General features: G+C 64.3%; 50 protein-coding genes and 1 riboswitch (1 of these 51 cut by a window edge). Of the genes, 32 read left to right on the forward strand and 18 right to left on the reverse strand.

From position 1 onward, the window contains the following. Positions 1 to 21 precede the first annotated feature (21 nt). From E3T39_RS14895 to E3T39_RS14910, 4 genes are all read left to right on the forward strand, one after another. Positions 22 to 696 carry an SDR family NAD(P)-dependent oxidoreductase gene (locus tag E3T39_RS14895; protein WP_134516636.1) on the forward strand — a complete coding sequence of 225 codons (675 nt, stop codon included), beginning with the start codon at positions 22 to 24 and terminating at the stop codon, positions 694 to 696. 227 nt (positions 697 to 923) lie between these two features. Next, positions 924 to 1139 (forward strand): dodecin, encoded by a 216-nt coding sequence (locus tag E3T39_RS14900; RefSeq protein ID WP_134516637.1) that lies wholly within the window; start codon positions 924 to 926, stop codon positions 1137 to 1139. Positions 1140 to 1241: 102 nt separating this feature from the next. After that, positions 1242 to 1811 (forward strand): HhH-GPD-type base excision DNA repair protein, encoded by a 570-nt coding sequence (locus tag E3T39_RS14905; protein ID WP_134516638.1) that lies wholly within the window; start codon positions 1242 to 1244, stop codon positions 1809 to 1811. 9 nt (positions 1812 to 1820) lie between these two features. Next, positions 1821 to 2540 carry a DUF2461 domain-containing protein gene (locus E3T39_RS14910; protein WP_134516639.1) on the forward strand — a complete coding sequence of 240 codons (720 nt, stop codon included), beginning with the start codon at positions 1821 to 1823 and terminating at the stop codon, positions 2538 to 2540. An 82-nt stretch (positions 2541 to 2622) separates the two neighbouring features. Here E3T39_RS14910 and E3T39_RS14915 read toward each other — a convergent pair whose 3' ends face one another. Further along, positions 2623 to 3894 carry an MFS transporter gene (locus E3T39_RS14915; RefSeq protein ID WP_134516640.1) on the reverse strand — a complete coding sequence of 424 codons (1272 nt, stop codon included), beginning with the start codon at positions 3892 to 3894 and terminating at the stop codon, positions 2623 to 2625. A gap of 146 nt (positions 3895 to 4040) precedes the next feature. Here E3T39_RS14915 and E3T39_RS14920 point away from each other — a divergent pair, with 146 nt between their 5' ends. Continuing rightward, the gene (locus E3T39_RS14920; protein ID WP_134516641.1) at positions 4041 to 5705 is read left to right on the forward strand and encodes an ABC-F family ATP-binding cassette domain-containing protein; all 1665 of its coding nucleotides are present in this window, start codon (positions 4041 to 4043) and stop codon (positions 5703 to 5705) included. A gap of 273 nt (positions 5706 to 5978) precedes the next feature. On the opposite strand, the gene E3T39_RS14925 is transcribed toward E3T39_RS14920, so the two are convergent. Next, positions 5979 to 6341 carry a LysR family transcriptional regulator gene (locus tag E3T39_RS14925; protein WP_134516642.1) on the reverse strand — a complete coding sequence of 121 codons (363 nt, stop codon included), beginning with the start codon at positions 6339 to 6341 and terminating at the stop codon, positions 5979 to 5981. 126 nt (positions 6342 to 6467) lie between these two features. Here E3T39_RS14925 and E3T39_RS14930 point away from each other — a divergent pair, with 126 nt between their 5' ends. After that, positions 6468 to 7070: an LON peptidase substrate-binding domain-containing protein gene (locus tag E3T39_RS14930; protein WP_134516643.1), complete on the forward strand. Its 603-nt coding sequence runs from the start codon at positions 6468 to 6470 to the stop codon at positions 7068 to 7070. A 258-nt stretch (positions 7071 to 7328) separates the two neighbouring features. Here the strand turns inward: E3T39_RS14930 and E3T39_RS14935 are convergent, their stop codons facing one another. Next, positions 7329 to 8585, reverse strand: a complete 1257-nt coding sequence (locus E3T39_RS14935; protein ID WP_134516644.1) for an extracellular catalytic domain type 1 short-chain-length polyhydroxyalkanoate depolymerase — start codon at positions 8583 to 8585, stop codon at positions 7329 to 7331. A 222-nt stretch (positions 8586 to 8807) separates the two neighbouring features. Between E3T39_RS14935 and E3T39_RS14940 the strand changes: the two genes are divergently transcribed. After that, on the forward strand, positions 8808 to 9434 hold the full coding sequence (locus tag E3T39_RS14940) for a DNA-3-methyladenine glycosylase I (RefSeq protein ID WP_134516645.1): 627 nt from the start codon (positions 8808 to 8810) through the stop codon (positions 9432 to 9434). 41 nt (positions 9435 to 9475) lie between these two features. Here E3T39_RS14940 and E3T39_RS14945 read toward each other — a convergent pair whose 3' ends face one another. Then, positions 9476 to 9937 carry a hypothetical protein gene (locus E3T39_RS14945; RefSeq protein WP_134516646.1) on the reverse strand — a complete coding sequence of 154 codons (462 nt, stop codon included), beginning with the start codon at positions 9935 to 9937 and terminating at the stop codon, positions 9476 to 9478. Positions 9938 to 10105: 168 nt separating this feature from the next. Continuing rightward, a riboswitch (glycine riboswitch) is annotated at positions 10106 to 10201 on the forward strand. Between the two features lie 184 nt (positions 10202 to 10385). Between E3T39_RS14945 and gcvT the strand changes: the two genes are divergently transcribed. From gcvT to gcvP, 3 genes are read left to right on the forward strand one after another with little or no spacing between them, the layout of a single operon-like run. Then, a complete protein-coding gene (gene gcvT / locus E3T39_RS14950; RefSeq protein WP_134516647.1) occupies positions 10386 to 11549 on the forward strand; it encodes a glycine cleavage system aminomethyltransferase GcvT in 1164 nt (387 codons plus the stop codon). Positions 11550 to 11602: 53 nt separating this feature from the next. Further along, positions 11603 to 11974: a glycine cleavage system protein GcvH gene (gcvH, locus tag E3T39_RS14955; RefSeq protein WP_134516648.1), complete on the forward strand. Its 372-nt coding sequence runs from the start codon at positions 11603 to 11605 to the stop codon at positions 11972 to 11974. Positions 11975 to 12001: 27 nt separating this feature from the next. After that, positions 12002 to 14899 (forward strand): aminomethyl-transferring glycine dehydrogenase, encoded by a 2898-nt coding sequence (gene gcvP / locus E3T39_RS14960; RefSeq protein ID WP_241979757.1) that lies wholly within the window; start codon positions 12002 to 12004, stop codon positions 14897 to 14899. Between the two features lie 89 nt (positions 14900 to 14988). Here the strand turns inward: gcvP and E3T39_RS14965 are convergent, their stop codons facing one another. Then, positions 14989 to 15780, reverse strand: coding sequence for a CPBP family intramembrane glutamic endopeptidase (locus E3T39_RS14965; protein WP_134516650.1), 792 nt, complete (start codon positions 15778 to 15780; stop codon positions 14989 to 14991). Between the two features lie 281 nt (positions 15781 to 16061). Here E3T39_RS14965 and E3T39_RS14970 point away from each other — a divergent pair, with 281 nt between their 5' ends. The 7 genes from E3T39_RS14970 to E3T39_RS15000 all read left to right on the forward strand — a co-directional run bounded on the left by E3T39_RS14970 (position 16062) and on the right by E3T39_RS15000 (position 26317). Then, on the forward strand, positions 16062 to 17717 hold the full coding sequence (locus E3T39_RS14970) for a peptide ABC transporter substrate-binding protein (RefSeq protein WP_241979737.1): 1656 nt from the start codon (positions 16062 to 16064) through the stop codon (positions 17715 to 17717). 145 nt (positions 17718 to 17862) lie between these two features. Continuing rightward, positions 17863 to 18792: an ABC transporter permease gene (locus E3T39_RS14975; protein ID WP_134516652.1), complete on the forward strand. Its 930-nt coding sequence runs from the start codon at positions 17863 to 17865 to the stop codon at positions 18790 to 18792. Then, positions 18782 to 19729 carry an ABC transporter permease gene (locus tag E3T39_RS14980; protein ID WP_134516653.1) on the forward strand — a complete coding sequence of 316 codons (948 nt, stop codon included), beginning with the start codon at positions 18782 to 18784 and terminating at the stop codon, positions 19727 to 19729. The genes E3T39_RS14975 and E3T39_RS14980 overlap by 11 nt, the downstream gene beginning before the upstream one ends. Next, the gene (locus tag E3T39_RS14985; RefSeq protein WP_134516654.1) at positions 19726 to 21474 is read left to right on the forward strand and encodes a dipeptide ABC transporter ATP-binding protein; all 1749 of its coding nucleotides are present in this window, start codon (positions 19726 to 19728) and stop codon (positions 21472 to 21474) included. The genes E3T39_RS14980 and E3T39_RS14985 overlap by 4 nt, the downstream gene beginning before the upstream one ends. A 336-nt stretch (positions 21475 to 21810) precedes the next feature. Beyond that, the gene (locus tag E3T39_RS14990) at positions 21811 to 23616 is read left to right on the forward strand and encodes an ABC transporter family substrate-binding protein (RefSeq protein WP_134516655.1); all 1806 of its coding nucleotides are present in this window, start codon (positions 21811 to 21813) and stop codon (positions 23614 to 23616) included. Positions 23617 to 23711: 95 nt separating this feature from the next. Beyond that, positions 23712 to 25244, forward strand: coding sequence for an ABC transporter permease (locus E3T39_RS14995; RefSeq protein WP_134516656.1), 1533 nt, complete (start codon positions 23712 to 23714; stop codon positions 25242 to 25244). Further along, positions 25244 to 26317, forward strand: coding sequence for an ABC transporter permease (locus tag E3T39_RS15000; RefSeq protein ID WP_134516657.1), 1074 nt, complete (start codon positions 25244 to 25246; stop codon positions 26315 to 26317). The genes E3T39_RS14995 and E3T39_RS15000 overlap by 1 nt, the downstream gene beginning before the upstream one ends. 17 nt (positions 26318 to 26334) lie before the next feature. Here E3T39_RS15000 and E3T39_RS15005 read toward each other — a convergent pair whose 3' ends face one another. Beyond that, on the reverse strand, positions 26335 to 26943 hold the full coding sequence (locus E3T39_RS15005) for a PH domain-containing protein (RefSeq protein ID WP_134516658.1): 609 nt from the start codon (positions 26941 to 26943) through the stop codon (positions 26335 to 26337). A 49-nt stretch (positions 26944 to 26992) separates the two neighbouring features. On the opposite strand from E3T39_RS15005, the gene E3T39_RS15010 reads away from it, so the two are divergent. The 3 genes from E3T39_RS15010 to E3T39_RS15020 all read left to right on the forward strand — a co-directional run bounded on the left by E3T39_RS15010 (position 26993) and on the right by E3T39_RS15020 (position 31326). Then, positions 26993 to 28699 (forward strand): dipeptide ABC transporter ATP-binding protein, encoded by a 1707-nt coding sequence (locus E3T39_RS15010; protein WP_134516659.1) that lies wholly within the window; start codon positions 26993 to 26995, stop codon positions 28697 to 28699. A gap of 145 nt (positions 28700 to 28844) precedes the next feature. Further along, positions 28845 to 30755 carry a translational GTPase TypA gene (gene typA / locus E3T39_RS15015; protein ID WP_134516660.1) on the forward strand — a complete coding sequence of 637 codons (1911 nt, stop codon included), beginning with the start codon at positions 28845 to 28847 and terminating at the stop codon, positions 30753 to 30755. A 106-nt stretch (positions 30756 to 30861) separates the two neighbouring features. After that, complete coding sequence (locus tag E3T39_RS15020) at positions 30862 to 31326, forward strand: hypothetical protein (RefSeq protein ID WP_134516661.1); 465 nt, start codon at positions 30862 to 30864, stop codon at positions 31324 to 31326. Here E3T39_RS15020 and efeB read toward each other — a convergent pair. The 3 genes from efeB to efeU are packed head-to-tail and all read right to left on the reverse strand — an operon-like array spanning position 31323 to position 34706. After that, the gene (gene efeB, locus E3T39_RS15025; RefSeq protein ID WP_198416144.1) at positions 31323 to 32630 is read right to left on the reverse strand and encodes an iron uptake transporter deferrochelatase/peroxidase subunit; all 1308 of its coding nucleotides are present in this window, start codon (positions 32628 to 32630) and stop codon (positions 31323 to 31325) included. The genes E3T39_RS15020 and efeB overlap by 4 nt on opposite strands. An 8-nt stretch (positions 32631 to 32638) precedes the next feature. Beyond that, a complete protein-coding gene (gene efeO, locus E3T39_RS15030; RefSeq protein ID WP_134516663.1) occupies positions 32639 to 33808 on the reverse strand; it encodes an iron uptake system protein EfeO in 1170 nt (389 codons plus the stop codon). A gap of 28 nt (positions 33809 to 33836) precedes the next feature. Beyond that, positions 33837 to 34706 (reverse strand): iron uptake transporter permease EfeU, encoded by an 870-nt coding sequence (gene efeU, locus E3T39_RS15035; RefSeq protein ID WP_134516664.1) that lies wholly within the window; start codon positions 34704 to 34706, stop codon positions 33837 to 33839. Positions 34707 to 34855: 149 nt separating this feature from the next. Here efeU and E3T39_RS15040 point away from each other — a divergent pair, with 149 nt between their 5' ends. The 5 genes from E3T39_RS15040 to E3T39_RS15060 all read left to right on the forward strand — a co-directional run bounded on the left by E3T39_RS15040 (position 34856) and on the right by E3T39_RS15060 (position 40581). Next, the gene (locus E3T39_RS15040) at positions 34856 to 35824 is read left to right on the forward strand and encodes a PIG-L deacetylase family protein (protein WP_134516665.1); all 969 of its coding nucleotides are present in this window, start codon (positions 34856 to 34858) and stop codon (positions 35822 to 35824) included. A gap of 81 nt (positions 35825 to 35905) precedes the next feature. Then, positions 35906 to 36229 carry a ferredoxin gene (fdxA, locus tag E3T39_RS15045; RefSeq protein ID WP_134516666.1) on the forward strand — a complete coding sequence of 108 codons (324 nt, stop codon included), beginning with the start codon at positions 35906 to 35908 and terminating at the stop codon, positions 36227 to 36229. 9 nt (positions 36230 to 36238) lie between these two features. Continuing rightward, positions 36239 to 37339, forward strand: a complete 1101-nt coding sequence (gene dapC / locus E3T39_RS15050) for a succinyldiaminopimelate transaminase (RefSeq protein ID WP_277612825.1) — start codon at positions 36239 to 36241, stop codon at positions 37337 to 37339. 232 nt (positions 37340 to 37571) lie between these two features. Then, entirely contained in the window at positions 37572 to 38858 is a 1287-nt protein-coding gene (locus E3T39_RS15055; RefSeq protein WP_134516774.1) for a citrate synthase, read from the forward strand. 235 nt (positions 38859 to 39093) lie between these two features. Next, positions 39094 to 40581, forward strand: coding sequence for a nitronate monooxygenase (locus E3T39_RS15060; RefSeq protein WP_241979739.1), 1488 nt, complete (start codon positions 39094 to 39096; stop codon positions 40579 to 40581). Between the two features lie 196 nt (positions 40582 to 40777). Here E3T39_RS15060 and E3T39_RS15065 read toward each other — a convergent pair whose 3' ends face one another. Together E3T39_RS15065 and dapD are read right to left on the reverse strand one after the other, a co-directional pair. Beyond that, the gene (locus E3T39_RS15065; protein ID WP_134516667.1) at positions 40778 to 43432 is read right to left on the reverse strand and encodes a penicillin acylase family protein; all 2655 of its coding nucleotides are present in this window, start codon (positions 43430 to 43432) and stop codon (positions 40778 to 40780) included. Between the two features lie 94 nt (positions 43433 to 43526). After that, positions 43527 to 44510, reverse strand: coding sequence for a 2,3,4,5-tetrahydropyridine-2,6-dicarboxylate N-succinyltransferase (gene dapD / locus E3T39_RS15070; protein WP_134516668.1), 984 nt, complete (start codon positions 44508 to 44510; stop codon positions 43527 to 43529). An 83-nt stretch (positions 44511 to 44593) separates the two neighbouring features. Between dapD and dapE the strand changes: the two genes are divergently transcribed. The 3 genes from dapE (at position 44594) to E3T39_RS15085 (ending at position 47201) form a co-directional block, all read left to right on the forward strand. Continuing rightward, on the forward strand, positions 44594 to 45670 hold the full coding sequence (gene dapE, locus E3T39_RS15075) for a succinyl-diaminopimelate desuccinylase (RefSeq protein WP_134516777.1): 1077 nt from the start codon (positions 44594 to 44596) through the stop codon (positions 45668 to 45670). A gap of 27 nt (positions 45671 to 45697) precedes the next feature. Next, complete coding sequence (locus E3T39_RS15080; protein ID WP_241979740.1) at positions 45698 to 46918, forward strand: hypothetical protein; 1221 nt, start codon at positions 45698 to 45700, stop codon at positions 46916 to 46918. A 106-nt stretch (positions 46919 to 47024) separates the two neighbouring features. Continuing rightward, positions 47025 to 47201, forward strand: coding sequence for a DUF3117 domain-containing protein (locus E3T39_RS15085; RefSeq protein ID WP_104193188.1), 177 nt, complete (start codon positions 47025 to 47027; stop codon positions 47199 to 47201). A gap of 73 nt (positions 47202 to 47274) precedes the next feature. On the opposite strand, the gene E3T39_RS15090 is transcribed toward E3T39_RS15085, so the two are convergent. Then, entirely contained in the window at positions 47275 to 47907 is a 633-nt protein-coding gene (locus E3T39_RS15090; RefSeq protein WP_104192976.1) for an O-methyltransferase, read from the reverse strand. A gap of 86 nt (positions 47908 to 47993) precedes the next feature. Here E3T39_RS15090 and E3T39_RS15095 point away from each other — a divergent pair, with 86 nt between their 5' ends. Both E3T39_RS15095 and ppk2 read left to right on the forward strand, forming a co-directional pair. Continuing rightward, the gene (locus tag E3T39_RS15095) at positions 47994 to 48383 is read left to right on the forward strand and encodes a sec-independent translocase (RefSeq protein WP_134516669.1); all 390 of its coding nucleotides are present in this window, start codon (positions 47994 to 47996) and stop codon (positions 48381 to 48383) included. A gap of 53 nt (positions 48384 to 48436) precedes the next feature. Then, positions 48437 to 49258: a polyphosphate kinase 2 gene (gene ppk2 / locus E3T39_RS15100; RefSeq protein ID WP_134516670.1), complete on the forward strand. Its 822-nt coding sequence runs from the start codon at positions 48437 to 48439 to the stop codon at positions 49256 to 49258. A gap of 3 nt (positions 49259 to 49261) precedes the next feature. Here ppk2 and E3T39_RS15105 read toward each other — a convergent pair whose 3' ends face one another. Genes E3T39_RS15105 through E3T39_RS15115 form a run of 3 tightly spaced genes read right to left on the reverse strand, consistent with a single transcriptional unit; the run spans position 49262 to position 52315 of the window. After that, complete coding sequence (locus E3T39_RS15105; RefSeq protein WP_134516671.1) at positions 49262 to 50413, reverse strand: Mrp/NBP35 family ATP-binding protein; 1152 nt, start codon at positions 50411 to 50413, stop codon at positions 49262 to 49264. Then, positions 50410 to 50997 (reverse strand): DUF1003 domain-containing protein, encoded by a 588-nt coding sequence (locus E3T39_RS15110; RefSeq protein ID WP_134516672.1) that lies wholly within the window; start codon positions 50995 to 50997, stop codon positions 50410 to 50412. Before E3T39_RS15110 ends, E3T39_RS15105 begins: the two co-directional genes overlap by 4 nt. Further along, the gene (locus E3T39_RS15115) at positions 50984 to 52315 is read right to left on the reverse strand and encodes a magnesium transporter MgtE N-terminal domain-containing protein (protein WP_134516673.1); all 1332 of its coding nucleotides are present in this window, start codon (positions 52313 to 52315) and stop codon (positions 50984 to 50986) included. The genes E3T39_RS15110 and E3T39_RS15115 overlap by 14 nt, the downstream gene beginning before the upstream one ends. 136 nt (positions 52316 to 52451) lie before the next feature. Between E3T39_RS15115 and E3T39_RS15120 the strand changes: the two genes are divergently transcribed. Beyond that, complete coding sequence (locus tag E3T39_RS15120; protein WP_134516674.1) at positions 52452 to 52991, forward strand: YflT domain-containing protein; 540 nt, start codon at positions 52452 to 52454, stop codon at positions 52989 to 52991. Positions 52992 to 53064: 73 nt separating this feature from the next. Here E3T39_RS15120 and E3T39_RS15125 read toward each other — a convergent pair whose 3' ends face one another. Next, complete coding sequence (locus E3T39_RS15125) at positions 53065 to 54609, reverse strand: aminopeptidase P family protein (RefSeq protein WP_134516675.1); 1545 nt, start codon at positions 54607 to 54609, stop codon at positions 53065 to 53067. 86 nt (positions 54610 to 54695) lie between these two features. Continuing rightward, positions 54696 to 55742, reverse strand: coding sequence for an endonuclease/exonuclease/phosphatase family protein (locus tag E3T39_RS15130; RefSeq protein ID WP_174845146.1), 1047 nt, complete (start codon positions 55740 to 55742; stop codon positions 54696 to 54698). A gap of 85 nt (positions 55743 to 55827) precedes the next feature. Between E3T39_RS15130 and E3T39_RS15135 the strand changes: the two genes are divergently transcribed. Further along, complete coding sequence (locus E3T39_RS15135) at positions 55828 to 56697, forward strand: PHP domain-containing protein (protein ID WP_134516676.1); 870 nt, start codon at positions 55828 to 55830, stop codon at positions 56695 to 56697. Positions 56698 to 56806: 109 nt separating this feature from the next. On the opposite strand, the gene E3T39_RS15140 is transcribed toward E3T39_RS15135, so the two are convergent. Then, positions 56807 to 57671 carry the 3' portion of a DEAD/DEAH box helicase gene (locus E3T39_RS15140; protein WP_134516677.1) on the reverse strand. 731 nt of this gene lie beyond the right edge of the window, so 865 of the gene's 1596 nt are visible here — the last part of the coding sequence; its start codon lies off the right edge, out of view — the gene reads right to left on this strand; its stop codon occupies positions 56807 to 56809.

Genomic DNA, 57671 nt, shown 5'->3' on the forward strand with positions numbered 1-57671 from the left:
CATCAATCGAAGGAGACCATCGTGCCTGTTATCGCCATCATCGGAGCCGGACCGGGACTCGGCGCAGCAGTTGCGCGAAGGTTCGGGCGCGAAGGCTTCTCAATTGCCCTGATCGCCAGAAACCAGTCGAAGTTGGACACTATGGCAGGCGAGCTCACCGCTGCCGGCTTCACCGCGAGTGCTTTCGCTGCGGATGTCCGCACACCGGCGTCGCTCGAAGCTGCCCTTGCGAATGCCGCAGCAGAGCTCGGGCCCATCACCGCGCTGCAATATAGCCCGCTCCCGTCGCGCGACTACCTGAAGCCGGTGCTTGAGATGACTCCGGAGCTGGCGTTAGAGGCACTGCAGTTCTCGGCCCTTGGGCTCATCCACGCGGTGCGTGCGGTGCTTCCGGCGATGCAGCAGGCAGGTAGCGGCAGCATCATCATGATCAACGGCGGAACCTCGGTGAAGGCCCGCGCCGGCTTCGCCGGCACCTCGATCGCTTTCCCCGCCGAGAGCGCCTACGGCGAGATGCTCCACGATGCCCTCGAGGGTGAGGGCATCCGTGTCAACCAACTGGTGATTCCTGGCGGAATCCCACAGCTGCAGCTTGCCAACGGCATTGATGGCGTCGCCGATCGTATCTGGGATCTCCACGCCGTTGCCGGTCCGTTCCGCACCATGCTCATCCCGCTTGAGGACGGCAGGGAGTAGGGCTGTAGCTGTCGTACCGCACTGCGGTTTGAACCCGCCACTGCACCCCGACACAAAGTCACGTCTCTGACGTTCATCGGAAACGAAAAGTGGTGGAGTTCCGCTTCAACGTCTCGTGCGCGCCGAGCCGAACGGCCGGACTGAATAGGCAGAGCACCTGTTGCCCGTCGTTCGTCCGCAGTAGCGTTGTCTTGTCCGTTCAACGCCGAACAGCCAGGGAGCTCACAATGACTGACCATACCTATCGTGTTATCGAAGTGGTGGGAACATCGACGATCGGGTCCGATGAGGCCATCGCCAACGCGGTTCGGCGCGCCGCCGAGACGGTGGATAACCTTGACTGGTTCGAGGTCGTTCAGACCAGGGGTCATATTGTCGATGGTGCTGTTGAGCACTTTCAGGTGCAACTCAAACTCGGATTCAAACTCAACACGCCGAGCTAATACCGCCCGCTGGCAGCGCGTGGTGCCCGGCTCAGCGGACAGTACCGGGCTCCTGGTCAGATTGCCTGCGCTCCAGCTGCGGTGCAGTGGCACAATGAGCGAATGACACCCTTGCACCTGACCGGCGATGCCGCCGCCGACACCCTTCTCAGCGAGAACCCGTTCGCGCTGCTCGTTGGCATGCTGCTCGACCAGCAGATCGCGATGGAAACCGCCTTTGTCGGCCCCGCCAAGATTCGTGATCGCATCGGTGCGGTCGAACCGGCCACGATCGCCGCCTACGACGCCGACGCCTTCGCTCTGGTGTTCCGCCAGTCGCCGGCCGTGCACCGCTTTCCGGGCTCCATGGCGAAACGCGTGCAGGCAGTGGCCGAGGTCGTTGCCACCAACTGGAACGGCGACACGGCGTCGATCTGGACAGCTGACAACCCCACCGGCCCCGAGATCCTACGCCGGCTCAAGGCGCTGCCAGGGTTCGGTGAGCAGAAGGCGAAGATCTTTCTTGCGCTGCTCGGCAAGCGACTCGGGGTCGACGCGGACGGCTGGCGAGAGGCATCCGCTCCCTATGGGGAAGACGGATCGTACCGATCGGTGGCCGACATAGTCGATCCCGAGTCGCTCACTCGCGTGCGCGAGACCAAGCGGGCGGCCAAGGCAGCAGCGAAGGCGTAGTCTCGCGGAGTGGGCCCTCATTTCAGCGAACAAACATTCGATTTCCTCGACGAACTCGAGCACCGCAACGAACGCGAATGGTTCCAAGAGAACAAACCTATTTACGAAATTGAATTGAAAGAGCGGATGCTCGCCGTCATCGCAACGCTCAACCTGGCATTGGCGGATTTCGCCGCTGACTACGTTCGTCCGCCGAACAAAGCCATGATGCGCATCTACCGTGACGTGCGATTCTCCAACGACAAATCGCCGTACAAGACTCATCTGGCCGCCCACTGGCCTCCCCGCGGCTTGGAAAAGGCCGGGGGAGCCGGATACTTTCTACAAGTCGGTGTACACGGCGTCATGCTCGCCGGCGGTGCCTACAGCCCACAGCCGCCCCAGTTGCGCGCCATCCGCGAATACGTGATCGACCACCACGCCGAGCTGCGATCCCTGCTCGCCGCACCCGTGCTCAAAAAGGTGGCGCAGCCCTTCGGCGGCAACAAGCTCATCCGCCCACCGCGCGGTTTCCCGATCGACCATCCGGCGGCCGACCTGTTGCTCAATCGCAGCTGGGCGCTGGTCTCGACCCTGCCTGGAGACGCTGCGCTCGATGAGCATTTCACCGACCTCGTCATTGAGCGGTTTCGTGCGTTCGCGCCGGTCATCGACTTTCTGAACATTCCCCTGGCTACAGCTACCCCGCTCGAACAGGAGGCCGCGACGGGTCGGCGTCGCTCGGCGTGACCGCGATCGGCAGCATCCGTTCGTAGCGGTTCAGCGCTCGCTGAGGGTCGGGGCGAACGTGGGGCACAGTGTGTTGCAAAGTTCAGGCGTGCGTGCCGCGCAGACGCAACATCGACCAGACCACCACGATCGCAACGAGCGCCATGGCGGCGACGCCGAGCCCGGAGTACCCGGCCAGCGCCAAAATTGGACCGGCGATCGCGCCGCCGAGCGCGCCGGCCGCGTTCATGGTGAGGTCAGAGAACCCCTGCAACGACGATCGATCCTCGATCTCGACGGCTTCCGACACGAGCGCCGAACCGGCCACAACGGATGCCGACCAGCCCAGTCCCAAAAAGATCAGGCTGAGCGTCATCGTGCCCTGCGACCCGTCACTGAGCCAGGCCACGGTGAGCGCGACCAGCAGCAGCATCTGCCCGCCCAGAATGACCGGAAGCCGGCCAAGCCGGTCGGAAAGTGCGCCAAACACCGGGGAAAGGGCGTACATCCCGGCCACGTGCAGGCTGATGGTCAGTCCAACGATGGTGAGGGTAGCGCCGTGGTCACGCAGGTGCACCGGAGCCATCGACATCAGGGCCACCATGGTGGCGTGGCTGAGCGCGATGACCATGACGGCATACCGGGCAGCCGCGTTGTCGCGCAGAATTGACAGACCGCCACTGGCCCGACGGATGCCCGCGCTCGCCGTGCGCGCGGCCAGCGCGGTCAGCAGAGGGTCGGGTCGGAGCCCGAGCGCATAGACGAAGGCGGCCGCCACCGTGGCGGTGAGGGAAAACGCGAAAGCGCCTGTCATCGGCGGCAGACCGAGGGCGGCGCCGAGCACTTCGCCCGGTCCGAACAGGTTCGGGCCGAGTACGGCGCCGATCGTGGTCGACCAGACCACGATTGACAGGTCGCGGGCCCGAAAGCGTGCGGTGGCGAGGTCAGTGGCCGCGAAGCGAGCCTGGAGATTGGTGGCCGAGCCGGCACCGAGCAGCATGAGCGAGAGAAGCAGCAGGGGAAAGCTGTTGACGGACACCGAGGTGATGGCGAGTATCGCGCCCGTGCCGGCGGCTAGCGAGCCGGTCGCGAGCGACACCCGACGCCCGCGGGCCTGCGCCAGCCGAGCGAGCGGTATGGCCACGATCGCGGCGCCCAGGGTGCTCATAGTCGCGGCCATGCCCGACCAGGCACTCGACCCCGACAACTGGGCAGCGAGCAGCGCGCCCAGGGACAGAGTCGCGCCCATGCCGATTCCTCCGAGGATCTGCCCGGTGATGAGCACCCGCACCACGCGCTTCTGCAGCGCTGTGTGCGCAACCGGAGCGATCGGAAACTTCGTCGGTTCGGCGGGTGTCGTGTCGTTTTTCATCATGTGTGCTTTTCCTGATTGCGGCCTTGCGCTGGCATGATCATTATGCTGATCCACCGTCTGCAGTTCACTTTACTGAGCCGTGCACGCCTCGCTCGACTGAATCCGTGCCGTCACTGAGACGACGCATTAAATGGGACCATTGAGCAATGACCGGAACACTCGTGGCCAAGGGCTTGGCCGGCGGCTACGCGCACCGCACTCTTTTTGATTCGCTCGATCTCACGGTCGCCCCCGGTGATGTCATCGGCGTGGTCGGTGCCAACGGCGCCGGAAAATCCACCCTCTTGAATCTGCTGTCCGGGCGCGGCGAGCCGCAAGCCGGCAGTATCACCCTCAGCCCAGCGGATGCCTTCGTCGGCGCGCTCCCGCAGGAGCACGAACGAATCTTCGGCGAAACCATCACCGCGTATATCGCCCGGCGCACAGGCTGCGCCGAAGCAACCCGCGAAATGGATGCCGCGGCATCCGCCCTCGGGGATACCCAGCCGCGTACCGATGGAATCGACCCGGCGGACACCTATTCGACCGCGCTCGAGCGCTGGCTGGCCAGCGGCGCCGCCGACCTCGACGAGCGGCTGCCCGTCGTTCTCGCCGACCTCGGCCTCGCGCTCGGCACCACACTCACCGCCGGCAGCCTGATGACGGCGCTCTCCGGCGGCCAGGCCGCGCGCGTCGGGCTCGCCGCCCTGCTGCTCTCCCGCTTCGACATCGTGCTTCTCGACGAGCCCACCAATGACCTCGACCTCGACGGGCTGGAACGCCTCGAAGCCTTCGTCAGGGGCCTCCGCGGCGGCGTCGTGCTGGTCAGCCACGACCGGGAATTTCTCGCCCGCTGCGTGACCCGGGTGCTTGAACTCGACCTCGCCCAGGGCGCAAATCGGGTGTTCGGCGGCGGCTACGACTCCTACCTCGAGGAACGCGAAACGGCTAGGCGACACAACCGGGAGAACTACGACGAGTTCGCCGCCAAGAAGGCCGACCTCGTCGGCCGGGCCAGAACTCAGCGGGAATGGTCGAGCCAGGGCGTGCGCAATGCCATGAAGAAGGCGCCGGACAACGACAAGATCCGGCGCAAAGCCTCGGCCGAGTCGAGCGAGAAGCAGGCCCAAAAAGTGCGCCAGATGGAAAGCCGCATCGCCCGCCTCGACGAGGTCGAGGAACCGCGCAAGGAGTGGCAACTCGAGTTCACCATCGGGTCAGCCCCGCGCTCGAGCGCCGTCGTGGCCACCCTGAGCAACGCCGAATTTCGGCAGGGCGACTTCGTGCTCGGCCCCGTGACGCTGCAGGTGAACGGCGGTGAACGCATCGGCATCACCGGCCCGAACGGCGCGGGCAAGTCCACGCTGCTGCGTGCCCTGCTCGGCCGTCAGAAAGCGGATGCCGGCACTGCCCACCTGGGCGCCAGCGTCTCGATCGGAGAAATCGACCAGGCCAGGGCCCTTCTCGCCGGTGCCCGGCCTCTTGCCGTGGCCTTTGAGCTGCTCGTTCCCGAACTCTCGCCCGCCGAAGTGCGCACGTTGCTGGCCAAGTTCGGGCTCAAAGCCGACCACGTGAACCGGCCCGTTGACGAGTTGTCGCCGGGGGAGCGCACGCGCGCCGGTTTGGCCCTGCTGCAGGCGCGCGGCGTGAATCTGCTCGTTCTCGACGAGCCGACCAACCACCTCGATCTCGCCGCTATCGAACAGCTCGAACGGGCGCTCGACTCCTACGAGGGCACGCTGCTGCTCGTCACCCACGACCGGCGGATGCTCGACAACGTGCACACCGACCGGCATTGGCATGTTGAGGCTGGGCAGGTCACCGAGCTCTGACCGGTCGGATTCCCGTCGCTGGCGGCCGCCGAGATCGAGCCAGGCGCCCGGTCGAGTGCGACGCGCGGGACCTGCGCCAGTACGCGGTAACTCGGGCGGCCGGCATCCGTTTCGGGCGCGTTGCGCTGCGCGGGAGATGCGCCAGTACGCGGGACTTCGGCTCTGGCCAGAACTCCCGCGCCACTCGACGCGCGGGACCTGCGCCAGTACGCGGGAGTTCGGCCTCCCGCGTAGTGGCGCAAGTCCCGCGCGGCATTGTGATGGTGCGCGCGGTCAGCGGGACTGGCGCTTCTTTCCGAGCTTGGGCTGGCCCTTCACCGCGGGAGCGCGGCCCTTGCCCTTGTTGGCCTTGGCCTTACCGCCGCCCGAACCGCCCGAATTGCCCGAATTGCCGCCAGACTGCGCACTGCGCCCAGCGGCCAGCTCTCGGCGTGCGTCGTCCAGGAAGGCAACCCCGATCTCCGTGAGCGTTGTGCTCTCGGCTGACCTGTCGAATAACGCGTAGCCGAGTTCGGCTTCGACCTGCTTCACCGAGGCACTGAGGGTGTTGCGAGTTACGCCGAGCGCCTGGGCGGCACGGGCGAAATCGGGAGCCTCGGCGGCGGCCACGAAATGCCCAAGCAGGGTGATGTCCACGAATGGCCTCTCGTCGTTTGCGCGCGGTGCGCGTTAGACCTTCTAGGCTACGCGTCGAATGCAGCCCATTCCAATCCACAGCGCACGGGGCTTGGCGTAACGCCGCCAACGTGGTTCGCTGGGTGCATGACGACCCTGCCGATGTTTCCCCTGGGATCCGTGCTGTTCCCCTACATGCCGCTCCAGCTGCGTGTGTTTGAGGAACGCTACCTTGTCATGCTGGCCCGGGTGCTCGATTCCGAGCCCGCCGAGTTCGGCATCGTGCTGATCGAACGCGGGCAGGAAGTCGGCGGCGGCGAACGTCGCTTCAGCATCGGTACCGTCGCCCGGGTCACGCAGCTCGAAGCGCCAGAGGGCTACCTGGGGCTGGTCGTTCAGGGCGAGCGCAGAATCGAGGTGACCGAGTGGATGCCGGAGGACCCGCATCCGCTCGCCACCGTTCGCGCGCTGCCCGACCTGAAATGGGACGATGTGCTGCTGCCGCGCCGCGAACAGGCCGAACACCTCGTGCGCCGCACGCTGTCGCTCGCGAGCGAGTTCTCCGACCAGGAGTGGTCGCCCGATGTCGCGCTCTCGCACGATCCGACCGCCGCAGTCTGGCAGCTCGCCGCGATCGCCCCGGTCGGACCGCTCGACCAGATCACGCTCCTGCGCTCCGACACGATGTCGGTACTGCTGGACAACATCATCGAGCTGACCGAGGCTGCGGCCGAGTCTTTGGCCTGGTGAGCGCCACCGAAGTGTGAGTTTCGCGCTGAAAAGTCGAGAAATTTGCCCCGAACTCACACCTCGACGGCGAACCTAAACCCCGATGTCGCGATGGCGCAAAGACAGCGCGGCGAAAGCGGCCAGCACCAGGGAGATTGCGTAAAACGTGACAATTGTCGCCACCTTCGGCGGTGCTCAGTGGGCTTGTACCGAATGTCCAGTAGTGGCGCCGTCCCCCGGGAAGGGGACAACGCCATCCTCTGGGCGGAACGAATCAGCTCAGCAACTGGTCACGTTCGTGAAGGTGCCCTGTGGGGCTTCTCTGAGGGTCGTGACCGTCGTGTCACCCTGACCGAGATAATTCTGCGTACCGAGCGCGTAATACGGGTTGTACGGATTGTTGCCGTAGCTGATGGCATGTCCGGCGGCTTCGTGCGCTGCGTTTGTCAATGTGCCGCAATAGAGGCCAGGAGTCGGGCTCGGGGTTGGAGTGGGGGTCGGGGTGGCACTCGGCGTTGGCGTCGGCGTGGGATCTGGTGCCGGTGTTCCCGTGACGCGCCGGTTGTTCTGAAAGAAGAAGGAGGCGAGGTAGGCGGGATAGTTGATGCTGTTCGTGCTGATATACGACCCGCCCGGTGCTGCACCGGCTGGCCAGTTGTGACCGAGACCGGTGTTCTGGATGATCGACACGCGCGGTCCGGTCGCATCGGAATAGGTTGTACCGCTTCCGGCGGTATTGCTACCGGCGAGGGTGCTGAGCGAGAACGTCGCTGTCGTTGGAGCGTTATAGATGCCCGCCATGATCTGGGCGTTCAGGGTGTTATATCCGGGAGCGACCGTGGTGTCGTTACTTCCGTATACGACCGAGGTTAGTTGGGTGTCGAACGCGGCAGTGTTGGACCCCGCGAAGCTGTTGCACTGGGCGATACCGGCGCTCTTCGTCGTGGCGACATACCCGATCTGGTTGGACGTCGTTCCGACGCTTGGTCCGGCATTCATGCCGATTCCGGCGAAAACATCCGGCGCGAGGCATCCCATCACCATGGTCTCCCCGCCACCAGAGGAGAGGCCGGAAAGATAGACCTGGTCAGCATCAAGCGTCAGCCCTGGACGAGCGAGAAGCGCGCTGACCAGACCGAGGAGGTTGTCATCGTGGCGTGCGGGCGTCGACCGGCTATGGTTGCCGTCGTAATAGTCCCAGCATCCGGCGATCACTCCGCCGCCCGGTGCCGCCGGGATCGCGATGACCATGCCGTACTTATCAGCCGTTGCCGTCCAATTTCCCCCGGCCTTCAGATTAGAACTCGTCTGAACGCAGCCGTGCAGGTTAATCATCAGGGCGCGCTCGCCGCCGATGGCGGGCGTTGTCGTCGGGGTGTAGAGCTGTACCTGCATTCCCGAGATCGTCTCGGTAGTCCAGGCACCGGCAGCCGATGCCGCGGAGATGGGGAGTGTTGTCGCGACGAGCACCCCCACCAGCCCGGCAATGAGGCCCAGGCGTCCTTTTCGTGCGCGAATTGCAGTGGGAATCTTCATCGTTTCTCCTTGGGTGAGGTCGGCATCGTGGGGAGGGAGCGTCATTGCTCGAGGCCTCAACCGTCAAACCTGATGCCTGATTCAGGTATCAGCAATCTAGTTGATGCTCACCACACCGTCAAGGAATCGCGGCGGAAAACTGAGCTTCACGATTCGTGCCCCGTCATGTGTGCGATCGATCGAACGTGATCCGGATGCTCGAGGCGGTGTTTACTGGTGTAAATGATAGAAACCTCACCAGCGGATGCCCCGCCACCCTTGTCCGGCTCGATCATCGGCGCCGACGGCCTGGCTCGCCCGGCCTGGGCCTCGGTCGACCCGATGTTGCGTGACTACTACGACACGGAGTGGGGCGTGCCCGTACGTGACGAGCACGGTCTGTTCGAGCGGATCAGCCTCGAGGCGTTCCAATCCGGGTTATCCTGGGCGATCATTCTGCGCAAGCGCCCCGGGTTTCGAGCGGCATTCGCCGACTTTGACCCCGAGCGGGTCGCCGCTTTCGACGAGGACGACGTTGTGCGGCTGCTGAACGATGAGAAAATCGTGCGAAACCGCCTCAAGATTCGTGCCACGATCACGAACGCGCGCGCGACGATCGCCCTTCGCGACAGCGGCGGCCTGGTCGATTTTGTCTGGTCGTTCCAACCGGATGCCACGCCAGCGCCGTTGACGCAGTCCGACGTGCCCACCCGCTCCGAGGCATCCGTCGCACTCTCGAAAGCACTGAAGAAGGTCGGCTTCGTCTTCGTTGGACCGACCACGATGTTCGCCCTCATGGAAGCGATCGGAATCATCGACACCCACCTCGTCGACAGTCATCGGCGCGGATCCTCGGGGGTGTGGAGCTAGGCTCCGCTGCTTCTTAACTGAACGCAGGCACGCCGGTGCGGTTAGTGTCGGTCGGTGTCCCGTCGAGCGTCATTGCGTGTGTCAAGCCGCGGGTCGGCCTCGTCGCGGGAGTCAGCGTCCCGGTCCGTGCTGGGCCGAGTGTTGCGGTTGGCTTCGCCGCCGGTGTTGACGTCGGGATCGACCTCATTCGCCTGCTGAAGCTTCTGCTCCGACTGTAGCCGGATGCCCTCGGCTTCCGTCTGAACCTGTGCGGCCTCCCGCTGCAAACGGTCCGAGTCGACTTGGGCCTGGAGCGAATCGCCCTGGGCCTTCGCGGCTGCTGCCTCGCGTTCGCGGGCCGCCAGGTCGGCATCCTGCGCCTGGGAGCGCAATTCTTCCGCCTGATGGCGGTCTGTCTGGGCTTTGGCTTCCCGCCGCTGACGCGACGTAAAGACGACGATCCCGATGATGACGAGCACGACGACCACGCCGACGATGATCCAGATGAGCAGGTTGGTGTCCATGATTCTGCCGCCTCTCTGCGGAGATAGGGACCGTCATTAAACTCCTGATTCACAGAACATTCAACGAACGCCTAGCTGGCCTGGCGGGTGCACGTGCGAAGAGGAAGAAACAGCCCGGGCGGAGCGCTAGGCTAATCCCAGACCGGCGACAACTAAACATCGGGTCATATGGACGATGCGGGAGAGTTCGGCGCGAAGGCGTGCGAACACCGAAGGAGCAATCCTCCCCGACAATCTCTCAGGTACTCGTACCGCATCGAACTGGCCACTCTGAAAAGTAGATTGAACGTGCGCTGCGCGTTTCACAATCTCGCCCACGGTGAAAGTCAGCGCATCTGCGCTGGTGAAGCTCTCAGGCACGAGCGACAGAGGGGGAGTTCCCACGAGGCTCAACCGAGCCTCGCACGCAAGCGGCCGCACCTGTTCGGCCTTGTCACCTGGAGAACTCATGACCTCGGCCGATTCCAGCACCCCCGACTCCACCGATTTACTAAATACCGAGCGGTTCTCGCCGCTGCACCAGGCGCACGTCGATGCCGGTGCGAGCTTCACCGATTTCGCCGGCTGGCAGATGCCGGTGCGCTACTCGAGTGATCTCGCCGAGCACCACGCCGTGCGCACCGGTGCAGGCCTGTTCGACCTGTCGCATATGGCCGAGATCCTGGTTGAGGGCGCGGATGCCGCCGACTACCTCGATTATGCGCTGGCCGGCAAACTCTCGGTCATCGAGCTGTGGCAGGCCAAGTACAGCCTGCTCCTCGCCGAGAACGGCGGCATTATTGACGACCTCGTCGTCTACCGCCTGGGCGATACGAAGTTTCTCGTCGTGGCCAACGCCGGCAATCGGTTCGCCGCCTTCGACGCTCTGCACGCCCGTGCCGAGGGCTTCGCCGTGAGCGTCGTCGACCAAAGCGACGAGTACGCCCTCATCGCCGTGCAGGGCCCGAACGCTCTCGCTATTCTTGACGCCACCGAGGGCGTGGCCGACCTGGGCACCGACCTGCACTTCATGAAGTATTACCGCATCACGGATGCTTCCTTCCTCGGCCAGCCCCTTCTGGTGGCTCGCACCGGCTACACCGGCGAAGACGGGTTCGAGTTGTACGTCGAGGCTGGGCGAGCCCGAGAGTTGTGGGACGCACTCACGAGCGCGGGGGCGGATAAAGGTCTCGTTCCGGCCGGCCTCGCCAGTCGCGACACCCTCCGGCTCGAAGCTGGCATGCCGCTTTACGGTCACGAGCTCACCGTAAACACCTTCCCGGCGCAGGCCGGCCTCGGCCGAGTGGTCAACCTGGGCAAGGAGAACGACTTCGTCGGCCGCGCCGCGATCGAGGCGGGGCCGGAGGCGGGGGCATCCGTTTTGGTGGGTCTGATTGCCGCCGGTAAGCGTGCCGGGCGCGCCGACTACGAGATTTTCCGCAGCCTTGACGCCGAGACGTCCGACGGCGTCATCACGAGCGGAGCCCTGTCGCCGACCCTCGGCTACCCGATAGCCATGGCCTACGTCACACCCGACCTCGCCCGCCTCGGTACCGAGGTGTACGTCGACGTGCGCGGCACCCGCCTTCCCGCCACCGTCACCTCGCTTCCGTTCTATAAGCGCGTCAAATAGCTTTGCCCTGTTCGAATAGCCCTGAATCCGTGCAACCTGCGAAAGGCAACACCATGACAGACACATCGAAACTGCAGTACACCGCCGAGCATGAGTGGATTCTGGTCGACGGCAGCATCGCGACCGTCGGCATCACCGCCTACGCTGCCGAGAAGCTCGGTGACGTGGTCTTCGTCGAACTGCCCGAGGTGGGCAGCACGGTCACCGGCGGCACGGTCGTCGGCGAAATCGAGTCGACCAAGTCGGTCGGCGAACTGTTCGCCCCGGTCAACGGCACCGTCACCGCCACCAACGATGCCGTGGTCGAGAGCCCCGAGCTGGTCAACAGCGATCCGTTCGGCGCAGGTTGGCTGATCAAGGTTGAATTCGACACGCTGCCCGCTCTTCTCAGCCAGGCCGAGTACTCGGCCCTCATCGGCGAGTAGATCATGGAAACGCAGGTTCGGCAGCAGATGCCCACGGCCTTCACCCAGCGTCACATCGGAACGGATGTTGACGCCCAGTCCCACATGCTCGCCACGCTTGGCTATAACTCGGTGGACGACCTCGTCTCCGCCGCCATGCCCGCGTCAATTCACGCAGACCTGTTTCGGGAGGATGGCGACAGCGCCCTCCCGCCCGCTGCGACCGAGAACGAGGCCGTCGCCGAACTGCGCGCCCTGGCCGGTCGCAACACGGTCAAACGCTCGATGATCGGCCTCGGCTACTACGACACGTTCACGCCCGCCGTGATCAAGCGCAACGTGTTCGAAAATCCCAGCTGGTACACCGCCTACACGCCGTACCAGCCCGAAATCTCACAGGGCCGGCTCGAAGCCCTGATCAACTTTCAGACCATGATCGCCGACCTCACCGGCCTGACCACGGCCAACGCGTCGATGCTCGACGAATCAACGGCGGTCGTCGAGGGCATGCTGCTTGCCCTGCGCGCCTCTAAATCCACCTCACGCCGATTCATCGTAGACACGGATGCTTTTCCCCAGACCCACGCGTTGCTCGCCAACCGCGCCGCCGCGCTCGGAATCGAACTCGCCCAGGTCGCGCTCAGCGAGCAGACCACGGCCGCGGAGCTCGGCGATTATTTCGGAGTCTTCGTGCAGTACCCGTCGGCATCCGGTCGCATCTGGAACCCGCAATCGGTCATCGATCTTGCGCACGAGCGCAAGGCGCTCGCCATCGTGGCCGCCGACCTTCTGGCTCTCACCCTGGTGAAGTCGCCCGGCGACCTTGGCGCCGATGTCGCCGTCGGCACCAGCCAGCGCTTCGGCGTGCCGATGGGGTTCGGCGGACCGCACGCCGGCTACATGGCCGTGCGCAAGGGGCTTGAGCGCCAGCTGCCCGGCCGCCTCGTCGGCGTCAGTGTCGATGCCACCGGACACCCGGCCTACCGCCTCGCCCTGCAGGTGCGCGAACAGCACATTCGCCGTGACAAGGCCACCTCGAACATCTGCACCGCCCAGGTGCTGCTCGCCGTCATGGCCGGCATGTACGCGGTTTACCACGGCCCCCAGGGCCTCACGGCGATCGCCGAACGGGTGCACGAGCGGGCTGGCGCCCTCGTCGCCGCTTTGCGTGCGATCGACGTCGACGTGCCGAGCGACACGTTCTTCGATACGGTCCGGGTCTTTGTGCCACGCGCGGCCGACGTCGTCGCGAAGGCGGCGGCGAGCGGCTACAACCTGCACCAGGTTGACGAGACCACCATCAGCGTGTCGGTCGATGAGACCACCACACTCGCCGATCTCTCCTATATTGTCGGAGCGTTTGGTGGCCGCGATGCGTTCGGCCACGTCGACTTCGACGCCGTACAGCACGGGCTGCCGACCGACCTGGGTCGCGAGAGTGAATTCCTCACCCACCCGGTCTTCAACACACACCGCTCCGAGACCAGCATGATGCGCTACCTCAAGCGGCTGGCCGACTACGACTATGCGCTTGACCGGGGCATGATTCCGCTCGGCTCCTGCACCATGAAGCTCAACGCCGCGAGCGAGATGGAGGCCGTCAGCTGGCCCGAATTCGCCGGGATCCACCCATTCGCACCGAAAGCGGATGTCGAGGGTTACCTTCACCTGGTGCGCCAGCTCGAAACCTGGCTCACCGATGTCACCGGGTACGACTCCGTCTCGCTGCAGCCGAACGCCGGCAGCCAGGGCGAACTAGCCGGCCTGCTCGCGATCCGCGGGTACCACCAGTCCAACGGGCAGATCGACCGCACGGTCTGCCTGATCCCGTCGAGCGCGCACGGCACTAATGCGGCATCCGCTGCGCTGGCCGGCATGCGCGTTGTTGTCGTGGCCTGCGACGAGCTCGGCAACGTCGACCTCGCCGACCTGCACGCCAAGATCGCCGAACATGCCGACAAACTCGCCGCCCTCATGATCACCTACCCGTCCACGCACGGCGTCTATGAGCACGAGGTCGCCACCATTTGCGAGGCCGTGCACGCGGCGGGCGGCCAGGTCTACGTTGACGGTGCCAACCTCAACGCGCTGCTCGGGTTCGCCCGCTATGGCGATTTCGGCGGCGACGTCTCGCACCTGAACCTGCACAAGACTTTTTGTATCCCACACGGCGGCGGCGGGCCCGGCGTTGGGCCGGTTGCAGCCAAGGCACACCTCGCGCCGTTCCTCCCTGGGCATCCGCTCGCGCAAAGCGACGAGCACTACCTGCTCGGCAGCGGGGGAGCCACCGCCACCGTCGTGCACGGCGGGGGGCCGGTCTCGGCGGCGCCCTACGGCAGCCCGAGCATCCTGCCGATCTCGTGGGCGTACGTGCGCATGATGGGAATCGATGGCCTCAAGCAGGCCACCGGCGCAGCGGTGCTCGCCGCCAACTATGTCGCGAAACGCCTCGAAGACAGCTACCCCTTGCTCTACTCGGGCGAGAACGGTCTGGTCGCGCACGAGTGCATCCTCGATCTGCGCCCGCTCACTGCGGCAACCGGAGTGAGCGTCGACGACGTGGCCAAACGCCTCGTCGACTACGGCTTCCACTCACCGACCATGAGCTTTCCGGTGGCCGGCACGCTCATGGTCGAACCCACCGAGAGTGAAGACCTCGGCGAAATCGACCGTTTCATCGACGCCATGATCGCGATCAAGGCTGAAGCGGATGCCGTCGCCGCCGGCCGGTGGCCCGCCGACGACAACCCGTTGCACAACGCCCCGCACACCGCGCAGTCGGTGGTCGAGGGGGAGTGGGAGCATCCGTACGACCGGGCTACCGCGGTGTATCCGCTCGCGTCACTGGTGCGCAACAAGTATTGGCCGCCGGTGCGGCGCATCGACAACGCCTACGGCGACCGCAACCTGGTCTGTGCCTGCCCGCCGCCCGAGGCGTTCGAGTAGAGGTTAGCGGCCACCGCCACCGTAATTGGTAGCCGCTACGGCAACCGCCGTAGCGGCTACCAGTTACGGGCGCGCCCACGCCCCTGGGCTCAGTTCGCCGGGGCCAGCAGCCCCGGCCACCAAGCCAGCGCGAGGGGGTAGCCGACGAACGAGAGAATGTCGAGTAGCCAGTGCGTCACAACGAGCGGCATCGTGCGCCCCCAGCGGGTGTAGCACCAGCCGAACACGACGCCCATGGCGACGTTGCCGAAGAACGGCCCGACGCCTTGGTAGAGGTGATAGCTGCCGCGCAGGGTGGCCGAGCTCAGAATGATGATCCAGGGTGACCAGCCGAGCTCGCGCAGGCGGGTGAACAGATAGCCGACCACGATGATCTCCTCGACCAGCGCGGCCTTGAGGGCGGCGAACACGAGAATCGGAATGGTCCACCAGAAAGTGTCGAGCGGCGAGGGCACCACGGCCACGGTGAAACCGAACGCGCGCCCCGCCAGGTACAGCGCGAGGCCCGGTATGCCGATGACCAGCAGTAGTCCAAACCCGCCGAGCACGTCCTTGCCCGGACGCATCAGGTCGAAGCCGAGCCGGGTGAACGGGTTTTGCCCCGGCCGCCACAGCAGGTACAGCACCAGGGCCACCGCCGAGAGCCCGAACGCGATGCCGAGAAACTGGTAGGTGAAGTCGAGCCACTCGCGAGTCGACTGCGAGCCGTTGAGCGTCGCCGACTGGTCGGCGAGCGGCGTCTCATCGGTCAGTCGGGCCACGATCGACACGATCGAGTACACGGCCGATGCCCCGAGTGACAGCGCGAGCACAATGCCGAGCTCCCAGTACAGCCGCGTGCGGTGCAGCACTGACTGGCGGGGGACGGATGCTGGCGGCATGGCTCTATCCTGCCACCCCGCCCCCAACTGGCCCCGCACCGTTTAAGTGCAAGATTGCCCCTTGTGACGCTCAATACTGGCCGGAAATATTGCGCGTGGGTAACATTTCCTTGCTCATTGACCATTCTGAGTAAATTACAAACTAGGGTCGTATCAACCTCCCAAGGATGAGCCGGTTTCTTTTGCGGCCAAAATTGGGTTGATTCGACGGGCGTGCGACATGGTCAAGAGCTATGTCAGGGGCCCTTTTGCGCACTGGAGGAAAATTGAAAATCAGGAGAATGGGCATTGTTGCCATCGCTCTCGCCTCGACCGGAGCGCTCATGCTCTCTGGCTGCGCCGGTGGCGCAGAGTCCTCAGCTGAGGGCACGATCATCACCACGAACGGCACCGAGCCGCAGATGTCGCTGATCCCCACCAACACCACCGAGGTGGGCGGCGGAAAGATCATCACGTCGATCTTTGCAGGCCTGGTCTCCTACTCGGCCAGCGGCGAGATTCAAGACGAGGTCGCGAAGTCGATCGAGTCCGACGACGCCACCAACTGGACCGTCACGCTCAACGATGACTGGACTTTCACCAACGACGAGCCGGTCACCGCGCAGTCGTTCGTTGACGCCTGGAACTATGGAGCCCTCTTCGATAACGCACAGGGGTCCTCGTACTTCTTCGATAACATCGTCGGTTTCTCCGACGTGCAAAACTCTAAGGACGACCCCTCCGGCGCGGTCGGCGAAGATGGAGCCCCGCTGCAGGTTGGCGATCCGCTGACCGACGGCATGTCCGGCCTGAAGGTCGTTGACGACACCACGTTCACCGTGGAACTCGCTGGCACCGAGGCCGACTGGCCGCTTCGCCTCGGCTACTCCGCCTACTCGCCGCTCCCCTCCGTGGCCTTCGAGGACATGGAGGCCTTCGGTCAGAACCCAATCGGTAACGGCCCGTACATGCTCGCCAGCGCGGATGCCTGGCAGCACGACGTGCAGATCGACCTCGTCACCAACCCGAATTACGCGGGCGTACGCACCCCGAAGAATGACGGTTTGACCATCGTTTTCTTCGCCTCCTTCGACGCCGGCTACGCTGCCGTGCAGGGCGGCGACCTCGACGTGCTCGACCAGATCCCCGAATCCGCACTGGCGAGCTACGAATCCGATTTTCCGGAAACGTTCGTGAACGAGCCTGCCGCGGTTTTCCAGGCGTTCAACATGCCGTACTACCTCGAGCACTGGTCCGGCGAGGAGGGCAAGCTGCGTCGTGCAGCCCTCTCTATGGCAATTGACCGCGCCGAGATCACCGATGTTGTCTTCCAGGGCACCCGCACCCCGGCCACCGACTTCACCTCCCCGGTCATCGCCGGCTACTCCGACTCCCTCAAGGGTTCCGAAGTGCTCGAGTACAACCCGGAAGAAGCCGTTGCCAAGTGGGCAGAGGCTGACGCCATCTCGCCCTACACCGGCACCTTCGATATCGCCTACAACGCCGATGGCCCGCACCAGGTGTGGGTCGACGCCGTGGTCAACAGTGTCAAGAACACGCTCGGCATCGACGCGGTTGGCAAGCCCTACCCGACCTTCGCGGCCGCAATCGATGACCGCGACACCCAGGCGTTGACCGGCGGCACCCGCGCCGGCTGGCAGGCCGACTACCCGTCGCTGTACAACTTCCTCGCGCCGCTGTACCAGACCGGTGCCGGCTCGAACTACGAGGGCTACAGCAGCGCAGAGTTCGACGGACTCCTCACGGAGGGCGCCGCCGCGTCGAGCGTTGAAGACGCTACTGCCAAGTACGTCGAGGCTCAGGAAGTTCTGCTGCAGGACCTCCCGACCATCCCGCTGTGGTACCAGAACACCTCCGGTGTCTGGTCTGACACGGTGAGCAACGTTGAGTTCGGCTGGGATTCTGTGCCGCTCTACCACGAGATCACCAAGAACTAACCATTCGTTCCTAGTACGTCGTTACGAGAGGCCTGGGGGTCATTCCCCGGGCCTCTCGAGTTCCACTTAATGATTGCGAATCTTTCATGCACTCGACTTCACCCGTGCCGATCAGCACCGTGTCAACTGCGCCGACGGGTAGCTGATGCTCTGGTATACCGGCAAGCGCCTGCTCCAGATGATCCCCGTGTTCTTCGGCGCCACTTTTTTGATCTACTTCATGGTGTTCTCCCTGCCCGGAGACCCCATCGCTGCCCTCTATGGCGAGCGGCCCCCGTCGCCTGCCGTCATCGCCCAGATTCGTGCCGAGTACAACCTCGACCAGCCGTTCATCGTGCAGTACCTGCTCTACATCGGTAACTTCTTTCAGGGCGACCTAGGCACCACTTATTCCGGTCGATCCGTCTCCGACGTGATGGCCTCCGCCTTTCCGATCACGGCACGGCTGGCCATGCTCGCCCTCGCCTTCGAGGCGTTTTTCGGAATTCTCGTCGGTCTCATTGCCGGTCTGCGCAAGGGCAAGCTGTTCGACGCGAGCGCGCTCGTGGTGAGCCTGCTGCTGATCAGCGTGCCGACCTTTGTGATCGGCTTCGTGCTGCAATTCGTGTTCGGAGTGCAATTGGGCTGGGCCCGCACGACGGTCAGTGGAGCTGCACCGCTCGACGAACTGATTCTGCCAGCGCTGGTGCTGGCATCCGTTTCGTTTGCCTATATTGTGCGCCTCACCCGGGCCAGCGTGTCCGACAACCTCAACGCTGACTTCGTGCGTACCGCCACGGCCAAAGGCCTCTCTCGCCCGCGCGTCGTGACCGTGCACGTGCTGCGCAACTCGCTGGTTCCCGTGATCACTTTTCTCGGTGTCGACATCGGATCGCTCATGGTCGGTGCCATTGTCACCGAGGGCATCTTCAACATCAACGGGGTCGGTGGAACCGTCTTCAAAGCCATCCGCCTGGGCGAGGGACCGACCGTGGTTTCGTTCATCGCCGTGATGGTCGTTATCTTCGTACTCGCCAACCTGCTCGTCGATCTGCTGTACGCAGCTCTGGACCCAAGGATCCGCTATGCCAAGTAAAAACCAGGGCGCGCAGCCGCACTTCGTTGCAGCGCTCGAAGACACCCCTCTCGTCGCCATCGACCGCCTCGATGAGACCGCAAAAGCGCGCAGTACCTGGGCGGACGCCTGGGACGCGATGCGACGCCGACCCAGCTTCTGGATCTCCTCCGGCCTCATCCTCCTGATTTTTCTGGTCGCCCTGTTTCCCTCCTGGTTCGCCTCGGTATCCCCGACGCAGTGCCAGCTGTCCGACAGCAACGACGTGCCGCAGTCCGGGCATCCGCTCGGATTCACCTTCCAGGGCTGCGACGTGTACTCAAGGATCATCTTCGGAACGGGTGCCTCGGTGACCGTCGGACTGCTGGCCGCGGCGATCGTGACCCTGTTCGGTCTCATCGTCGGTGCCCTCGCGGGCTACTACGGCGGATTCCTCGATGCCGTCGTCTCGCGCATCGGCGACATTTTCTTTGCCGTGCCGACCGTGCTCGGCGCCATCGTGCTGCTCTCCGTGCTGCCAGACCGCACGCCGGTCGTCATCGCCCTGGTCATCTCGATCTTCGCCTGGCCGCAAGTCGCCCGCATCATGCGCGGCGCCGTGCTCACCGCCCGCAACTCGGACTACGTCGTGGCTTCGGTTGCGCTCGGCGTGTCAAAGTTCAAGATTCTGCTGCGCCACGTGATCCCCAACGCCATCGCCCCCGTGATCGTGATCGCGACGGTGTCGCTCGGAACATTCATCGTTGCCGAGGCCACCCTCTCGTTCCTGGGCATCGGTCTCGGACCCGGAACCATGTCCTGGGGACGCGATATCGGCGAAGCCCAGACATCCATCCGTACGAGCCCGCAGGTGCTGTTGTACCCCTCGATCGCGCTGTCCTTGACCGTGCTGGCTTTCCTCATGCTCGGGGATGTTCTGCGTGATGCGCTCGACCCCCAGGCGAGGGCACGCCGATGACCCAGTTAGCGAACCAAACCGTGAACCAGATGCCGTCCTCCGACTCCGCACCGCTCCTTGAAATCCACGACCTCGAGGTCGGCTTCCGCACCCAGCGGGGTCTCGTGCCCGCCGTCCGCGGTGTGAACCTCACTCTCTACCCCGGACAGACCCTCGCTATCGTGGGGGAGTCCGGCTCGGGTAAGACCACGACCGCCCAAGCGATCATCAAGCTGCTGGCCGGTACCGGCCAGGTGACCGGCGGGCAGATCCTGTTCGAGGGCCGGGACCTGACCACCCTGACGGCCGCCGAAATGCAGGCCGTGCGCGGCCGGGAAATCGGCTACGTTCCGCAGGACCCGATGAGCAACCTCAACCCGGTGTGGAACATCGGTTTCCAGGTGGCCGAAGCGATCAGGGCCAACAGCGACCTACGCGGAAAGGCATTGAAACAGCGCACCATCGAAGTGCTGCAAGAAGCGGGCCTGGCGGATGCCGCCGACCGGCTCAAGCAGTACCCGCACCAGTTTTCCGGCGGAATGCGCCAGCGCGTCCTCATCGGCATCGGGCTGTCCGCCCGGCCGAAATTGCTCATCGCCGACGAACCGACGAGCGCGCTCGATGTCACCGTGCAGCGTCAAATTCTCGATCACCTCGCCACCCTCACCCGGGACTATGGCACGAGCGTTCTGTTCATCACGCACGACCTCGGCCTCGCCGCGGAGCGGGCCGAACAGCTCGTGGTGATGTACAAAGGCAAGGTTGTAGAGTCCGGGCCGTCACAGGAGATCCTGGCCAATCCGCAGCACCCATACACGCAGCGCCTCGTGGCGGCTGCTCCGAGCCTCGCGTCGCGTCGCATCCAAGCGAAGAAGAATCAGGATGCTCCTGCTCCCGAAATCTTTTCCGCCGGCGGCACCGATACCGCGCTCATTACGCGCGCCACCGAACGCGAGCTGGCGGCATCGGGTAAGGATCTCATCTCGGTCGAGGGCATCACCAAGATGTACCGCATTCGCACATCCGGTCTGAAGCATGACGAACTCCTCGCCGTCAACGACGTGTCGTTCGGCGTGAAGAAAGGTACCACCACGGCGATCGTGGGGGAGTCCGGTTCCGGCAAATCCACCGTGGCCAAGCTCATTCTGCAGTTGGAGAGCCTCACCAGCGGGCGGATAGAATTCGAGGGGCGCGATGTCGCTGGGTTGAAAGGCCGAGAACTGCTGAACTTTCGTCGGCGCGTGCAGCCGGTGTTCCAAGACCCGTATGGTTCACTCGACCCGCAGTACAACGTGGGCAACACAATCGCTGAACCCCTGCTCGCGCACAGAGTGGGCACAAAAAAGGAACGTCAGAAGCGCGTGCTGGAGCTTCTCGAGCAGGTGTCGCTGCCGGCTGCGACGCAGTTTCGCTACCCGAGCGAACTCTCCGGCGGTCAGCGCCAGCGCATCGCGATTGCCCGCGCCCTGGCGCTCAAGCCGGACGTGCTCGTGCTCGACGAGGCCGTGTCTGCGCTCGATGTGCTCGTGCAGGGTCAAATTTTGAACCTGCTCACCGAGTTGCAGACGGAACTGAATCTGACCTACTTGTTCATCACCCATGACCTCGCGGTGGTGCGACTGGTTGCCGACAATGTCTGTGTCATGCAGAAGGGGCGCATCGTCGAGGCGGCCTCGACCGACGACGTGTTCGACAACCCGCGGGAGGTCTACACGCAGGACCTCCTCGCCGCCATCCCCGGCGGTGACTTTGAGTTCGGTCGCTAAAGACCTATTTTCGCTAGGAATTCGACGGAGATTTTGCCAGCCAGGCTGACGCAAGATCTTCGCCGGTTTCGGTGACCCGGGCCGCTGGACGCTCCGGCTCGGTCGGCAATAATCACCATGAGCAGCGAAGTCTACGGTGGTTTTATTGGAATTGTGCCCCCCTGAACGCAATAATCGTGCATTGGTCATGATTATTCGTTCATCCGGTCACCAATGGGTAACAGTTTTCGTCCGATGCTAGGTGAAGACCGTGGACCCTCTCTAGGGTCGGAGTAACCACGCTCGACTTTGGGGCCAGAAACCTCGGGTCGGTGCATACTTCGCACAGGAGGAACTATGAGATTTAGACGCATCGGGGCAGCCATTGCCACCGTGGGGGCCGCAGCACTGGTCCTTTCCGGTTGTTCAGCGCCAACGGCCGAATCCGGACTTGATGAGGGAACGAGCGTCGACGTCGCCTGGAACCAGCCGTTTTTCTCGTATAACGGTCTGACGTCGTTTGGCAACGCCACGGCGAACAACAACATCACGTACATGACGAACGACTGGTTCAACTACTACGACAACACGCCGGAGTTGAAGCAGAACGAGTCATACGGCAGCTACGAGATGGTCTCTGAAGACCCGCTCACGGTGAAGTACACCCTCGCTGATGACGTTAAGTGGTCAGACGGCACCCCTGTCGACGCCGCGGATCTCCTGCTGAGCTGGGCGGCTAATTCGCGCTCACTCGACACCCCGGATTTCACTCCTGATGACTTTACCGACCCCGAGACCGGGGAATTCACCGATGCATTCCCTAAGGACGTCGTCTACTTCGACTCCGGCGCCCAGGCCGACTCGGGCCTTGGACTCGTACGTGACGTTCCCGAGATCAGCGACGATAATCGTTCAATGACCCTGGTCTACTCGGCACCGTACGTCGACTGGGAGCTCGCCCTCTACGCGCCGCTTCCGGCACACGTTGTGGCGAAGAACGCCCTCGGAGTCGACGATAACGAGGAAGCCAAAGCCGCCCTCGTTACGGCCATTCAGGACAACGACTCCGCATCGCTTGCCAAGATCTCCTCATTCTGGAACTCGGGCTTCAACTTCACCGAGTTGCCCGATGACCCCGAGCTCTACGTCGGAACCGGTCCGTACACGATCTCGGCCTTCGTGGCCGATCAGTACATCACCATGACTGCCAACCCCGAGTACACGGGCCAGAACACGCCGACTATTGAAGAAGTAACCGTGCGCTTCATCACGGATCCGCTCGCTGCCGTGCAGGCACTGGAAAACGGTGACGTCGATGTCATCTCGCCCCAGTCCACGTCTGACCTGGTGACCGCGCTGGACGCGATCGAGAACGTCACGGTCCTGAAGGGTGAAGAAGGCACCTACGAGCACCTCGATCTGCAGTTCGACCAAGGCAAGAGCGGCGTGTTCAACGACCCGCTACTGCGTGAAGCATTTATGAAAATCGTTCCGCGCCAGGAGATCCTTGACAAGCTGATCAAGCCCATCGTCGGTGACGAAGCGATTCTGCGTGGTTCGCAGTTGTTCGTTCCGGGTTCCGAGGGCTACGACGATTCTCTCGACGGCAACGGTTCGGCCGACTACGCCGAGGTCGACGTTGAGGGTGCCAAGGCCCTCATCGCCGAGTCCGGCGCCACCAACCTCGACGTGACGATTCTGTACGCATCGACCAACCCGCGGCGCGTGAACGAATTCGCGCTGATCCAGACCAGCGCAGCACTCGCCGGCTTCAACGTGATCGATGGGGGCAACCCGGAATGGGGCGGCATCCTCGGTACCCCGGGTGCCTATGACGCGGCGTTCTTTGCCTGGCAGTCGACCAGTCTGGGCGTCACCGACTCCGGCCCGACCTTCGAATCCGGTGGCATTAACAACCACAACTTCTACTCCAACGCCGATACTGACGCTGCGATCAAGAAGCTCAACGTGGAGTTCGACCCGGCCAAGCAGATCGAGTTGAAGCAGGAGATCGACAAGATCCTCTGGGAGAACTTCTACGGTGTGACCCTTTTCCAGTTCCCCGGCGTGACGGCATTCAATGACAGCGTCACGGGCATTGACCCGTCGATTCTGGCGCCGACGATCTTCTGGAACATCTGGGATTGGAAGCTCGCCAGCTAAGAGAAAACTCTTTGTTGGATCAACGTGCTGTTTGAGGCGCTGGGACCGGTTGGTCCCAGCGCCTTCCCCCGACCAGAGACAGGTAGCCACCGCTCATGGCTTCATTTGTATTCCGGCGGCTGATTGCCGCCGTCATCGTGCTCCTCGCGGCAACGTTCCTGATGTACATGCTGGTCGCCCTGTCCGGGGACCCGCTAAAGGAACTCCGCGAGAGCAGCGCACCAAACAAGATCGAGCTGATGGCTTCGCTCAGCCAGCGGCTCGACCTCGATGTTCCCCCCTTCTTTCGCTACTTCCTGTGGCTCGGCGGCGTCGGGCAGTGTTTCGTCGGCGCCTGTGACTTCGGCGTCAACGTGCAAGGCCTGCCCGTGGTGATCCTGCTCCAACAGGCGATGGGATCAACACTGCAGTTGGTCACCGGTGCCCAGATCATCGCCATCATCGTTGGACTGATCGTCGGCATCACCACGGCCCTGCGGCAGTACAGCGGTTACGACTATACGATCACATTCGCTTCTTTTCTCTTCTTCTCCCTGCCTATCTTCTGGGTGGCGGTGCTGCTCAAGCAATACATCGCGATCGGGTTCAATAACTGGCTATCCGACCCCCTTATCGGAGTGCCGATCATGATCGGAATCTCGATCGTGTCTGGACTGCTGTGGATGTCACTCCTCGGTGGTGCGTCGCGGCGACGGTGGATCACCCTCGGCGTTGCGACGGCGTCAACGCTTGCACTGCTGGCCTACTTCGAACTGACCGACTGGTTCACCACCCCGAGCGTCGGCATCGTCGGCGTCGTGATCACCGCCCTGGCGGCTGCGCTCGGCGTTACGGCAGTCTCCGTCGGGCTCAAGGACAAGAACGCGGTCCGTGGAGCCCTTGTGACGGCCGCCGTGGGGATCGCCCTGTACTATCCGATGACCTACTTTGTCTTTCGCAGTATGTCGCTTCCCCTCTTCTTCGCCCTCGCTCTGGGCGCCGTCGTCGTGGGCGGCGCGATCGGGTACTTCCTTGGTGGCAGAGACCGTTGGCAATCAGCCCGCACCTCGGCCATCGTCGCCGTGATCATCGGAGCGGTGATCGTTATCGATGGTCACCTGCTCTATTGGAACGCCTACGTCAACTCCAGCCGGGTCAACGGGCGACCCGTGGCGACCATCGGATCGACGACACCTAACCTCGGCGGCAATTTCTGGATTCAGGGCATCGACACCTTCACCCACCTACTCCTGCCGACCATCGCAATCATCCTCATTTCCTTTGCCAGCCTGACGCGCTACACGCGGGCGAGCATGCTCGAGGTGATGAACCAGGACTTCATCCGCACGGCCAGGTCGAAGGGGCTCACCCAGCGCACCGTCGTCGTGCGCCATGCCCTGCGTAACGCTCTCATTCCGATTGCGACGGTGATCGCGCTCGAAATTGGAGCGCTTATTGGTGGAGCGGTGATCACCGAGTCCGTGTTCGGGTGGAGCGGTATGGGCAGGCTGTTCCAAAACGGTATCGACCACGTTGATCCCAACCCGGTGATGGCGTTCTTCGTGGTGACCGGGCTCCTCGCCGTCATATTCAACCTGCTGGCCGACCTCCTGTATGCGTCCCTCGACCCGAGAATCAGGGTGTCCTAATGTCCGATCCGAATCCGTCCCTGCAGGCCCCGCTCGGAGCTGGCAATCAGCTCGACGAATCCTCGATCGAACAACGCGAAACCGTCGGCCTCAGCCAGGGACAGATCGTTCGTAAACGGTTTTTTCACCACAAGGGCGCCGTGGTTTCGATCTTCGTCCTTGCCTTCGTGATTGTGCTGGCCTTCAGCTCGGTCGGGATTCATGTTTGGGGGCTAAACACCCCCGGGTGGTGGCCCTGGCACTGGAACGCGACACCGCCACTGGTTAATCGGGGCATTCCCACGTTGAACCTGATCCCCGGCCCGGGCTTCGGCATTGGCCCGCACCCCTTCGGCCAGGACGAAATCGGCAAGGACATCTTTGCCCTCGTCATGCGCGGAACCCAGCAATCCATCATGATCATGCTGCTGGTCGGCCTGGTCGGCACCGGAATAGGGGTGCTGATCGGAGCCCTCGCTGGCTTCTACCGCGGAATCGGCGACGCCATCCTCATGCGCTTCACCGACGTGATCATCACCATCCCGTTCATCGTGGTTGGCGCTGTGATCGGGCGTTCCGTAGGTGCTGCCGGGCTCGGCGCAGCGGTTCTTGGACTCGCGCTGGGGCTTTTCGCCTGGACCGGGCTCGCCCGACTGGTGCGGGGTGAATTCCTATCGCTGCGCGAACGCGAGTTCATCGATGCGGCCAGGGTTTCAGGGGCCAGCGACGCGCGCATTATCTTTAAACACATTTTGCCCAACGCGGTCGGTGTGATTATCGTCAGCGCCACCCTGCTCATGGCCGGCGCCATCCTCGCTGAAACCGCCCTGAGCTTTTTGGGTTACGGCGTGCGCAATCCCGATACATCACTCGGCCTGATCGTGGCCCAGAATGTCGCAGCCTTCGCTACCAGACCATGGCTGTTCTGGTGGCCCGGCATCTTCATTATCGTGATCGCCCTGACCGTGAACTTCATCGGTGACGGTCTGCGCGACGCGTTCGACCCGCGTCAGAAGAAGATGCCGTCTGCGAAGGCGCTGTCAAAAGCGGATGCGCGCCGCGCGCGCGCCGCGCGCGCCGCCAGCACGGTCTAGCGCCCATGCTCAGGCTTCTACAGAACAAGACCGAGCATCGCTGCGGCGAGCAGTCCGGCGAGCACCGCAATGGTGACCCGATGGGTGCTCACGCGGAGAGCATCCGGGTCAACGACGGCACTGTCCAACGCTCCGGCGTCGCGCAGGGCTTCCCAGCGCTGGCGCAGCACGAAAGCCACCTGGCCGGACGCTGTACCCACGGAATCCCCCGGCCGCACGCTTTGACCGGCACCGTATGCGGAATCACCGAGATTTCGGACGTCGGAACGCTCAATCGCGATCGCCCCACGAATGCCGGGACTCGGTGCCGCCCACACTGGAATTCGCCGCTTGGCCGTGAACAGCGTCAAGGTGTAACGGGTGTCAATGCGCTCCACGTGCGGCCACGGCACGAAGTAGGTGCGGAACACGTTGACGACCGTGATGCCCGCTTCTTCGATCACAATATGTGGCTGCCAAAACAGGGCCCCGGCTGCTGCGGAGAAGAACAGCAGCAGTGGCACGGTGCGCACGAGATTCTCAATGTCGTCGGCCAGTACCAGGCCGACACACGCAGCCACGCAGAGCACGGCCACGACGCCGGCCAGAACCGGGCCAAATACAGGACGAAACGTGAAGATCGGCATGGGTCCATTTTCACAGACAACGCGTTCAACACAGACAGGACCTCAGCTGATGAGTAACGAAGCAATCATTTCCCCCGGCGACGGCTCTTCTGCCCGGCCCGTGACGGAGGCCGTGCTCGAGGTGACCGACCTCGACGTGGATTTCTGGGTCGAGGGTGAGCTGTACCCGGCGGCCATCAAAATGAACTATCAGGTGCGCCGCGGTGAGGTGCTCGCCATCGTGGGGGAGTCAGGATCGGGCAAGAGTACGGGGACCATGGCGCTGCTCGGCCTGTTGCCGCAAAATGCCCGCACGACCGGCTCGATCAAGCTACTCGGAAAAGAAATCTGCGGTCTTCCCGAGTCGGAGATTCGCAAGGTGCGCGGCAATGATGTGGCCACCATTTTTCAGGAGCCGATGACGGCCCTCAACCCGGTTTACACGGTCGGCTTTCAGATTGTGGAGGCCCTGCGCTCGCACTTCGACCTGTCGCCGCACGAGGCGAAAACGCGTGCGATTGAGTTACTGACGCTCGTTGAGATGCCCAACCCCACGTTGTCTTTCGACAAGTATCCGCATCAACTCTCCGGCGGACAGCGGCAACGCGCCATGATTGCCCAGTCAATTTCCTGCGACCCGGTATTGCTCGTCGCCGACGAGCCGACGACCGCGCTCGACGTGACCGTGCAGGCTGAAATTCTCGACTTGATGCGCAACCTGCACACCAGACTCGACAGCGCCATCATTCTCATTACGCACGACATGGGCGTCGTCGCCGACCTGGCGGATTGGGTCATGGTGATGAAGAACGGTCTCACGGTAGAGGCCGGGCCAATCGACGATATCTTCAACCGTCCCCAGCATCCGTACACCCAGCAATTGCTCGCCGCGGTGCCGCACCTGGGTCAAGGCATCGAAACGGTCGCCCGGGAGCAGGTTGCCCGCCCGGTGGGCGTCAAACCGGTGCTCGATTTTCAGAACGCTTCCATTGACTATCCCAAGCGCGGGCGCATTCCAGCATTCAGGGCAGCCGAGGCCATCGACTTTCAAATCTTTCCCGGGGAGATCGTTGGACTGGTCGGCGAGTCCGGATCGGGCAAGACCACCCTGGGTCGTGCCGCTGTTGGGCTGCTGCCGATCGCCGACGGCACGCTGATCTCCTGTGGGATCGACATTTCGCACGCGAAACTGCGTGACCTCCGGCCGTTGCGCCGCAAAGCCGGCATCGTTTTTCAGGATCCGGCGTCATCGCTCAACCCGAGAATGCCCATCGGAGAATCGATCGGGGAACCCCTCTATCTGTCCGGTGAAGCGCGCGGCGCTGACCTCGACAAACGCGTACAGACACTCTTGGAACAGGTAGAACTACCCACCAGCTATCGCAACCGCTTTCCGCACGAATTATCCGGAGGGCAGAAACAGCGCGTCGGGATCGCACGCGCCCTCGCCCTGCACCCGGACCTGTTGATCGCGGACGAACCCACGAGTGCCCTGGACGTCTCGGTACAGGCCCGATTTCTGGACCTGCTGCACGAACTGCAGGAACGTCTCGGGTTCGCGTGCTTGTTCATCAGCCACGACCTGGCGGTCGTCGACGCACTGGCCCACCGTATCGCGGTGATGCACAAGGGCAAGCTCGTGGAGCAGGGCACGAGCGACGAAATTCTGCGTGCCCCGAAGGACCCGTACACGCAACGACTGATCAGCGCGGTCCCGGTGCCGGATCCGGTGGAACAGCGACTCCGTCGCGAAGCCCGTCAGGCCGCCAAGGGGTAACAGCACCATGGCAGCCGCCACTCTCACCGATGCGCTGACGTGGATACGGTAGGATAGTACTTTGGGTCACATTATGACCCCTGGTATCCATTCTTCGTCGCGCGCGAGACTCTGCGGCACTCATTCTTCGTAAGGATCTATTTTTATGGCGATTGCTACACGCAATAACCTCCGAAATGTTGCAATCGTTGCTCACGTTGACCACGGTAAGACGACGCTGGTTGACGCGATGCTCAAGCAGACCGACTCCTTCGCGGACCACTCCCACGTTGAAGAGCGCGCGATGGACTCGAACGAACTCGAGCGCGAAAAGGGCATCACGATTCTTGCCAAGAACACGGCAGTTTCGTACAAAGGCATCCACGCTGCGGACGGTCCCATCACGATCAACGTGATCGACACCCCTGGCCACGCCGACTTCGGTGGCGAGGTCGAGCGCGGACTGTCCATGGTCGACGGCGTTGTGCTCCTCGTTGACGCGTCAGAGGGCCCGCTGCCGCAGACCCGTTTCGTGCTCCGCAAGGCGCTCGAAGCCAAGCTTCCCGTCATCCTGCTGGTCAACAAGACCGACCGTCCCGACGCGCGCATCGACGAGGTCGTGGCCGAGAGCCAGGACCTGCTCATCGGCCTCGCGAGCGACATGGCCGACGACTTTCCCGACCTCGACCTCGACGCCGTGCTCGATGTACCCGTCGTCTACGCGTCGGGCCGTAACGGCGCCGCCAGCTGGAACAAGCCTGAAGACGGCACGCTGCCCGACAACGACGACCTCGAGCCGCTGTTCGACGCCATCCTCAAGCACATCCCTGCACCGACCTACGATGACACGCACCCGCTTCAGGCGCACGTCACCAACCTCGACGCCTCGCCGTTCCTCGGTCGCCTCGCGCTGCTGCGCATCTTCCAGGGCACCATCAAGAAGGGTCAGACCGTGGCCTGGGTGCAGCAGGACGGCACCGTCAGCAACGTGAAGATCACCGAGCTGCTGATCACCAAGGCTCTGGACCGCTACCCGACCGAGAGCGCCGGCCCCGGCGACATCGTGGCCGTGGCCGGTATCGAGAACATCACCATCGGTGAGACCCTCGCAGACCCCGACGACGTACGCCCCCTGCCGACCATCACGGTTGACGACCCGGCCATCTCGATGACCATCGGAACCAACACCTCGCCTCTTATGGGCAAGGTCAAGGGCCACAAGCTCACCGCCCGCATGGTCAAGGACCGTCTCGACCGCGAACTCGTCGGTAACGTCTCGCTCAAGGTCGTCGACATCGGACGCCCGGACGCCTGGGAGGTGCAGGGCCGTGGAGAACTGGCCCTCGCCATCCTGGTCGAGCAGATGCGTCGTGAGGGCTTCGAGCTCACCGTCGGCAAGCCGCAGGTAGTTGTGCGTCGCATTGATGGCAAGGTGCACGAGCCGTTCGAGCACCTCACCATTGACGCACCAGAGGAATACCTCGGCGCCATCACTCAGCTGCTCGCCGCTCGCAAGGGTCGCATGGAGAACATGGCGAACCACGGCACCGGCTGGGTTCGCATGGAATTCATCGTTCCGTCGCGCGGCCTGATCGGCTTCCGCACGCAGTTCCTCACCGACACGCGCGGTACCGGAATCGCCAACGCGATCCTGCACGGCTACGAGCCCTGGGCCGGCACGATCAACACCCGCACCAACGGTTCCATCGTGGCCGACCGCTCCGGTGCTGTCACGCCGTTCGCGATCATCAACCTGCAGGAGCGCATGTCGTTCTTCGTGCAGCCGACCAGCGAGGTCTACGAAGGCATGGTCATCGGCGAGAACTCGCGCGCCGACGACATGGACGTGAACATCACCAAGGAAAAGAAACTGACCAACATGCGTCAGTCCAGTTCCGACACGTTCGAGTCGATGACTCCGCCCAAGCAGCTCTCGCTCGAGCAGTGCCTCGAATTCGCTCGCGAAGATGAGTGCGTCGAAGTCACCCCGGCCGCCGTGCGTATTCGCAAGGTCGAGCTGACGGCAGCCGCTCGTTCGCGTCAGGTTTCGCGCGTGAAGAAGATGGACGCGAACTAGCCAGTTCCCCTCCACGAGAGCGCAAAAAGTGCTGCTTTGACTAGGTCGAAGCGGCACTTTTTGCACCCTCGCGGTGTCCACATTCGCACAACTCGAAAGGCTTCACATGACGACCAGCAGACCAACACGACGAGTTGTTCTCGCCCTCGTAGTGGCCGCAGCCGGACTTCCGCTCCTGGCGGGCTGCTCCGTGGGCGACTCCGTGCGCGACAGCGTGAATGGTGCCGTGAACGGTGCCGTGCAGGACGCTACGGGCGGTGACGTCAGCCTCGGAGGCCAACTTCCCGCAGACTGGCCGACCGAAATCCCCGTGCTCGATGGAGAGATTCTCTTCGCGACCGGCGGTGTCGGTGAGAGTGGGGTCGGTGGCTGGGTAGTCACCGTCAATGCCACGTCAACGACTCCCCTGGACGATGCACGGGCCGAGCTGCTGGCAGCCGGCTTCACCGAAGTGGTGGCCGGAGTCGACACGGAGGTGGTGACGATGGCGAACGAGAACTTTGGTGTCGTCGTGGCCGCCAATACCGACGGCGTGCTCTATACGGTCACTCCGGTGCCCGCGCTCGGTTAGGCGAACAGGGGCGCCCCGACGTAGCCCCCATCAAGGGTGCCCGCCGGAACCGCGAACAGGGCGCTGCCGACGTGGCGAATGTATTCGTTGAGTGCGTCGTGCCTGGCGAGGTTCAGCTGCACAGAAGTGAATTGGGCCGGCGAGCGCTGGAAGCTGATGAAGAACAATCCGGCTTTCAGTCGCCCCAGCTCATCGTTGCCATCGACGAAGTTGTAGCCGCGGCGCAGTAATTTGGTGCCGTTGTTCTGGGCTGGATGCGCCAACCGCACGTGCGCAGCAGCGCCGATGAGCGGCTGGTCTGCCCGGCCGGCCAGCGCGAAGTCGGGCTCGCTGAATTCAGTGCCACCCGAAAGCGGTGCGCCAGCGCCCTTGGTGCGTCCGAACACGGCTTCCTGCTCGCTCAGAATCGAGCGGTCCCAGGTCTCGATGGTCATGCGGATGCGCCGCGCCACCAGGTAGGAGCCGCCGGCCAACCAGGCCGGTCCGTCGGACGCCGACACCCAGACCTGGTCGGTGACGACGTCGGGTTCTTCAGCCTTGATGTTGGCGGTGCCGTCCTTGAAACCGAACAGGTTGCGCGGGGTGGCCTGGCTCGTTGACGTCGATGAGGTGCGTCCGAAACCGAGCTGGGACCAGCGCAGGGCCGCCCGTCCGAACGCGATGCGCGACAGGTTGCGAATGGCGTGCACGGCGACCTGGGGGTCGTTGGAACAGGCTTGGATGCACAGGTCGCCGTCGCTCTTGCCGACGTCGAGATCGTCGCCGGGAAAGTGCGGCAGCGGCGTCAGATCGGCCGGTCGGCGGCGTGCGAGTCCGAAGCGATCGACGCCATCCGCTGTTTCAAACAGGGACGGACCGAAACCGAACGTGATGGTGAGGCCAGCTGTAGGCAAGCCTTGCGCCTCGCCGGAATCTTCGGGCGGCGCGTCGTAGGGGCCACTGATAGCGCCGTACTCTCCGATCTCCTGCCCGGCGGTCATCGCAGCGGATGCGACCGTCCATTCCTGCAGCAGCTCGATCAGCTGGGCGCGCGTGGTGCCGGCGGAGACGTCGAAGGCGGCGAAGTGCAAACGATCCTGCGCTGGCGTTACGATGCCAGCCTGGTGCCGGCCGTAGAACGGGTAGACCGCCGAAGCGGATGCCGCCTCCGGCGTCGCCGACGCGGCCAGCGCCGCCCGGTCCCCGGCCACCCCCAGCCCGATTCCGGCGACGCTCGCCCCAGCGAGGCCCAGCAGTCCGCGCCGGGACAGGCCGCGGGCCGTCGCGACCAGATCGGTGGACTCGGCCCGCTCACTGCCCGCCACGCTGTGCCTCACAGGACGAGCGCGGCGGTGAGCTGGTTCAAAGGCTCGCCGAGCGCGTTGACCTGATCGGCGAGGGCGCGAATCTCAGCCGGAGTGAGGGCGGAGTAGAGCGTGAATCCGTCGCCAACGCGCTGAACGTCGAGGAGCGCCTGCAGGGAGGCAAACTCGGTGTCGAGCGAAGCGGCCAGGTCAGCATCCGTCTGCAGCAGAATTGAGCGCACGCCGTCGTAGAGCACGCGGGCTCCGTCGACGTTCGCCTGAAAATCCCAGAGGTCGGTGTGCGACCAGGTTTCTTCCTCGCCGGTGACCTTGCCGGTCGCGACCTCGTCGAGCAGGCCGATGGCACCGTTGGTCTGCTGCGACAGCGTGAAACTCACACCCTGCACCTTCGTGTGCAGGGTCGCGGTGTCGGCGACGAGCTGCTGCGTGAGGGCTGCGCGCTTCTCGGTGCTGTACGCCTCGAAACCGGCTTCAGCCTCGGCTGGCCAGAGGTCCTTCTCGATCGCGTGCCAGCCGGTCCACTCCTGGCCCTGTTCGAGGTCGGCCTCGCGCAGGTCGAGCTTGGGGTCGAGGTCGCCGAACGATTCGGCGATGGTCTCTACCCGCTCCCAGTGCACCCGAGTCGACGCGTACAGGCCGCGGGCCGTGTCGTCGTCCCCATTCCTATAGGCGGCGGCGAACGAGTCGGTGCCGGTGACGAGCTGGCCGATCTGGTCGCTGACGTACGAGGCGTAGTCGGAATTGGCGGTGTCGATCTGGGCCGCAAGGTCGACGTCGACGGCGGCGGCGGCATCCGTTTTAGTGGCGGTGAATTCGGCCTTGCCGACACCGTCACCGGTCATCCCCGGCTTGCAGGCTGTGAAGTAGCTGCCGGCGTCGAGCTGCACGACGAGGTCGCGGCTGAGTCCGGGGCCGATGTTCTCCGCCTCGCCGACGATGCGCAGGCCGTCGTCGGCGAGCAGGTAGAACTCGGTCACCTGATCGCCGGAATTGGTGACCGTGAAGCGGATACTGCCAGCCGGCGCCTCATTTGCTGATACGGCACAATCCGTCGCGCTGCTGTCGACGGTAAGGGCCGTGTGCGAGGCTGCCGGGTCGTTTGCGACGCAGCCGCCGAGCAGAGTGACGCCGAGAACACCGACGCCGAGCAGGCGGGCAGAACGCAAGACACGAGGCATGAAGATCCTTTGGCAGAGAAACGAGAAGTCAGTGCGCGGAAACCGGAACGGGCGCCGGAGTCCGGGGTGCGGCCGGAACCGGTCGGGTGCTCGCGCGGCCCTGGCGGCTTTTTCTGATGAAGAGGGTCAGGGTGGGCACGGCATAGGCCAGCCAGGCGAACATCTCCAGCCAGGTGGTGGCGGGGGAGAAGTTCAGGGTGCCCTTGAGTAGCGTGCCGTACCAACTGTCCGGCGGTATAACGGCACTCACATTGAAAGCGAGGGCGTTCAGGCCGGGCAATGTGCCAGCCTCTTGCAGGTCGTGCACGCCGTAGGAGAGCACGCCAGCGGCAACGACGATGAGGACGGCGCCGGTATAGGTGAAGAACTTCGAGAGGTTGATCTTGAGCATGCCGGCATAAATCAGAACGCCGAGCCCGACCGCCGTTGCGATACCGAGGGCTGCGCCGAGCAGGGGCATGGTCGTGGCGCCGGTCGCCTGCACGGCCGCCCAGAGGAACAGGGCGGTCTCGATGCCTTCCCGGCCGACCGCGAGAAACGCGACGAGCACGAGTCCAAGACCGGCACCGACGAGATGCTTGTCAATATTGCCCTGAAGGTGCCCCTTGAGGTCGCGCGCGGTGCGCAGCATCCAGAACACCATCCAGGTCACCAGGCCGGTCGCCACGATCGAGAGCACCCCGCCGATGGTCTCCTGCGCGGTGAACGAGAGCCCATAGGTGCCGTAGGTGAGCAGCGCACCGATACCGAGGGCGAGCAGCACGGCCAGGCCGACACCGAGCCAGATGCGCGGCAGTACGTCGCGCCGGTTGATCTTCACGACGTAGGCAATGAGGATCGTCACGATCAGCGCGGCCTCAAGGCCTTCGCGCAGGCCGATCAGGTAGTTTGCGAGCACGGGGTTCCTTGAATGATTTGGGCGACTGTTTGGTAAGGCTAACCTTACCGAAGTTGACTCTAGTCCGACCGGCGCGATCCTGTCTAGTTATGATTTGATTCGGGAACAGATATCACCCAGCACGACGAACAGCCCGCAGAGCAGAAACGGTGCGTACGCCCATGGTCATGTCCGGCAGCGGCGAGCGAATCCTGTTCGTGCATGCCCGGCCCGGCGACGAATCCGCACTGACCGGCGGCACTATCGCCCGGCTGCGCGCCGACGGATCCCGGGTGGCTGTGCTTTACGCCGTTGCTCCGACCGAAACGGATGCCGCGATCTCCGCGGCGCTGGCCGAACTCGGGGCGCGCGTCTGGCACCGCTTGCCGCAGGCCTCCGGGCATGAATTCGAATCGACCTTTCGAGAGGCCATTGACGCACTCGGCGCAACCGCAGTGGTTGTCGGCACCGTCGACAACGGTCTGCGTGTGGCCGCGACGACCGCAGCGCACGAGGCCGGCCTGCCGGTGTTTCTGGCCCGCACGGTGCGCCAGGCAGCCGGCCAGCGTCTCATCGCCATCGACGTCGGCGGTTACCTCGATGAGAAACTGCGCGCACTCTCGCACTTTCCCGCGCGCTGGACCCTGACCGAACGCACTTGCGTCCTGGCCGACGGGGCCACCGATGTAATCACCGACACCGAAACGTTCCTAAGAGTGGATGCCCCGCGCTCAGCGCTGCCCGCGCCCACCGAGCGACCCGCTCGCCCGACCCTGGCAAACCGGTCGTTGAGCGGTCTCGGCGGACTGCTTCTGGGTATCCTTTTCGGCGTGCTGGGAACCATCGCTCACCAGGCCACCGTAACCCTGTTCGGTGTGGCGCTTCCGATCGGCCTGACAATCGCGTTCGTCGGAATCGGCGCGCTTCTGCTCGGGCTGCGCCTTGTCGTGGGGGACAGGTTCGTGGTCGGCCTCGCCGCGGCGGGATTACTACTGACCATTTTTGTGCTGTCACTGCGCGGTTCCGGAGGGTCGGTGCTCGTGCCGGCTGGCCTGCCCGGAACCCTGTGGACCGTTGTTCCGGCGCTGATCGCGGCTTTTGTGCTGGCCTGGCCGAAACTGCCGCCGCGCCGACGCTAGCCGGCATCGCGTCATACGGAAAGGGGCCCGACCGCGGGGGCGTAGAATCAGGAGTCCGCTCTCGAAGGGAATCCCCAGCCTGTGACGTATGTGATCGCTCTTCCGTGCGTCGATGTGAAAGATCGTGCCTGCATCGATGAATGCCCGGTGGACTGCATTTATGAGGGCGAACGCTCCCTCTATATTCATCCTGACGAGTGCGTCGACTGCGGCGCCTGTGAACCGGTCTGCCCGGTCGAGGCCATCTATTACGAAGATGACCTGCCCGAACAGTGGGCCGACTACTACAAAGCCAACGTGGAATTCTTCGACGACATCGGCTCCCCAGGAGGCGCCGCCAAGATCGGCGTGCTCGCCAAGGACCACCCCGTCATCTCCGCACTGCCGCCCCAGGTTGCGCACTAAGCGATTTTCGTGCTGAAGCCACTGCCGGATTATCCCTGGGATCAGATGGTCCCTTTTGCCACCCGGGCACGGCAGCACGCCGACGGCATCGTCGACCTGTCGATCGGTTCGCCGGTCGATGCCACGCCCGACGTGGTGCAGCAGGCGCTGCGAGCTGCAACGGATGCCCACGCCTATCCGCAAACCGTCGGTACGCCCGCCCTGCAACAGGCGATCATCGACTGGTATGCCCGGCGCCGTGGTGTCACTGGCCTCGAACCGAAAAACGTGTTGCCCACGATCGGTTCCAAGGAGCTCGTGGCTCTCATGCCGTTCATGCTTGGCCTCGGCGAGGGCGACACGATCGTGCACCCGCTGGCGGCCTACCCGACCTACGCGATCGGTGCTGCTATTTCCGGCGCTGCGGCCCTGGCCTCCGATGATCCGGCAGAGTGGCCCGAATCGACCAAGCTGATCTGGCTGAACAGCCCCGGAAACCCGGACGGCCGAGTTTTGTCGGTCGATGACCTGCGCGCTGCCGTCGCCCGTGCCCGCGAACTCGACGCCGTGATCGTGAGCGACGAGTGTTATGCCGAGCTCGGCTGGGACGCGCCATGGAATGCCGAGGCCATTCCAAGCATCCTCGACCCCCGAGTTATTGACGGCGACCGGCGCAACGTCGTCGCGATCTACTCGCTCAGCAAGCAGTCCAACATGGCCGGCTATCGGGCGGCCTTCGCGGCCGGCTGTAGCGGCGTACTCGCGCGCCTGCTGACCGTGCGGAAGCACGCCGGCCTCATGCTTCCGGCGCCGCTCCAGGCGGCAATGATCGCCGCCCTCGGCGACGACGAGCACGTAAGCGTGCAGAAGGAGCGCTATCGCGCACGCCGCGCTGCCCTGCGCCCCGCGCTGGAGGCGGCCGGCTTTCGCATCGATCAGAGCGAAGCCGGGCTCTACCTGTGGGCAACCGAGGGACGTCCCGCCTGGCAATCCATCGAACGGATGGCCGCCCGTGGCATTCTGGCCGGTCCCGGTCCGTTCTATGGCGATGTCTACCCCGAGCATGTGCGATTCTCGCTCACCGCGACCGACGAGCGCATCGCCGCCGCTGTGGCACGCTTGTTGGTTTAACGCAGCGTCTGTCTCGGCTTGGGATCTGTGGACTTCCGCCAACGAACCGCCCGAAGTCTTAGCTGATGCAACAGTAGGTGGTTAGGCCGATTAGGCTGTAGTCGCGGCGGAATCGAACACAGCAGCTTCATCATTGGCCGATTCAGTGACGCGTCGCCACATTTCATCCGGCAGAGATACCCGAGGAGGCTCCGTGACCGACGTCGCGCAGCAGACAACATCCGGCGAACCGATGAGCGCTGACCCCAACAAGGTCACAATCACTTTCCCCGGCGGGAGCGCAGAGTTCCCGATCCTGACCAGTGTGGACGGCGTGTCGAGCATCGACATCTCCACCCTGACCAAGAAGACCGGCCTCACCACGCTGGACTACGGTTTCGTGAACACGGCCGCAACCCGCTCCGCGATCACCTATATCGACGGTGACGCCGGCATCCTGCGCTATCGCGGGTATCCGATCGAACAGATCGCCCAGAACTCGAACTTCCTCGAGACGGCCTGGCTGCTGATCTACGGTGATCTGCCCAGCGCGAGCGAACTGGCTAACTTTGACGATCGCATCCGTCATCACACGCTGTTGCACGAAGACATGCGCCGGTTCTTTGATTCCCTGCCGCACAAGGCGCACCCGATGAGCGTTCTCGCCTCTGGCGTGTCTGCCCTGTCGACGTTCTACCAGGACTCGCTCGACCCGAAGGACCCGGAGCAGGTCGAGATTTCCACCATTCGCCTGCTGGCCAAGCTGCCGGTCATGGCCGCCTACGCGCACAAGAAGAGCGTCGGCCAGGCTTTTCTCTACCCCGACAATTCCCTGAGCTTCGTCGACAACTTCCTCAAGCTCAACTTCGGCAACATGGCCGAGCCCTACGAGATCAACCCGGTCGTGAGCAAGGCCCTTGAACGCCTGCTCATGCTTCACGAAGACCACGAGCAGAACGCGTCGACCTCGACGGTGCGCCTGGTCGGCTCGACCGAGGCCAACCTGTTCGCGTCGGTCTCCTCCGGCATCAACGCGCTGTTTGGACCGCTGCACGGCGGAGCCAACGAAGCCGTACTGTCGATGCTCGGCGAGATCCAGGCATCCGGTCAGGGCGTCGAAAAGTACGTCGAACGTGTCAAGAATAAAGAGCAGGGCGTAAAGCTCATGGGCTTCGGCCACCGGGTCTACAAGAACTACGACCCGCGCGCCACCCTGGTCAAGGAGAGCGCCCACGAGGTACTGGCCGCTCTCGGCGTCAAGGACGACCTGCTGGACATTGCGCAGGAACTCGAGCACATCGCGCTCAACGACGATTACTTCAAGGAACGTCGCTTGTACCCCAACGTCGATTTCTACACCGGCGTCATTTACAAGGCAATGGGCTTTCCGACGCGCATGTTCACCGTGCTCTTCGCGATCGGTCGTCTCCCCGGCTGGGTCGCGCACTGGCGTGAGATGAACGAGGATCCGGCCACCAAGATCGGTCGCCCGCAGCAGTTGTACGTGGGCTCTCCGGCGCGCGACTACCCGCGCCGGTAGTACTGCTTCCTGTTCGGGGGCGTGCTCCATGGGCGTTGCGATGCCGGTGTCACGGCCGGTTCCTTGACAACTCCATTTCGTTGACAACGGATGCTCAGCGCCGTCCACTTTCCGCGTTCCACCGTTCGCCGGATGTGGAATGGACCCGCGGAACGTATTCGTGAGGCGGAATATGCACGGGAATACGCTTTGAGAGGGCGCCAAGCCGTGGAGTCCGTCACTGAAAGGTACGCCCATGACTCCGCTCGAGATGACTGCGGCCGCGACACTCGCGACGGCCACCCCCACAACTTCTCGCCCGATGCAGACACTGCCGACGATCATTCAAGGCGGCATGGGCGTTGCCGTTTCATCGTGGCAGCTTGCCCGCGCGGTGTCCAAGGCGGGTCAGCTCGGTGTCGTCAGCGGTACGGCTCTCGACACGGTCATCGCTCGACGCTTGCAGGACGGTGACGCGGGTGGCCACGTGCGGCGAGCGTTGGCTCACTTCCCGGTGCCGGCCCTCGCCGACCGGGTACTGAGGAAGTACTTTCGCCTCGGCGGTCGCGCCCCGGGAATTCCGTACCTTCCCATCGCCAAGGTCAGCCAGCATCCGCTCGTGAAATCGCTTGAGCTGAGCGTCGTCGCGAACTTTGCCGAAGTCTGGCTGGCCAAGCAGGGCCACGATGGACTGGTTGGCATCAATTTTCTCGAGAAGGTGCAGCTCGCCACTCCGAGCGCGGCCTACGGAGCGATGTTGGCTGGAGTCGACTACGTGCTGATGGGAGCGGGGATTCCGGCCGAGATTCCTGCGCTGCTCACCGGACTGGCCCAGCACGAGACCCGGGCGCTCGACCTGCACGTCGAGAACTCCACCACCAGGTACTCCGTCGAGTTCAATCCGGAAGCCCTGACCGGTGGAGGACTGCCGCCGTTACACCGCCCCCATTTCCTGGCGATCGTCGCTGCCCACGTTCTCGCTGTGTACCTGACCCGGGAGGAGTCGACGCGTCCCGACGGCTTCATCATTGAAGGGCCGCGGGCCGGCGGGCACAACGCACCGCCGCGCGGACGCGGCGTGCTCGACGACGATGGCCAACCTGTCTACGGCCCGCGGGATGACGCCGATTTGGCGAAGGTCGCAGCGGTCGGCCTGCCGTTCTGGGTCGCCGGCGGTTACGGCACTCCCGAGCGGGTCAGCGAAGCCCTCGCAATCGGAGCCGCTGGCGTTCAGGTGGGCACGCTGTTCGCTCTCGCGGCTGAATCCGGCCTCGACGAGACCCTGCGGGAGCAGCTGCTCCACCAAATCGACGGCCAGGGGCTGCGGATTCGTACCGATCCGCTGGCCTCCTCAACGGGATTCCCGTTCAAAGTCGCGACGCTGCCCGGAACCTTGTCCGACGCCACCCTGTACGAAGAGCGCCCGCGCCTGTGCGATCTCGGTTATCTCCGGGTGCCGTACGAACGCGCCCCCGGAGTGCTCGGCTACCGGTGCCCGGCCGAACCGGTCGCGACGTTTGTGCGCAAGGGCGGTTCCAGCGAGGAGGCCGCCGGCCGCAAATGCCTCTGCAACGCCCTCACGGCCAACGTAGGACTGAGCCAAACCCGACGAGACGGATACGAGGAGTTGCCGCTGGTCACTCTCGGTACTGACCTCGACGGGGTCACCGCCCTGCGTGCCGCGCACCCCCAAGGCTGGTCCGCCACTGAAGCCGTAGCCTACCTCGAGTCTAAATCTCGTTAGCAGCCTACGAACTGAACCGGCGTAGTGCTGGTTCAGTCGGGCGGATACCCGGACACCGGGATACCGGGACACCGGGACGGTCCTTTCGACGGGCGCCGCGAAATTTGGCTGCGCGGTGAGTAGCGGGTCAGCAGCCGGGGTCGCGGGGCTGGCGAGGCAGCCTTCGGTGACGAGAACGGTGGACTCGTTTGCGGCCCTACGAGGCCGGCTCTAGGGTCAGCGTGTCTGCCGCATCGTCCTTGATGGCGGCCGGTGTGAACAGCCACCGCCGAGTCTCATGGTCGCGCCAGAGCGGCGCCTGATCGGTGTAGTTGGGGTGGAAAGCGTGCCCGGATGCCCCGGTGAGGTTGATCCAGGTGGAGTCGTCGAAGTTCTCCAGGCTGACGACCTGTCGCATCGACGGTACCCAGTCCACCTGGTAGCCCTGGGTGGCATCCCAGCCGACCGCGTTGACGACGGCTGAACCTCCGGCGAGCTCGTACGGCCCGCGGTTGAATAACCATTCCAGCGGGGCGATCCCGGACTTGCCGAAGCTCTGGTTGGTGAGCTCGAGGGTGTGGATGGCGCCCCACTGCCAGTCCGTCGGGTTCGATCCCATGAGGTCGGCAGCCTCCACCGAGGCATCCGTCAGAACTCGGCGTAGCATGCTCTCCTGCCCGACGGTTCCGTAGGCGGCGTTGGACCACCACGGGGAGTTCGGCTCAGCGAGCAAACTCATGACCACGGAGAAGGAACGATCACCGCCGGTGAGGGCAGCGTCGGCGTTGATCTTGCCGGTAAACATGTCGTGCAGCAGCGTGCTCCAGATCACGTTGAAGTACGCGGCGGCGGCACTGTCGGCGTCCATCTGGTAGTCCCAGCCGTCGAGCAGCTTCTGCGCTTCGGTGGCGTCGCCGGTGAGCCGCACCTGCTGCAGTGCCGGTACCAGGGCCGCCGCGATGGCGCTGTAGTTGTCACCCTGAATCTCGCTCATCAGCTTTGCGGTCAGCGGGGTTTTCGCGGCAATGAGTTCTTGTAGCCGAGCCGTGATCTGGTTCGCCCGATAGCCCAGATCCCAATCGGCGGTCAATAGGTACGGGTAGCTCTGGTCGACGGCCGCGTTATTGGCCGTGACGATGTATCCGCTCGGCGGATTGAAGGTGCTGGGCAGGGCGTCAAAGGGGATATACCCGGTCCAGCCGTACTGGCTGATCCAGCCCGGCACCGGCAGGGTGCCGTTGCCGCTGGCCCGAATGGGGATAAGCCCGGGTGCCTGATAGCCGATATTTCCGTCGACGTCGGCATAGGTCAAATTCTGCGCCGGCACCTCGAACAGAGCGGCTGCTGCGCGAAAGCTGGTCCAGTCGGTGGCCCGGTTCAGGGCGAAAATAGCGGATGCCGTGTGCCCCGGCGTGAGTGCCGTCCACTGTAACGACAGCTCATAGGTGGTTTGGTCAGCACCCGCCTCGGCGATCGGGGCTGGAGGTAGCCCCGCCGCCCCCGGAAAGTCACTTGCGATCTGCGGGTAGGCGGTGCCCTCGAAACCGCTCAGCAGTGGCCCGTGTCCGGTCGAGCGGATCTCGATCTTGACGTCGTCACCGCCGGCGACGGAGATCTTTTCGTCGCGCAGCAGCAGGGGCTGGAGAACGCCGTCGAATTCGTAGCTGTCGCCGGTGACCTTCTCGATATAGAGATCGGCGACGTCAGGGCCGAGGTTGGTGAAACCCCAGGCGATGCGCTCATTGTGGCCGATGATCACGCCGGGCATTCCCGAAAAACTGTACCCGGCCACGTCGAACGGGCAGTCGGCGGTGATCGACTGGCAGCGCAACCCCACCTGATACCAGACCGAGGGCAGTGCAGGGCCGAGGTGCGGATCGTTGGCGAGCAGGGGCTTGCCAGTGTCGGTGAGGGCCCCGGCGACGACCCAGGAATTGGAACCGATCTCCCCGCCGGCCGGCCCGAGCAATTCCGGCACCGACTTGAGGTGCGCGCGCAACTCGGTGAGGGCCCCCGCGTATGAATCAACGGAATCGGAGCCGGATGCGTCGGGTGCGGTGTTCGAAGTGACGCCGCGGTCGGCGGCGGGGACATCCGTTGAATCGACGTTCGACCGTGCGGCCAGCGCCCCGGCCGACGGCAGGGTGACGGCCTGACTGCCGGTGATGGTGGGGTGCTGGTCGGCCGGAAAGCTCGGGTGCAGTTGGCTCACTTCGGCGGCCGTAAGCGTCGCTGACAGCAAGGCGCGGTCGATCTCGTCGTCGAGGTTGGAGCGAAGGTCCCAGGCCATGGCTTTCAGCCACGCGACGGAGTCGGCCGGGGACCAGGGTTCCACCTCGTAACCGGGGTTTTGCAGGCCCAGGACGGCATACTCCAGCGACAGGTCGGCCCCGTGGTGGGTGCCGAGGTAGGCGTTCACGCCATCGGCGTAGGCCTGATAGTAGCCGAGGGTCACCGGGTCGAGCAGGGCAACTTCCTGCTCGGCGACGGCTCGCCAGCCGAGCGTGCGCACGAATGTGTCGGTGCCGACCTGGCTTTCTCCGAACAGCTCCGACAATCGCCCGCTCGTGATGTGCCGGCGAAAGTCCATCTCCCAGAACCGGTCCTGCGCATGCACGTAGCCCTCGGCGAGAAATAGGTCGGCAGCGGTCTTCGCTGTGATCTGGGGGATTCCGGCGTCGTCGCGTGTGACCGTGACCGTGTCGGTGAGCCCCGCGATGTCGATGGTGCCTGCCAGCGTCGGAAACGACCGCGTGACCGTCCAGACACCGAGACCGGCGGTGACCACAACCAGGCTGACCACGATAGTGAGCGCAATGAACAATCGCCGAACGCGACGGTGCCCCTTGCTGCGTGGTGCGTCCGTGCCCACATCACTCCCTCGTGACTTGCGCGATCCCCACCCGAGCGGATACCGCTACCCGGATGCTAGCGGAACCCACCGACATCCGCTTGGCGGCAGCAGTCTAGGCGTGCAGCGCGGCGTTCAGCGTGATGCCGCTGCCACTGCGAGCGAGCACCTCCACGGCGCCCGAGATGGAGTTGCGGCGAAACAGCAGGTTCGGCATGCCGGAGAGCTCAACCGCTTTCACCGAGGGCCGGACGCCATCTGCTGTGATCGGTTCGCCGACGAGGACAACCTTGGTGCCGGCCGTGACGTAGAGCCCGGCTTCTACAACGCTGTCGTCGCCGATCGCGATACCCACGCCGGAGTTGGCCCCGAGCAGGGCGCGGGCGCCGATGGAGATGCGCTGCGTTCCGCCGCCAGACAGGGTGCCCATAATGGATGCCCCGCCACCGATATCGGCGCCGTCACCTACCACGACACCCTGCGAGATACGGCCCTCAACCATGGAGGAGCCGAGGGTTCCGGCATTGAAATTCACGAAGCCCTCGTGCATGACCGTGGTACCCGGGGCGAGGTGGGCGCCGAGCCGCACGCGGGAGGCATCCGCTATTCTCACGCCGACCGGCACGACGTAGTCGAGCAGCGGCGGGAATTTGTCGATGCCGCTGGCCTGAATGCCGGCGCGCTGCAGGGTCGGGCGTAGCCGGGTGAAGTCGGCCGGCAGCATCGGGCCGGCATTGGTCCAGACCACGGTGGGTAGGTGCGCGAAGATGCCATCGAGATTGATGCTGTTCGGCTTGACGAGCAGGTGGGAGAGCAGGTGCAGCCGCAGATAGGCATCCGAGGTGCTCGCCGGAGCCGTATCGAGATTAATTTCCACGGTGATGGCCTCAAGGCGCACCGCGCGTCTGGCGTCGTCGCCGGCTGCTTCGCACAGTTCGGCCGGAACGATCCAGCGGTCGCGGCCGGTCGGCAGCGCGCCGAGTGCCGGGGACGGAAACCAGGTGTCGAGCACGGTGCCATCGAAGGCGACGGTTGCGAGACCGTACCCCCAAGCCTGGGTTGGTGCGGCTGTGGCGTTTTCGGTAACAACAGAGGGCATACCTCTAGATTAGTAGGGTGACTTCTTCGACTCCGGCCCCCGCCGCTCCAGCCAGCGCCTCAGCAAGGCCGGCACAGCTCACCGTGCTCGACCTGACGGCGACGTCGATCGACCTGACCAGGCAAATCTGCGACATGGAGTCCGTGTCGGGCAACGAGTCCGCCCTCGCTGACGCGATTGTGGCCGCGCTCGCCGGGTTCGATCACCTCGAGATAGTTCGCGATGGCGACACCATCGTCGCCCGCACCAATCTTGGACGCGCCCAGCGCGTCGTCATCGCCGGCCACATCGACACGGTTCCGCTCAACGACAACCTGCCCACCCGTTACGAGACCATCGACGGCACCGAGTATCTCTGGGGTCGAGGCACCGTCGATATGAAGGCCGGCGTCGCCGTGCAGCTCAAGCTCGCCGCTGAACTGGCCGACCCAGGGGTCGACGTGACCTGGATGTGGTACGACCACGAAGAGGTCTCCGACGATCTCAACGGCCTCGGACGCCTTGCCCGCAACCGTCCGGACCTCTTCGCCGGGGACTTCGCCATCCTCGGCGAGCCGACCCGGAGCCAGGTCGAGGGCGGCTGCAACGGCAACCTGCGCGTGGAGATTCGCACCTTCGGGTTGCGCTCGCACTCAGCGCGCAGCTGGGTAGGCGACAACGCCATCCACAAAGCCGCCCCTATTCTCAACATTCTGGCCGGGTATGAGGCCCGCGAGGTCGAGGTGGAGGGCCTCGTCTACCGCGAAGGCCTCAACGCGGTCGGTATCACGGGCGGCGTCGCCGGCAATATCATCCCGGACGAGTGCATGGTGCACGTCAACTACCGCTTTGCGCCGAGCCGCAGCGGCGACGAAGCCGTCGCCCATCTACGCGAACTCTTCGCCGGCTACGACCTCACCGTCGTCGACCGGGCCGAGGGTGCCCGCCCCGGTCTCGACGCCCCGCTCGCCCGCGAATTCCTCGCCGCTGTCGGCGGCGTGGCCACTCCGAAATATGGCTGGACCGACGTCGCTCGCTTTTCGGCCCTGGGAGTTCCGGCCGTCAACTACGGGCCGGGTGACCCGCTCAAGGCTCACGCCGACGACGAACGCGTCGCCGTGGCCGAGATCACGGCCTGCGAGAAGGGCCTGCGCGACTGGCTGAGCGCATCCGTTCGGTAGCGCAGCGACAGCACAATGACTGAGCGGATGCTCCGTCCCCGCACCCAGGCCGCCCGCCGGCTGCCGACCGTCTGGCAGGCCCGCTATCGGCTGACCCCGTGGTGGGGCAAAGTGCTCGTGGTCTGGGCGCTGTCGCGACTGGTCACAACGAGTCTCATACTCGTGCTGGCGAGCGTGCAGGGCCCGAACGCCTGGACCGGTGCCAGCCCGAAATACACCGATTTTGCGACCATGTGGGACGGGCGCTGGTACAACATCGTCGCGGTGCTCGGTTACCCGAGCGTGCTGCCGATCACCGACACCGGGCAGATCGGTGAAAATGCCTGGGCATTTATGCCCGGCTATCCGGTCGTGGCCAGGTTCCTCATGGAGCTGACCAGCTTTCCGTGGGCGCCCGTGGCCGTGTTCGTGTCGGTTGTGTTCAGCCTGGGCACCGCCCTGCTGTTCTACCGTCTGATGGCGCGGGTGCAGCCGCCGAACACGGCCCTGTTCTCGGTCGTGTTGTTTTGCGTCGCCCCGCTATCGCCGATTCTGCAGTTTGCCTATGCCGAATCGATGTACCTGTTCTTTCTGACCCTCGCTCTCTACCTGCTGTTGGAGCGGCGGTACTGGCCGCTCTACCCCGTCATCGCGATCATGGCCCTGACGCGGCCGAGCGGGCTCGCATTTGCCCTCGCTCTTGGCCTGCATGTCAGCTACCGCTTCGTAAGGCGATTTCGCGACCCGTTCCCCGTGCGAGAGCGGATGCTGGCGGCGTCCGTCGCCCTGTTCAGCGCGCTGATGGGGCTGGCCTGGCCAATCGCGGCCTGGGCGGCCACCGGCGACCCGATGGCGTACACCGACACGGAGCTGGCCTGGCGGGCCCCGTACATCGGTTACGTGGAGCTGGTGCCGTTCACCGCGTGGTTCCAGGGGGGAATCTGGTGGCTCGGCAGCCCCTGGGGGATCGTCGTGGTCACCGCCCTAATTCTGGCCTTCGCCCTGCTCCTGTTCATACCGGCCGTTCGCCGGCTCGGTGTGGATCTGCGCTTGTGGCTGGCCAGTTATAGCCTGTACCTGCTCGCGGTCTTCTTTCCGCAATCGAGCACGTTTCGGCTTCTCATGCCGATGTTTCCGCTGCTCGGCGCGGCCGCGCTGCCGCGCAGCCGGGTCTATCGGGTGGCGATCGTTCTGCTTTTCGTGGCCGGCCAATGGGGCTGGCTGCTGATCTGTTGGGGCGTCGACGGGTACGACTGGACACCGCCCTAAGGACTCGGTATGAACGACCGAATCTGACACTGAGTCCGACCCGAATTTACGTCTCGGGCCGAGATAGTCGATAATAGGTATACAAAGACGAATGGAAGGGGAGTTCATGGCGGCCATGAAGCCACGGACCGGAGACGGGCCAATGGAGGCTGTAAAAGAGGGGCGCCTGATCATCGTGCGTGTACCGCTCGAAGGTGGGGGTCGGCTTGTTGTCTCAGTCAACGACGCCGAGGCCAGGGAACTTCACGACGCACTCGCCGGGGTTGTCGCTGCGGCGAAGTAGCCTCGTGTTCCTGTAGGTAACAGCAGAACGGCCGCGCAGTCACTGTGCGGCCGTTCTGCTGTACGCAGGCGCGTCAGGCGCGCAGCTTGGTGATCTGCAGCAGGCCGTCGCCGACGGGGGACAGGGCACTGATGACCGCGCTCGACGCGGCAATTTCGGTCAGCAGCGTGCGGAAGCCGGTCGCGACATCGTCGCGCTGGGCCGGGTCGGCGACTCGGCCGCGCCAGAGGGCGTGCGCGACGAGAACGGTGCCGCCCGGACGGGCCAGGCGCAGTCCGTGTTCGACGTATTCGATGACCGACTGCGGGTCGGCGTCAATAAACACAATGTCGTAAGAATTTTCGTTCATGCGTGGCAGGACCTCGCTGGCCTTGCCTGTGATCAGGCGCACCCGGTTGGCTGGAACCTTTGCCTCGGCGAAGTTCGCCTTGGCGTGTTGCAGGTGGTCTACCTCGGTGTCGATCGACGTGAGCGTGGCGCCAGGCGCCCCGGTCAGCAGCCAGATGCCCGAAACTCCGGCCCCTGTGCCAACCTCGAGGATACTGCGCGCCCCGGTAGCAGCGGCCAGAACGGCCGATTGCGCACCGACCGCGGGCGTTATCGCGTCGATTCCCAGCTCGAGGGATTGCTGGCGCGCTCGAATAATGGCTTCGGATTCCACGACACAATCGTCGGAGAATTTCCAGTTCAGTTCAATGTCAGACACAAATAACTCCAGTAGATGATTAGGTCAAGACTAGGGCCGTGGCGCGTGTGGTCTGTGGATGCCTCGCCGGGCGCTACTCTAAGGACATGTTTGGGCTGACGTTCGAAAAGATTCTTCTGATCGGGATCATCGCTGTCTTCTTGCTTGGCCCCGATAAGCTACCGCACTATGCCGCCCAGCTGGGTCGTCTCGTGCGGCAGCTCCGCGACATGGCCAACGGTGCCAAAGATCGTATGCGCGATGAAATGGGCCCGGAGTTCGACGATCTGGACTGGAAAAAACTGGACCCGCGCCAGTATGACCCGCGCCGCATCATCCGGGAAGCCCTCGCCGACGAAGACCCGGTCAAGGACCAGTCCGCGACGATTTCACGCGCCGAGCCCAACCCTGACGGCGCCTACCTGAAACGTAAGCGTGCCAGGGACGCTGCCCTAACCGCGCTTGAGCCGGCCCCGTTCGATTCTGAATCCACGTAAGTAGCATGCGTTTGCGAGCAGTGCCGAGCAGTGCCGAGCAGAAAGAGACGTTGATGTCTGAGGCCAAGAAGCCCAAACGCGTCAAAAAGAGCGTTTACGAGGCCGAGCTCACCCGTTTGCAGGCCGAATTGGTCACGATGCAGCAATGGGTGAAATCATCCGGTGCCCGGGTCGTGGTGATCTTCGAGGGCCGCGACGCCGCGGGCAAGGGGTCGGCGATCAAGCGCATCACCCAGTATCTCAATCCGCGTGTTGCGCGCGTGGTAGCCCTGCCGATGCCCACCGAACGTCAGCGTGGCCAATGGTATTTTCAGCGCTACATCGAGCACCTGCCGTCGACCGGTGAGATCGTTCTGATGGACCGCTCGTGGTACAACCGGGCCGGCGTTGAGCGGGTCATGGGCTATTGCACCAGTGATGAATATCGGCGGTTTCTGCACCAGGCCCCCCTGTTCGAACGGATGCTGGTCGAAGACGGAATTCTGCTGGTCAAATATTGGTTTTCGGTGTCCGACCTGGAGCAGGAACGGCGTTTTCGTTCACGCCTGAAAGATCCGATGCGTCGGTGGAAGCTGTCCGAGACCGATGTGCTGTCGATCACCAAGTGGGTGGATTACTCCAAGGCGAAAGACGAGATGTTCGTGCACACCGATATTGCCGAAGCTCCCTGGTGGGTGGTGGAGAGCGAAGACAAGCGGGCTAGCCGGCTGAACGCGATCAGCCATCTGCTCTCGCTCGTGCCCTACGAGAAGACCGACCCGCCCAAGGTGCACATTCCGACCCGCCCGTCGGCCTCCGATTATGAGCGGCCGCCGCGCGAGTTGAACCACCAGGTTCCCGACCACGCGGCGACGCTGGTCAAGCCCGAGGAATAGGCGTCAGCGGGGCGTGAGCCTCAGGCTGAGACCGGCCAGGCCCCTGGCGCGCGTCTTCATGCTGTGCGCGAGCGCCAGAATAGCGCGGGCCGATGGGTCATCCGGCGCGCCGAGTACGACCGGCAGGCCGGCATCCCCGCCGGTTCGCAGCGCCACGCTCAGCGGAACCTGCGCGAGCACCGGCACCGGTGCCGTCTGGCCGATGGAGAGACGCCTGGCCACTTCGGCGCCCCCGCCCGAACCGAACAGTTCGAGCAGGCTGCCGTCGGGCTGCACCATCGCGGACATATTCTCGATTACGCCGTACACGCTCTGCCCGGTCTGCCGGGCCACGATTCCGCTGCGCTCGGCCACGTCGGCCGCTGCTGCCTGCGGGGTGGTCACGACAATGACCTCGGCGTGTGGCAAAAGCTGGCCCACCGTGATGGCGACGTCCCCGGTACCGGGCGGCAGGTCGAGCAGCAGCACGTCGAGATCGCCGAAATACACGTCGGTCAGAAACTGTTTGATCGTGCGGTGCAGCATCGGGCCGCGCCAAGCGACCGCCGCCGACGCATCGTCGATGAACATGCCGATCGAGATGACCTTCACGTTATGCGCGATCGGCGGCAGGATCATATCGCCCACCTGGGTCGGCTTGACCGCTAGCCCGTTGTGAACGAGGCCGAGCAGGCCGGGAATGCTGAAACCGTGCACGTCGGCGTCAACGATCCCCACCCGCAGTCCTTCTCCGGCCAGGGCAACGGCCAGGTTGGCGGTAACGGTGGACTTGCCTACGCCGCCTTTGCCGCTCGTGATCGCGTAGACCCGAGTGAGTGATTCCGGGCCGAACTGCACGCTGCGTTGCACCTGGCCGCCGCGCAATTTCTCGGTGAGCGCGGTGCGTTGCTCGCGAGTCATGACGGCGACCTCAACGCTCGCGCGGCCCACCCCGCACACGGACTCGGCGGCGGCGAGAACATCGCTCTCAATGCGTGCAGCGGCCGGACAACCGGCAATGGTCAAGCGGATGCCGACGCTCACTCGCCCGGTGTCGCTCACCGTCACCCCCGAGACCATGTCGAGATCGGTGATGGGCTTGCGGATCTCCGGGTCGATCACCCCGGCCAGGGCGGTGAAAACACGGGCGCGGATGGCGTCGGGGGCAGAATTCATGCGGTGGGGCGGCTTTCCGTGGTGCTATTTGGGGCAGAAGGTTCATCGACGGGACTGCGCTCGCCCGCACGACTGCGCTCGTCACTGCGCTCATCGAGGTGCTCAAGCAATGCGCGCAGTTCCGCGCGGATGAAATCCTTTGAGGCCATGTCCTTAATCGCGATGCGCAGGGCCACGACCTCCCTGGCCAGGTATTCGGTATCGGCGAGGGTGCGTTCTGCGCGCTGCCGGTCTTGTTCGAACTGCACCCGGTCGCGGTCGTCCTGCCGGTTCTGGGCGAGCAAAATCATCGGAGCCGCATAGGACGCCTGCATCGACAGGACGAGGGTCAGCGCGATGAACCCGAGCGCGACAGAGTCGAAACGCCAGGCCACCGGGGCGAGGGTGTTCCAGGAGATCCACGCAACGGCAAACATGGTGAGCCCGAGCAAAAACCACGGGGTGCCCATTCCACGGGCGATCGCTTCGGTGAACCGGCCGAACCGGTCCCGGCTGTGGCCACTCCGATTGATGCCCACAATGTTGCCGGCGCGCAAGCCCTTGGGCGCATCCAGACGCAGATCAGCGCGGTTATTGCGGGCCACGAGGTGTCCTTTGCGCTCCGGGCAGCGGAATGCTACCGGTTCTCAGTTCACTGCGGGCAGCGGCCCGGCGGCGTACGTCGTCATTGCCATCATGGCTGCGCCAGTCGTCGGGCAGTAGGTAGTCGAGCACGTCATCAATCGTCACCACCCCGACCAGTCGGTAGTTCTCGTCAACCACCGGCACCGAGACCAGGTCGTAGCTGGCCAAAATGCGGCTGACTTCAGCGGCCGACGTGTCGGCGGTCACCGGATCCAGGCCGGCGTCGAGCAGCGTGCCGAGGCGTTCGTGGGGCGGGTAGCGCAGCATCCGCTGAAAATGCACCATGCCCAGAAAACGCCCGGTAGGAGCTTCGTAGGGTGGGAGGGTGACGCAGATCGCCGCGCCGAGCGCTGGTGCCAGGTCGTGACGACGGATGCGCGCCAGCCCCTCGGCGACGGTGGCGTCGGCCGAGACGATGATCGGCTCGGTCGTCATGAGCCCACCGGCGGTGTCGGGGGCGTAGGAGAGCAGAAAACGAACATCTTCGGCTTCTTCGGGTTCCATCAGGTCGAGCAGCTGCTCGCCGCGCTCTTCTGGCAGCTGGGCGATGAGGTCGGCCGCGTCATCTGGCTGCATCTGGTCGAGCACATCGGCAGCGCGCGCATCGCCGAGGCTGGTGAGAATACCGACCTGATCGGATTCGGGCATCTCTTCGAGTACATCGGCGAGGCGATCGTCGGGCAGTTCGCCCGCCACCTCGAACATGCGCTCCCGCGGCAAATCGAGCAGGGTATTGGCGAGATCGGCGGGCTTGAGATCGGAGTAGGTCGCGATGAGGTGCTCGGCGGATTGTGCCTGGCCCTTGGTCTCTTTCTCGCGCACTTCGGCCCAGGTCGCGAATGATGTGACGCCCTTGACGAACGGCGAGGCGCTGGTCTTGGGGCGGCGCACGAACAGCTGGCTGATGGCCCAGTCGGCCTCCGTGCCTTCCTTGATCGCGACGTCTTCGATGGTCGCTTCGCCGGAACCGTCGGTGAAGAGCACTTTGCGGCCGAGCAATTCGGCGATGACGCGCACTTCACCGCCCCGCTGTTCGTAGCGACGCACGTTGATCAGTCCGGTCGTGATGATCTGGCCGCTGCCGATGCTGGTGACCCGATTGATCGACACGAACACGCGCCGTTTGCCGGGGATCTCCACGATCAGACCGACGACGCTGGGCGGGTCGTTTTTTCGATACACCACGAGAACATCGCGCACCTTGCCCACGCGGTCGCCCGCGGGGTCGAAAACGGTGCACCCGGCCAGTCGGGCAACAAAAACTCTGGTGGCACTCACATTACAAATCTAGGCCACCCGCGCGTTAATACGGCCACTGCACAGTGGCCTGGTGTGAATCGCACAGTGCGATCCAACGCCGAGCATCGCTGATTCGGCACATTTGCCAGGCATCATGGCGTGGAAGAATGGCGCAATGAGCAATCAGAGCCTTTTCTCCCGACGCCGCCCTGTGCTTCCTCCCGTGTTGCCGCGCGGGGAGGTGCTCGCCACCTACGGCACCTATGCCGACGCGCAAGCCGCCGTCGATACGCTCGCAAAGGCTGATTTCCCGGTGAAACAGCTTTCCATCGTGGGCAACGACCTCAAGAGTGTCGAGCGCGTGACCGGCAAACTCACCTACGGCCGGGTCGCGCTCGCGGGCGCGGCATCCGGTGCCTGGCTCGGAATCTTCTTCGGTATTCTGTTCTTTCTGTTCTCGCCCACCGGGTCGAGCCTGCCGTTCGTGTTCGCGGCACTCATCATGGGTGCCGGATTCGGCATGCTGCTGGGTATCGCAAGCTACGCCATCAACCGGCGTCGGCGCGACTTCACCTCGACCATGCAGGTCATTGCGACCAGCTACCAGATCATCGTCGACGTCGAATTGGTCAACCGGGCGCGAAACCTGCTCGGTGGCATTTCGAACGAAGCGGAAGCCCCTGCGAACCCGGAAGCCCCAGTAAACCCCGAGTAAATCGGGCGGCGGCGCAAAAAGAGCACCAGAACAGCAACGCTGAACGGGTGCTCTTTTCGCTTGCGCGATCAAGCTAGCGCTGGGCGGCGGCGATCCAGGCCTCGACCTCCGTGGCGGTGCGGGGGATGGCGGCCGAGAGGTTCTCGCCACCGGCCTCGGTCACCAGGATGTCGTCCTCGATCCGCACGCCGATGCCGCGGAACTCCGCCGGAACGGTGAGGTCGTCTGGCTGAAAGTACAGTCCGGGTTCGATGGTGAAGACCATGCCCGGTTCGAGCACCCCGTCCATATACATGTCCCGGCGGGCCTGCGCGCAGTCGTGCACGTCGATACCGAGGTGGTGGCTGGTGCCGTGCACCATGTAGCGGCGGTGCTGACCGTTCTCCGGCTGCAGGGCTTCCTCGGCGGTGACCGGGAGCATGCCCCACTCGGCGGTGCGCCGGGCGATCACTGCCATCGCTGCGGCGTGTACCTCGCGAAATACGGCGCCGGGGCGAACGACGGCGAAGGCGGCATCCGCTGCCTCACGCACGGTCTCGTAAACCAGACGCTGCACCTCGGTGTACACACCGTTGATCGGCAGGGTGCGGGTGATGTCGGCGGTGTAGTAACTGTCAAGTTCCACGCCGGCATCGATGAGGATGAGGTCGCCGGGAGCGACGACGCCGTCGTTGCGGGTCCAATGCAGGATGCACGCGTGCGGTCCGGAGGCTGCGATGGTGTCATAGCCGACAGTGTTGCCGTCGGTGCGGGCTCGGGTGTTGAAGACGCCCTCGACCAGCCGCTCGCCGCGGGCGTGTTGGCTCGACCGGGGCAGATCGGCGATGACATCGTTGAAGCCGCGGGCTGTTGCCGCGACGGCAAGGCGCATCTGCGCGATTTCAAAGGCGTCTTTCACGAGGCGCAGTTCGGAGAGATCGCGGGCCAGACCGGCGTCGGGCTCGTGCTCGGCGTTGATCTCGATGCTGAACGGTGAGTCGGTGGCGTTGCTGCCGAGTACGCGTTCGGCGGCGAAACGCAGGCGGGCTTCGTCGACCTGCTCGGTGAAGGTCGGGTCGGCTTCACGCAGTACGAGCGTTTCGCTGTCGACGGCGCTCAGCACGCCAGCGAGTTCGGCGATGCCGCGCACGTGGAGAGCAAGGTCGCTCGCTACCTGGGCGACCGATGGGCGCGGACCGATCCAAAATTCGCCGATGTCGGGATTGGCGTAGAACTCGTCGGAGTTGCGGCCGGCTCGTTCCCGAAAGTACAGAGTCGCGTCGTGGCCGCCGGCCGCTGCCGGTTCGAGCACGAGTACGGCGCCGGGTTCGCTGTCACTGCCCCAACCGGTGAGGTGGGCGAAGGCGGAATGCGCACGGAACGCGTAGTCGGTGTCGTTGGAGCGCTGCTTCAAGCGGCCAGCCGGAATGATCAGGCGCTGTCCCGGGTACGCGGCCGAGAGCCGTTCGCGGCGCGCGGCGGCGAAAGGCGCCTGCTCGCGGGCGTCGGGGAGCGCATCCGTGCGATCGGCCCAGCCGCTCGCGATGAACGATTTAAAACCGGTGGACCCGGGAGTCGTCGAACGGTTCTCATTCGAGCGCGCAGCGGGGATAAAAGTGGGAGCAGGGGTATCAGCCATCTCACTATTCTCGCACCGCACTCTGGGCAGCGACCGATCACGCTGGTGTGGATGCTGCGATAAGCGGATGCGTGATGCGGCAGAAACTACCTGGCCGGTGTGAGCGTGGCGACGATCGGGCGGTGGTCGCTCCCGGCGCCGTCGAGCGACTCGATCACCCGCAGGGCGGTCACCTGCCAGTTCACAGTCGCCATAATGTGATCGATCGGGCTGCCGAGGAGCGCCGGAATGCTCGTGTGCCAGGTGCCGACGGCTGCCGCACCGGCCGAGAGTGCAGCATCCGCGCAGTTGCCGAGAACAGAGTTCAAATTATCGTTGGCCCGGCCGGCCATGTGGTCGAGTGTTGAGTTGAAATCGCCCGCCAGGATCACGTTGTCGCCCTGGCACTGGGTGGCAAGCCAGTCGAGGTCGCTGCGCCAGTTCGACATCTCGTACTGAATCGGGGCGACGGCGTGGACGGCAACAATAGTCGGGCCGTTACCGTCGACCGGTTTGGCCACCACGGTCGGCAGTACGTTGGTATTGCCGGGTGGGCCGGAACCCGCGGCGTTGGTCACGGCGTAGTCACCGAGGTCGGGGCTGATCAGCAGCGTCGTTGACCGAGCCTTTGAGATCAGATCGAACGCTAGCGTGTGCACCCACATGGGGCGGCCGGCCTCGCGCATCATTTCCGCGACGTGAATACCCGTCGCCTCCGTTGTCTCTGGCAGGGTCACCACGTCAGCGTCCTGGGCGAGGGCGAGTTCTGCGATGACCGCAGCGCCGGGGACATCGCCGAGTGTGTTCCAGCTGAGAACCGTGACGGTGTCCGTTTCGGTGCCGGCTGGACCCGTGCTCACCTGGGCGGCGTTCGCGGTAAAGCCGCGAGATGCGAGAATGCCGACATTGGCCACGGCGAACAGGACCAGCAGCACCATGGCCATGCTGAGGGTTCGGCGCAATGGCCGCATGAATCGGAGCAATCCGAGCAGAATGAGGCCAACGATCGCGGCGATGACGGCGATCGCACGAAACGAGACCAGATGTGCCACGACCCAGGTGTTGTGCAGGCCGAATGCCTGCGGCCAGGTCAGGACCAGCAGGAAAACGGCGGCAGCGAGGAGAATCAGTGCCCGCAGGAGTGGCGTCAACATTGTTCTGAACCCTAGATCAGAATTCTGGGGAATCCCAGCCCTGCGCGGCGGGGAGGGGGCGGGGGCGTCCAACTAGCATGGGGTTATGGCAGTCGCGCGGCAATTCCAGGGTCCGATTGATCTGCACGCGCACTCGAGCGTGTCAGACGGCACGGAAACGCCGGCTGAGCTGGTGCGTGCGGCGGCTGGCGCGGGGCTCGGGACGGTCGCCCTGACCGACCACGACTCCACGGCCGGCTGGGCCGAAGCATCCACTGCGGCGCTCACGGCACGGATCGCTCTTATTCCCGGAATGGAATTTAGTACCCGGGTGCAGTACGCCAGTGTGCACCTTTTGGCATATCTTTTCGATCCGACCGATTCCGCACTTCTGGCCGAAATGGCGCGGGTGCGGGCCGCCCGGCTCAGCCGGGCCGAGCAGATGGTGGCCCGCATCGGTGTGGACTATGACCTGAACTGGGACGACGTGCTCGCCCAGACAACTCCAGGTGCCACTGTCGGCCGGCCGCACATCGCCGATGCGCTCGTCGCGCGCGGTCACGCATTGAATCGCAGCGCCGCTTTCGCCGACATTCTGCATTGGAAAGCCGGTTACTTCCAGCCGCACTACGCGCCAGACCCGTTACGCGCGATCGAACTCGTACGCGCCGCCGGGGGAGTGCCAATTATCGCCCACCCCGCCACGCGCGGCATCGGCGACGTCGTCGAGGAAAGTCGACTAAAGAACATGGTCGAAGCAGGACTCTTCGGCCTCGAACTCGAGCATCGTGAAAACAAGCCGGAGCCCACAGCGCGCCTGTACGAACTAGCCGCAAAATTCGGGTTGTCTGTCACCGGCTCGAGCGACTACCACGGCACCGGCAAACCCAATCGGCTCGGCGAGAACACGACCGCTCCCGAGGTACTCGACCGTATCATCGCTGAGGGCCGCGGCTCCGCGCCCGTCTACGGGTGATCGTTCGAAGCGCAGTGCGAGACACCGTTACAAAAATGCCCGGCCCCCGGGGCAGCCACGGTCAAACGGTGGCAGCCAGGGGGCCGGGCATTGAAGACCTGATCGGTTGTTAGATGGCGGTGCCGCTCTGCGGCGAGCGACGACGGGTGCGGCTGCGACGAAGCGGCGCGTTGTTGCCGTCGTGGTGCTCTGTTCCGCCGCCGTCGTGTGTACCGGCTGCCGGGGTTGCAGCGGGGGCGTCGGGGTTGGTACTGGAACCTACGCGGGTACGTGACCGCGTCGGCCGACCAGCATCGTCCCCGCCGTCGCGTACCGGGCTCGTTGCCGGCCGATCGGAGCCGCGCGCTGAATCGCCACGGCGGTCGCTGTGAGTACCCTCGGAGCGACTGCCTTCAGCACGACCGCCGCGCGCCGCACCGGAACGACCAGAGTCTGAGCGACTGCCAGCGCCGGAGCGTGCCCCGCCGGAACGACCGGCGCCGCCGGTGCGCGCATCGCCAGCGGCGACATCCTTTACGGGGGTTGCGCGCAGGCGGCCCTTGGAGCCGGCTGGGATGTTCAGATCGGTGTAGAGGTGCGGCGACGACGAGTAGGTTTCCATCGGTTCCGGCTGGCCGAAGTCGAGGGCCTTGTTGATGAGTGACCACTTGTGCAAGTCGTCCCAGTCGACGAAGGTCACGGCGATGCCGTTCTTGCCGGCGCGGCCGGTGCGACCGACGCGGTGCAGGTATGCCTTCTCGTCTTCGGGAATGGTGTGGTTGATCACGTGGGTGACGTCTTCAACGTCGATGCCGCGAGCAGCGACATCCGTTGCGATCAGAATTTCTTTCTTGCCGCTCTTGAAGCTGGCCATGGCGCGCTCGCGCTGTTCCTGGTTCAGGTCGCCGTGCACGGCCGTGGCGTTGAAGCCGCGGTCGCCGAGTTCCTCGACGAGCTTCGCGGCGGCGCGCTTGGTGCGGGTGAAGATGATCGTC

This window comes from Cryobacterium suzukii (assembly GCF_004403185.1).
Lineage (GTDB): Bacteria > Actinomycetota > Actinomycetes > Actinomycetales > Microbacteriaceae > Cryobacterium > Cryobacterium suzukii.

Coding starts and splice junctions, on each gene's coding strand:
- gcvP (WP_241979757.1), top strand. CDS start 12,002: ATGCCCACGGCCTTCACCCAGCGTCACATCGGAACGGATGTTGACGCC.
- E3T39_RS14975 (WP_134516652.1), top strand. CDS start 17,863: ATGCTCTGGTATACCGGCAAGCGCCTGCTCCAGATGATCCCCGTGTTC.
- E3T39_RS15005 (WP_134516658.1), bottom strand. CDS start 26,943: ATGCCGATCTTCACGTTTCGTCCTGTATTTGGCCCGGTTCTGGCCGGC.
- E3T39_RS15020 (WP_134516661.1), top strand. CDS start 30,862: ATGACGACCAGCAGACCAACACGACGAGTTGTTCTCGCCCTCGTAGTG.
- E3T39_RS15130 (WP_174845146.1), bottom strand. CDS start 55,742: ATGTTGACGCCACTCCTGCGGGCACTGATTCTCCTCGCTGCCGCCGTT.
- E3T39_RS14995 (WP_134516656.1), top strand. CDS start 23,712: ATGGCTTCATTTGTATTCCGGCGGCTGATTGCCGCCGTCATCGTGCTC.
- E3T39_RS14935 (WP_134516644.1), bottom strand. CDS start 8,585: ATGAAGATTCCCACTGCAATTCGCGCACGAAAAGGACGCCTGGGCCTC.
- E3T39_RS15085 (WP_104193188.1), top strand. CDS start 47,025: ATGGCGGCCATGAAGCCACGGACCGGAGACGGGCCAATGGAGGCTGTA.
- E3T39_RS14900 (WP_134516637.1), top strand. CDS start 924: ATGACTGACCATACCTATCGTGTTATCGAAGTGGTGGGAACATCGACG.
- E3T39_RS15000 (WP_134516657.1), top strand. CDS start 25,244: ATGTCCGATCCGAATCCGTCCCTGCAGGCCCCGCTCGGAGCTGGCAAT.
- E3T39_RS14930 (WP_134516643.1), top strand. CDS start 6,468: ATGACGACCCTGCCGATGTTTCCCCTGGGATCCGTGCTGTTCCCCTAC.
- typA (WP_134516660.1), top strand. CDS start 28,845: ATGGCGATTGCTACACGCAATAACCTCCGAAATGTTGCAATCGTTGCT.
- E3T39_RS14985 (WP_134516654.1), top strand. CDS start 19,726: ATGACCCAGTTAGCGAACCAAACCGTGAACCAGATGCCGTCCTCCGAC.
- E3T39_RS15125 (WP_134516675.1), bottom strand. CDS start 54,609: ATGGCTGATACCCCTGCTCCCACTTTTATCCCCGCTGCGCGCTCGAAT.
- gcvH (WP_134516648.1), top strand. CDS start 11,603: ATGACAGACACATCGAAACTGCAGTACACCGCCGAGCATGAGTGGATT.
- dapD (WP_134516668.1), bottom strand. CDS start 44,510: ATGCCCTCTGTTGTTACCGAAAACGCCACAGCCGCACCAACCCAGGCT.
- E3T39_RS14920 (WP_134516641.1), top strand. CDS start 4,041: ATGACCGGAACACTCGTGGCCAAGGGCTTGGCCGGCGGCTACGCGCAC.
- efeO (WP_134516663.1), bottom strand. CDS start 33,808: ATGCCTCGTGTCTTGCGTTCTGCCCGCCTGCTCGGCGTCGGTGTTCTC.
- ppk2 (WP_134516670.1), top strand. CDS start 48,437: ATGTCTGAGGCCAAGAAGCCCAAACGCGTCAAAAAGAGCGTTTACGAG.
- E3T39_RS15105 (WP_134516671.1), bottom strand. CDS start 50,413: ATGAATTCTGCCCCCGACGCCATCCGCGCCCGTGTTTTCACCGCCCTG.
- E3T39_RS14915 (WP_134516640.1), bottom strand. CDS start 3,894: ATGATGAAAAACGACACGACACCCGCCGAACCGACGAAGTTTCCGATC.
- E3T39_RS15010 (WP_134516659.1), top strand. CDS start 26,993: ATGAGTAACGAAGCAATCATTTCCCCCGGCGACGGCTCTTCTGCCCGG.
- gcvT (WP_134516647.1), top strand. CDS start 10,386: ATGACCTCGGCCGATTCCAGCACCCCCGACTCCACCGATTTACTAAAT.
- E3T39_RS14980 (WP_134516653.1), top strand. CDS start 18,782: ATGCCAAGTAAAAACCAGGGCGCGCAGCCGCACTTCGTTGCAGCGCTC.
- E3T39_RS15080 (WP_241979740.1), top strand. CDS start 45,698: ATGCTCCGTCCCCGCACCCAGGCCGCCCGCCGGCTGCCGACCGTCTGG.
- E3T39_RS14905 (WP_134516638.1), top strand. CDS start 1,242: ATGACACCCTTGCACCTGACCGGCGATGCCGCCGCCGACACCCTTCTC.
- E3T39_RS15120 (WP_134516674.1), top strand. CDS start 52,452: ATGAGCAATCAGAGCCTTTTCTCCCGACGCCGCCCTGTGCTTCCTCCC.
- E3T39_RS14965 (WP_134516650.1), bottom strand. CDS start 15,780: ATGCCGCCAGCATCCGTCCCCCGCCAGTCAGTGCTGCACCGCACGCGG.
- E3T39_RS14990 (WP_134516655.1), top strand. CDS start 21,811: ATGAGATTTAGACGCATCGGGGCAGCCATTGCCACCGTGGGGGCCGCA.
- E3T39_RS14945 (WP_134516646.1), bottom strand. CDS start 9,937: ATGGACACCAACCTGCTCATCTGGATCATCGTCGGCGTGGTCGTCGTG.
- E3T39_RS15095 (WP_134516669.1), top strand. CDS start 47,994: ATGTTTGGGCTGACGTTCGAAAAGATTCTTCTGATCGGGATCATCGCT.
- E3T39_RS14940 (WP_134516645.1), top strand. CDS start 8,808: ATGATAGAAACCTCACCAGCGGATGCCCCGCCACCCTTGTCCGGCTCG.
- E3T39_RS15055 (WP_134516774.1), top strand. CDS start 37,572: ATGAGCGCTGACCCCAACAAGGTCACAATCACTTTCCCCGGCGGGAGC.
- E3T39_RS15060 (WP_241979739.1), top strand. CDS start 39,094: ATGACTCCGCTCGAGATGACTGCGGCCGCGACACTCGCGACGGCCACC.
- E3T39_RS14970 (WP_241979737.1), top strand. CDS start 16,062: ATGGGCATTGTTGCCATCGCTCTCGCCTCGACCGGAGCGCTCATGCTC.
- E3T39_RS15135 (WP_134516676.1), top strand. CDS start 55,828: ATGGCAGTCGCGCGGCAATTCCAGGGTCCGATTGATCTGCACGCGCAC.